Source organism: Desulfobulbaceae bacterium DB1 (genome assembly GCA_001914235.1).
GTDB lineage: Bacteria > Desulfobacterota > Desulfobulbia > Desulfobulbales > SURF-16 > DB1.
On the sequence record MQUF01000003.1, the window covers coordinates 344615 to 402285 of the forward strand.

Annotated in this window: 47 protein-coding genes and 1 tRNA gene (2 of these 48 running past the window's edge); 37 read left to right on the forward strand and 11 right to left on the reverse strand. The window is 55.6% G+C overall.

Annotation, left to right across the window (positions count from 1 at the left end):
- The 11 genes from BM485_03970 to BM485_04020 form a co-directional block, all read left to right on the forward strand.
- Positions 1-328: the 3' portion of a hypothetical protein gene (locus BM485_03970; GenBank protein ID OKY76402.1), read on the forward strand. 668 nt of this gene lie to the left of the window's left edge; the window shows 328 of its 996 coding nt (coding positions 669-996); the start codon falls outside the window, past its left edge; it ends in the stop codon at positions 326-328.
- Between the two features lie 37 nt (positions 329-365).
- Positions 366-848 carry a hypothetical protein gene (locus BM485_03975; GenBank protein OKY76403.1) on the forward strand — a complete coding sequence of 161 codons (483 nt, stop codon included), beginning with the start codon at positions 366-368 and terminating at the stop codon, positions 846-848.
- A 53-nt stretch (positions 849-901) separates the two neighbouring features.
- Positions 902-977 (forward strand) — tRNA-Phe (locus tag BM485_03980).
- 336 nt (positions 978-1313) lie between these two features.
- The gene (locus tag BM485_03985) at positions 1314-1874 is read left to right on the forward strand and encodes a hypothetical protein (protein ID OKY76404.1); all 561 of its coding nucleotides are present in this window, start codon (positions 1314-1316) and stop codon (positions 1872-1874) included.
- 278 nt (positions 1875-2152) lie between these two features.
- Complete coding sequence (locus tag BM485_03990) at positions 2153-4240, forward strand: translation elongation factor G (protein OKY76405.1); 2088 nt, start codon at positions 2153-2155, stop codon at positions 4238-4240.
- Between the two features lie 14 nt (positions 4241-4254).
- The gene (locus BM485_03995; GenBank protein ID OKY76406.1) at positions 4255-4962 is read left to right on the forward strand and encodes a hypothetical protein; all 708 of its coding nucleotides are present in this window, start codon (positions 4255-4257) and stop codon (positions 4960-4962) included.
- Positions 4963-5027: 65 nt separating this feature from the next.
- Positions 5028-5798 (forward strand): phosphoribosylformimino-5-aminoimidazole carboxamide ribotide isomerase, encoded by a 771-nt coding sequence (locus tag BM485_04000; GenBank protein OKY76407.1) that lies wholly within the window; start codon positions 5028-5030, stop codon positions 5796-5798.
- 57 nt (positions 5799-5855) lie between these two features.
- Positions 5856-6776 (forward strand): hypothetical protein, encoded by a 921-nt coding sequence (locus BM485_04005; GenBank protein ID OKY76408.1) that lies wholly within the window; start codon positions 5856-5858, stop codon positions 6774-6776.
- Between the two features lie 180 nt (positions 6777-6956).
- The gene (locus BM485_04010; protein OKY76409.1) at positions 6957-8948 is read left to right on the forward strand and encodes a hypothetical protein; all 1992 of its coding nucleotides are present in this window, start codon (positions 6957-6959) and stop codon (positions 8946-8948) included.
- Positions 8948-10009: a hypothetical protein gene (locus BM485_04015; protein OKY76410.1), complete on the forward strand. Its 1062-nt coding sequence runs from the start codon at positions 8948-8950 to the stop codon at positions 10007-10009. The genes BM485_04010 and BM485_04015 overlap by 1 nt, the downstream gene beginning before the upstream one ends.
- Positions 10006-10221 (forward strand): hypothetical protein, encoded by a 216-nt coding sequence (locus tag BM485_04020; protein ID OKY76411.1) that lies wholly within the window; start codon positions 10006-10008, stop codon positions 10219-10221. The genes BM485_04015 and BM485_04020 overlap by 4 nt, the downstream gene beginning before the upstream one ends.
- Positions 10222-10718: 497 nt before the next feature.
- Here the strand turns inward: BM485_04020 and BM485_04025 are convergent, their stop codons facing one another.
- The 5 genes from BM485_04025 to BM485_04045 form a co-directional block, all read right to left on the reverse strand.
- Complete coding sequence (locus BM485_04025; protein ID OKY76412.1) at positions 10719-11024, reverse strand: hypothetical protein; 306 nt, start codon at positions 11022-11024, stop codon at positions 10719-10721.
- Positions 11025-11101: 77 nt separating this feature from the next.
- Positions 11102-11305, reverse strand: a complete 204-nt coding sequence (locus BM485_04030; protein OKY76413.1) for a hypothetical protein — start codon at positions 11303-11305, stop codon at positions 11102-11104.
- A gap of 400 nt (positions 11306-11705) precedes the next feature.
- A complete protein-coding gene (locus tag BM485_04035; GenBank protein OKY76414.1) occupies positions 11706-12017 on the reverse strand; it encodes a hypothetical protein in 312 nt (103 codons plus the stop codon).
- An 80-nt stretch (positions 12018-12097) separates the two neighbouring features.
- A complete protein-coding gene (locus tag BM485_04040) occupies positions 12098-12310 on the reverse strand; it encodes a hypothetical protein (GenBank protein ID OKY76415.1) in 213 nt (70 codons plus the stop codon).
- A gap of 55 nt (positions 12311-12365) precedes the next feature.
- Positions 12366-12575 carry a hypothetical protein gene (locus tag BM485_04045; protein ID OKY76416.1) on the reverse strand — a complete coding sequence of 70 codons (210 nt, stop codon included), beginning with the start codon at positions 12573-12575 and terminating at the stop codon, positions 12366-12368.
- 638 nt (positions 12576-13213) lie between these two features.
- Between BM485_04045 and BM485_04050 the strand changes: the two genes are divergently transcribed.
- The 11 genes from BM485_04050 (at position 13214) to BM485_04100 (ending at position 31787) form a co-directional block, all read left to right on the forward strand.
- The gene (locus BM485_04050; GenBank protein OKY76417.1) at positions 13214-14677 is read left to right on the forward strand and encodes a cytochrome C; all 1464 of its coding nucleotides are present in this window, start codon (positions 13214-13216) and stop codon (positions 14675-14677) included.
- Positions 14678-15043: 366 nt separating this feature from the next.
- On the forward strand, positions 15044-16747 hold the full coding sequence (locus BM485_04055; GenBank protein OKY76418.1) for a hypothetical protein: 1704 nt from the start codon (positions 15044-15046) through the stop codon (positions 16745-16747).
- Positions 16748-16861: 114 nt separating this feature from the next.
- A complete protein-coding gene (locus BM485_04060) occupies positions 16862-22117 on the forward strand; it encodes a hypothetical protein (GenBank protein ID OKY76419.1) in 5256 nt (1751 codons plus the stop codon).
- Positions 22117-23859: a hypothetical protein gene (locus tag BM485_04065; GenBank protein ID OKY76420.1), complete on the forward strand. Its 1743-nt coding sequence runs from the start codon at positions 22117-22119 to the stop codon at positions 23857-23859. Before BM485_04060 ends, BM485_04065 begins: the two co-directional genes overlap by 1 nt.
- The gene (locus tag BM485_04070; protein OKY76421.1) at positions 23843-24502 is read left to right on the forward strand and encodes a hypothetical protein; all 660 of its coding nucleotides are present in this window, start codon (positions 23843-23845) and stop codon (positions 24500-24502) included. The genes BM485_04065 and BM485_04070 overlap by 17 nt, the downstream gene beginning before the upstream one ends.
- Positions 24503-24704: 202 nt before the next feature.
- Positions 24705-25265 (forward strand): hypothetical protein, encoded by a 561-nt coding sequence (locus BM485_04075; protein OKY76422.1) that lies wholly within the window; start codon positions 24705-24707, stop codon positions 25263-25265.
- Positions 25266-25385: 120 nt separating this feature from the next.
- Positions 25386-27056 carry a hypothetical protein gene (locus tag BM485_04080; GenBank protein OKY76423.1) on the forward strand — a complete coding sequence of 557 codons (1671 nt, stop codon included), beginning with the start codon at positions 25386-25388 and terminating at the stop codon, positions 27054-27056.
- Positions 27057-27115: 59 nt separating this feature from the next.
- Entirely contained in the window at positions 27116-27793 is a 678-nt protein-coding gene (locus BM485_04085) for a hypothetical protein (protein OKY76424.1), read from the forward strand.
- 133 nt (positions 27794-27926) lie between these two features.
- Complete coding sequence (locus BM485_04090) at positions 27927-28622, forward strand: hypothetical protein (GenBank protein ID OKY76621.1); 696 nt, start codon at positions 27927-27929, stop codon at positions 28620-28622.
- The gene (locus BM485_04095; protein ID OKY76425.1) at positions 28615-29691 is read left to right on the forward strand and encodes a hypothetical protein; all 1077 of its coding nucleotides are present in this window, start codon (positions 28615-28617) and stop codon (positions 29689-29691) included. Before BM485_04090 ends, BM485_04095 begins: the two co-directional genes overlap by 8 nt.
- Before the next feature lie 173 nt (positions 29692-29864).
- Positions 29865-31787, forward strand: a complete 1923-nt coding sequence (locus tag BM485_04100; GenBank protein OKY76426.1) for a hypothetical protein — start codon at positions 29865-29867, stop codon at positions 31785-31787.
- 49 nt (positions 31788-31836) lie between these two features.
- Here the strand turns inward: BM485_04100 and BM485_04105 are convergent, their stop codons facing one another.
- The 6 genes from BM485_04105 to BM485_04130 all read right to left on the reverse strand — a co-directional run bounded on the left by BM485_04105 (position 31837) and on the right by BM485_04130 (position 37905).
- On the reverse strand, positions 31837-32136 hold the full coding sequence (locus tag BM485_04105; protein OKY76427.1) for a type VI secretion protein: 300 nt from the start codon (positions 32134-32136) through the stop codon (positions 31837-31839).
- Between the two features lie 111 nt (positions 32137-32247).
- Entirely contained in the window at positions 32248-33441 is a 1194-nt protein-coding gene (locus BM485_04110) for a hypothetical protein (GenBank protein OKY76428.1), read from the reverse strand.
- 4 nt (positions 33442-33445) lie between these two features.
- Positions 33446-36064 carry a hypothetical protein gene (locus BM485_04115; protein OKY76429.1) on the reverse strand — a complete coding sequence of 873 codons (2619 nt, stop codon included), beginning with the start codon at positions 36062-36064 and terminating at the stop codon, positions 33446-33448.
- Positions 36061-36450 (reverse strand): hypothetical protein, encoded by a 390-nt coding sequence (locus tag BM485_04120; protein ID OKY76430.1) that lies wholly within the window; start codon positions 36448-36450, stop codon positions 36061-36063. The genes BM485_04115 and BM485_04120 overlap by 4 nt, the downstream gene beginning before the upstream one ends.
- Positions 36451-36460: 10 nt before the next feature.
- Positions 36461-36919, reverse strand: coding sequence for a hypothetical protein (locus tag BM485_04125; GenBank protein OKY76622.1), 459 nt, complete (start codon positions 36917-36919; stop codon positions 36461-36463).
- Positions 36920-37071: 152 nt separating this feature from the next.
- A complete protein-coding gene (locus BM485_04130; GenBank protein ID OKY76431.1) occupies positions 37072-37905 on the reverse strand; it encodes a hypothetical protein in 834 nt (277 codons plus the stop codon).
- Positions 37906-38177: 272 nt separating this feature from the next.
- Between BM485_04130 and BM485_04135 the strand changes: the two genes are divergently transcribed.
- From BM485_04135 to BM485_04205, 15 genes are all read left to right on the forward strand, one after another.
- Complete coding sequence (locus BM485_04135; protein OKY76432.1) at positions 38178-38852, forward strand: hypothetical protein; 675 nt, start codon at positions 38178-38180, stop codon at positions 38850-38852.
- 224 nt (positions 38853-39076) lie between these two features.
- Positions 39077-39787 (forward strand): hypothetical protein, encoded by a 711-nt coding sequence (locus BM485_04140; GenBank protein ID OKY76433.1) that lies wholly within the window; start codon positions 39077-39079, stop codon positions 39785-39787.
- A 19-nt stretch (positions 39788-39806) separates the two neighbouring features.
- Complete coding sequence (locus BM485_04145) at positions 39807-41543, forward strand: hypothetical protein (GenBank protein OKY76434.1); 1737 nt, start codon at positions 39807-39809, stop codon at positions 41541-41543.
- Positions 41540-42445, forward strand: a complete 906-nt coding sequence (locus BM485_04150; GenBank protein ID OKY76435.1) for a hypothetical protein — start codon at positions 41540-41542, stop codon at positions 42443-42445. The genes BM485_04145 and BM485_04150 overlap by 4 nt, the downstream gene beginning before the upstream one ends.
- A gap of 209 nt (positions 42446-42654) precedes the next feature.
- Positions 42655-45330, forward strand: a complete 2676-nt coding sequence (locus BM485_04155) for a hypothetical protein (GenBank protein OKY76436.1) — start codon at positions 42655-42657, stop codon at positions 45328-45330.
- Between the two features lie 187 nt (positions 45331-45517).
- Complete coding sequence (locus tag BM485_04160) at positions 45518-46477, forward strand: AAA family ATPase (GenBank protein OKY76437.1); 960 nt, start codon at positions 45518-45520, stop codon at positions 46475-46477.
- Between the two features lies 1 nt (position 46478).
- On the forward strand, positions 46479-47414 hold the full coding sequence (locus tag BM485_04165; protein ID OKY76623.1) for a hypothetical protein: 936 nt from the start codon (positions 46479-46481) through the stop codon (positions 47412-47414).
- A complete protein-coding gene (locus BM485_04170) occupies positions 47411-47875 on the forward strand; it encodes a hypothetical protein (GenBank protein OKY76438.1) in 465 nt (154 codons plus the stop codon). The genes BM485_04165 and BM485_04170 overlap by 4 nt, the downstream gene beginning before the upstream one ends.
- The gene (locus BM485_04175) at positions 47869-48876 is read left to right on the forward strand and encodes a BatB protein (GenBank protein ID OKY76439.1); all 1008 of its coding nucleotides are present in this window, start codon (positions 47869-47871) and stop codon (positions 48874-48876) included. The genes BM485_04170 and BM485_04175 overlap by 7 nt, the downstream gene beginning before the upstream one ends.
- A complete protein-coding gene (locus tag BM485_04180; protein ID OKY76440.1) occupies positions 48877-50733 on the forward strand; it encodes a hypothetical protein in 1857 nt (618 codons plus the stop codon).
- Entirely contained in the window at positions 50733-52457 is a 1725-nt protein-coding gene (locus tag BM485_04185; protein OKY76441.1) for a hypothetical protein, read from the forward strand. The genes BM485_04180 and BM485_04185 overlap by 1 nt, the downstream gene beginning before the upstream one ends.
- A gap of 54 nt (positions 52458-52511) precedes the next feature.
- Positions 52512-53183 (forward strand): hypothetical protein, encoded by a 672-nt coding sequence (locus BM485_04190; GenBank protein ID OKY76442.1) that lies wholly within the window; start codon positions 52512-52514, stop codon positions 53181-53183.
- A gap of 61 nt (positions 53184-53244) precedes the next feature.
- Positions 53245-54648 (forward strand): hypothetical protein, encoded by a 1404-nt coding sequence (locus tag BM485_04195; protein ID OKY76443.1) that lies wholly within the window; start codon positions 53245-53247, stop codon positions 54646-54648.
- Positions 54641-56041, forward strand: coding sequence for a hypothetical protein (locus tag BM485_04200; protein OKY76444.1), 1401 nt, complete (start codon positions 54641-54643; stop codon positions 56039-56041). Before BM485_04195 ends, BM485_04200 begins: the two co-directional genes overlap by 8 nt.
- 46 nt (positions 56042-56087) lie before the next feature.
- A protein-coding gene (locus tag BM485_04205) for a hypothetical protein (protein ID OKY76445.1) crosses the window boundary here: on the forward strand, positions 56088-57671 show its 5' portion. 714 nt of this gene lie beyond the right edge of the window; only the first 1584 of its 2298 coding nucleotides appear in the window; it begins with the start codon at positions 56088-56090; the stop codon falls past the right edge of the window.

Below are 57671 nucleotides of genomic sequence, written 5' to 3' on the forward strand. Positions count from 1 at the left end.
TGATTTAGGCCTCATGCCGGAAATAGAGATGGAAGAGGCCGCCTCCGATGAGGACGAAGCGCAAACACCTCCTGCCGGCAAATCCGATTCTTCTTTAAAGCTTGATCTTGATGTTGACCTTGAAGATGAACCGGAAGGCAATGATCTGGTTTTCAACCTCGAAGACATCGATATGGACGATCTGCTCATTCCCGCCAATGGCGCCGGCAAGAAAGGGCGCCCGGAAGATACGGCGCTTGATCTCGAAGATTTTCTCAATGAGGGAAAAGAATCCGGCGACCAAGATGGTGCGGATGCCAAGGCCGGCAACAATCCGGCGAGGGAGTGATAAGATATTGCAAGCCGGCAATGGAGAAGAAAGGATAATGGCCGGTGCGGCGGGTGCCGTGCCGGAGCAGGCCGGGGACACCGTTTTTGAGACAGCCGGTTTCGGGGCGCGATTCATGGCCCTGTTGATTGACCTTCTGCTGCTGGGGTGCCTGGTTCTTTTGTCGTTGGCATTCATGCTGCGCGGCACCGAGGGGATTTCCGTGGTGTCGTTGTCCGCTTTGATTTCCCTGGTGGTCATGTATGCGCTTTTCTGGCCCGCATGGCTGCTTTTTTTTGCCGGATCCTATTTTGTCGTGCTGCACAGTTGCGGAGGCCAGACGCTGGGCAAGATTTTCATGGGCATTCAGGTGGTGTCGGTCTCCGGCAGCGCGCTGTCACCGGGCTCCTCTTTTCTCCGTCTCGTCGGTTATCTGCTTTCCGCGATTCCTTTTGGCGCGGGTTTTTTTTGGGCGGTGCTGGATAAGGACCATGCCTCCTGGCATGACAGGCTGGCCGGTAGTCGGGTCGTCTCTTTCTGAACAAGAAAAAAATCTTGACAAGGAAGGGACCGTTCGGTATTTTCAGCGCTTTCGCCGGGATAGCTCAGTCGGTAGAGCAACGGACTGAAAATCCGTGTGTCCCTGGTTCGATTCCTGGTCCCGGCACCAAGATATTAAGGGGTTTGCAGCATTTTTGCTGTAAACCCCTTTTTTTTGTTTCGGCCGTGCCCCGCTGTTTTTCCGGGAAGAATAATCGAAATAAAATATCATGGATCAAAGAAAAAACTTGTTTATGGTGCATATTTCAAAGTAATAAATCAGGATAAATTGGGAAAAAGTTTTTCATGAGAGCGCGCTGGAATCACGGATTTGCGAAACTGCTTGATTTGTCGGCGCGATTTTTTTTAGAATTGATTGTCATTGTCAGAGGGAAGTAAAGAAGGAGATTCGGTCTCCTTTTAACGCCTGCGAGGTGAAAGCCGATTCAAAAGGAGTGAGGACGTTATGGTGGATAGAGCGAAATGTACTTTATACAGCGGCGGCCTGAAAGGCGCTGAAACGGCCTTTGGCGAGGCGGCGGAAAAGTGGGGACTGCAGGAAGTGACCCTGTCCTATGAAGGGAATGTGCCGACCAGGGATAAAAATGTGGTGATGCTTTCCGAAGAGGAACTGGTCCGGGGCGACATCAGCATGGAACTCGCTTCAAAGATGATGAACCGCACCTACTATGAAAAAAAGAAAATCCGCAAGGTGCTGCAGTCGATTTTCCATATGGTCAATAAGGGATACCAGGTTTTTGCCGTGGGTAAGATCATGGCGGACAACACGGTAAAAGGCGGAACCGGCTGGGCTGTTGAGCTGGCGCGGCTTTTCAACCGACCGGTCAGCGTCTACGACCAGGAGAAAAAAGAGTGGTTCACCTGGAAAGAGGGTGCCTGGAAAGTCGATACCCCCTGTATCGCGTATGATTCCATTACCGGCTCGGGAACAAGAAATCTCAATGATGACGGCAAAAAAGCCATTGAGGAGCTTTTCGAGCGTTCCTTCGGTGCGGCATCGATGTGAAATTTGCTTGACAAAGAGACATGATCTGATTTATTAATTCCGGTTTCTATCCGGAGATTCGCAAACGGCCCTGATTTGAGGGCCGTTTTTTTTAATCGTGTTTATCCACCCTGAATTCTGATGGACTTGTGGCAGCACTCCGCATGTTCGGAGTTGTCCTGTGAAATCAATGACTTCCGACGCGACAGCCGGCGGAAGCGATTTCGCGGGACCGTCAATTTCCCCTCCCCCTCGGCGGGGCCGGTCAGCAACAAGCAACAACGTTTGAGGAAAAAGAGATGCAAAAAGATTTAACGAAAATGCGTAATATCGGAATCAGCGCTCACATCGATTCCGGTAAGACGACCCTTACCGAGCGGATTCTTTTTTATACGAACCGGATCCATGCCATACATGAAGTAAGGGGCAAGGATGGCGTCGGCGCCAAGATGGACTCCATGGAGCTGGAGAAGGAAAGGGGCATCACCATCCAGTCCGCGGCGACCTACTGCAGTTGGCAAGGCCATTCCATCAACATCATTGACACCCCCGGCCATGTTGACTTCACCATTGAAGTCGAGCGCGCCCTGCGGGTGCTTGACGGCGCGGTGCTCATCCTCTGTTCCGTCGGCGGCGTGCAGTCCCAGAGTATCACGGTAAACCGCCAGATGAGCCGCTACAAGGTTCCTCGCGTTGTTTTCATCAACAAGTGCGATCGCACCGGCGCAAATCCGGCCAGGGTAACCAAGCAGGTCCGGGACAAGCTGGGCTTGAACGCGGTCATGATGCAGATTCCCATTGGTCTTGAAGGCGACATGGAAGGAATTGTCGACCTGGTGAAGATGAAGGCCATTTACTTTGAAGGTGATAACGGCGAAAAGATGCGGGAAGCGGATATCCCCGCGAGTCTCCTCGACGAGGCCAAGGAAAAACGCGAAGAAATGCTTGACGCGGTTTCCATGTTCTCCGATGAGTTGATGGAAGCCGTGCTGGAAGGCGAACCCTCCGAGGAGATGATCCACGCGGCGGTCCGCAAGGGCACCCTGGCTTTGGAATTTGCCCCGGTTTTTATCGGTTCCGCCTACAAGAACAAGGGCGTTCAGTGTCTGCTCAATGCGGTCAACCTGTACATGCCCAACCCCATGGACATTGAAAATACCGCGCTTGATCTTGAAAAAGACGAGCAGGAGCTGATTCTTTCCTGCAAGCCGGAAGATCCCCTGGTCTGCCTGGCGTTTAAACTGGAGGACGGACGTTATGGTCAGCTGACCTATCTCCGCATTTACCAGGGCACCATGAAAAAAGGTGACTCCATCGTCAACAGCCGTACCGGCAAGAAGGTCAAGGTCGGCCGTCTGTGCCGCATGCATTCGGACGAGATGGAGGAAATCGAAGAGTCCGGCGCCGGTGATATCGTCGCCCTGTTCGGTGTCGATTGCGCCTCCGGCGATACCTTCACCTCCAGCGACATCAGTTATTCCATGAGTTCCATGCATGTGCCCAGCCCGGTTATCTCGCTGGCCATCATTCCGGTGGACAACAAGGCCCAGGTCAACATGTCCAAGGCCCTCAACCGGTTCACCAAGGAAGATCCGACCTTCAGGACCTTTGTCGACCATGAAACCAATGAAACCATTATCTCCGGCATGGGCGAGCTGCACCTTGAGGTGTACATCGAACGCATGAAGCGGGAGTACAAGGCCGAGGTGCAGGTGGGCGCTCCCCAGGTTGCCTACCGCGAGACCATTACCCAGCGTGCCGAATTCAACTACACCCACAAAAAACAAACCGGCGGTTCCGGTCAGTTCGGCCGCGTTGCCGGATACATGGAACCCCTGGAAGAGGGTGAATACGAATTTGTCGACAGCATCGTCGGCGGTGTTATTCCCCGCGAGTTTATCAGTTCCTGCGACAAGGGCTTTAAGAAGAGCCTGGAAAAAGGGGCGCTGGCGGAATTCCCGGTCAACGGCGTGCGCTGTGTCATCAACGACGGCGGGTATCATGCGGTTGACTCCTCTGACGTCGCCTTCCAGCTTGCCGCCATCGGCGCATTCAAGGAAGGATATCAGAAGGCGAAACCGGTTCTGCTGGAGCCGATCATGAAGGTTGCCGTGGAAGGCCCGACCGAGTTTCAAGGCTCGATCATGGGAAGCCTGAACCAGCGTCGCGGCATCATCATCGGAACCCTGGAAGAAGGTGACTATACCGTTGTCGAGGCGGAAGTGCCGTTGTCCGAGATGTTCGGTTATTCCACCGTTCTTCGCTCCCTGACCCAGGGCAAGGCGGAATTCACCATGGAATTTGCCGATTACAAGCAGGTGCCCAGAAATGTTGCGGAAAGTCTGATTGAAGAGTTGCGCAAGAAAAAGAAAGAGCAGGGTAAATAAGGGGGAACACGACTATGTTGAAAGAGGATCTGATTCAAAAGAATCCGCTTCGCCTTCTCAGCCCGGCGGATCAGGGTAAGGACGCTGCCCCGCAGATGGGGCTGGTTATGGCCAGGGCTGGGTTGGGAAAAACCGCCATCCTGGTGCAGATTGCCCTGGACAGCATGTTGCGCGGCAACAAGGTGCTGCATGTCAGCATCGGCCAGAGTCTGGAAAAGACCAAACTCTGGTATGATGATATTTTCAAGGATATCGCGCAGGCAAGCAAGCTGCAGCACGCCGCCGGCGTCCATGATGAGCTGATGAGCCGGCGCATGATCATGACCTTTAACGAGGAGAGCTTCAGCGTGGCCAAACTGCGTGAGCGCCTGAAGGATCTCATTGATCAGAATATATTTCAGCCGGACTGTCTGCTGGTGGACGGCTTTGATTGCTCCTCCTCCCCGGAGAAGGTTCTCGGTGAAATGCGTGACCTGGTGCAGGGGCTCAATCTGAACATCTGGTTTTCCGCCGTTTGCCACCGCGATGATGAACGGGTCAGTTCCGCCGGTGTGCCGGCCCCCTGTCACACCGCGGATGAGCTGTTTGATACCATCATTCTCCTGCAGCCCGATGCCGCGAAGAACTCCATCGCCCTGAAGATCATCAAGAAAGATGGGCAGTTGGACGGCACGAAATGTCTCAATCTTGATCCCGCCACCCTGCTCATCATGGAAGGCTGAGATTCTTTTTTCCGCCTGAATTCGATGGAATAAATCGAATTCAGGCGGATTTTTCGCACAACATCATGAAATTTCGCCCCTGTATTGACCTGCATAACGGCTGCGTCAAGCAAATCGTTGGCTCCACCCTTTCCGATATCTCCGCCTCCACCCTGGAGACGAATTTTTCTTCGCCGCATCCCTCGTCCTATTACGCGACAATGTATAAGGCCGACCGCTTGACCGGCGGCCATGTCATTATGCTTGGTCCGGGCAATGATGCAGCCGCGGCCGAGGCGCTGGCCGCCTGGCCGGGCGGTTTGCAGATCGGCGGCGGCATTACTGCCGCAAATGCCCCGGCCTGGCTCGATCGGGGCGCCGCCGCCGTCATCGTCACCTCCTACGTCTTTCAGGACGGACGCATTCATGAAGAGCGCCTGCACGAAATAAAAGATGCGGTGGGGGCTGACCGGCTTGTCCTTGATCTGAGTTGCCGCAAGCGGGACGGCGAGTATTATATCGTCACCGATCGCTGGCAGAAGTTCACCTCGGTGGTTATCAGCCCGGAGACGCTTGCCTATTTCGCTTCATTCTGCCATGAATTTCTGGTTCATGCGGTGGATGTCGAGGGAAGGTGTGCCGGTATCGAAGAGGAGCTGGCGGAAAAACTGGGGGAATGGGCCCCTCTTCCCACAACCTACGCCGGCGGAGTCAAAAATATCGCCGATATGGAAAGGCTTGCCGAGCTCGGCCGGGGCAGGCTTGATGCCACCATCGGCAGCGCCCTTGATATCTTCGGCGGCTCCACCATGACGTACGCCGAGGCAGTGGCTTTTCATCGCCGCTACAACCCCTGAAATCGCTTGCCCGCGAGGGTGCACGCACCTGTTGTGCTCCTTACCCTGTGATCAGTTATGATGCGATGGTACCTTCAGCTTCTCGCCGGCATCACCTGTATCAGCACCTCCGCTGTTTTTGTCACCTTGTCCGGCGTTGAGCCGACCGTTTCCGCCTTTTATCGCAATTTCCTTGCCGCTCTGATCTGGCTGCTGCTGTATCCGTTTGTTCGCCCTTTTGCTTCCATGCCGTTACGCTCAGGCGATGCCGCCGGCGTTGCAGGCGAAAATCACCGATGCGCATTTTTTTTGAAATCCGCCACCGCCATCGGACCTTTGCTTGTTCTTGGCGCCTTTTTTGCCGCTGATCTCTGGTGCTGGCATCGCGCCATTCTTTTTCTCGGAGCAGGCCCGGCAACCCTGATGGGCAACTTGCAGGTGCTGATTGTTTCGTTGCTGGCTGTTTATTTTTTCCGTGAAAAGCTGCAGAGGTGGTTCTGGCCCGGTTGCGGGCTTGCCCTGGCAGGTATCGGGCTGCTCACCCTGACAAACGGGATTGGCCATGACGTGGCGCGCGGCGTCGTTTACGGGTTGATCACCGCCGTAACCTATTCTTTTTTCCTCATCATCCTGCGGTTTCTCGGCTCGTACCGAATTACCAGCCAGCAGATTCTCTTCTGGGTGGCATTTTTTTCCGCGGCATTTCTTTTTCCGGTTCTGGCTGCGGAGGGCGGGTTTGTCCTGCCCGGCAAAATACCCTTTGCCTGGCTTCTGCTTCATGCCTTTGTTTCCTCTGTGGTGGGCTGGTGGCTGATCATTCATGCCTTTCCCCATATAGAGGTGGCCATCGCCTCGACGCTGCTGCTCCTGCAACCCATCCTCACCAGTCTCTGGGGGCATCTTTTTTTGGGTCAGACCCTGTCGCGGGTGCAGATGGCCGGGATTGCCCTGGCCGTTACCGGCATCCGGCTTGCTACCTGGCGGAAGAAGGTGAAATAGATAATATGCGTGGTCCGAAAATATTGAGTACGCGTTTTTTTTCTGCGTATAATGAAACTGAAGGAAACACGACAGCGCAACCCCAGGACAACAGATGATGCCCATTGAAAAACGCAACACCGTTTTTTGGCTTGCAGTGTCGTTTGTCGCGCAACTGAACCCCTGAAGGAAACGTGTCAGATGGCATGCCGCAACAAAACATTTTCCGCGCTGCTCCCCTCTTTTTTTCTGTTGCTTGCGGCAGCGGGCCTGACGGGATTTTTCGCTGCCGGCATAGAAACGAAATATTTTTTTTTCTATGGGTTGGGCTTCGTCCTCCCTTCGGCAAGCTGGTATTGCATCGTCCTTGCCAAGGCGGTGCGCGAAGCCCGGGAAACGGTTGCTCTGCGGCGCCTGGCCGCCATCCCGGAAGACAATCCCAATATGATCCTTGAGGTCGATACCCAGGGCGCCATCACCTTTGCCAACCGTGCCTGCCGCCGGCGTTTCGCACATCCGCCCAATGGCGGTCTCCATCCCCTTCTGCGGGGGGTGCCGGACAAGTTGGATGATTTGCCGGGCGGGACCGAGGCTGCGTATCATGATGAGCTGGAAATTGCAGGCTCGGTCTATGAGCGGCGTCTGCGGTATGTGCCGGAAAACGGGCTGCTGCGGGTCTATGCCGTTGAGATCACCGATTTGAAAAAGGGAGAACGGGATTTGCTGGAGGCCAGGAAACAGACGGAGGAGGTGGTCCGGCTGAAAAGTGCCTTTCTGGCCAACATGGGACACGAAATCAGGACCCCCTTGAACGCCATCATCGGCTACACCGAGCTTCTGCTGATGGATTGCCGGGAGGACAAGGACAGAAAGCGGCTTGCCATCGTCAACCAGGCGGGGAATAATCTCTTGCGGCTTATCAATGATATTCTCGATTTCTCCAAGATCGAGGCGGGCCGGCTGCCTTTGGTCAAGGAGGAGTTTGATCCGCATCAGCTTGTCGACGCGATCACCCTGAATTTTTTCCGTCATGCCGAAACAAAACGACTCGATTTTCACGTCATCGTCGCGGACAGCATGCCGGAACGGTTGATCGGCGACACCAAGCGGATCAAGCAGATTCTTGTCAGCCTGCTCAGCAATGCCTTTAAATTTACGGAAAAAGGCTCCGTCACCCTTTCCTGCGGCTACGAGGAGGGTGCGTTTATCGGCCGGGTCGTTGATACCGGGATAGGCATTTCCGCCGAGCAGCAGCGGATTATTTTCGCCGAATTTCAGCAGGGCGACACGGCCGACAGCCGTAAATACGGGGGAGCGGGACTGGGGCTCAGTATTACCAAACGGCTGGTTACCTTGATGGGCGGAGATGTCCTGCTTGAAAGTGAACCCGGACGCGGGTCATGTTTCACCATCCGCTTGCCTGTCCCGGTGGTGGAGGCCGAAGCGGCCGCGCCGGAAACAAAGAAGGATGAGATGGCAGGGGTTGAGACGCTTCGTGCCGCCCTGACTTCGACCGGGGTGAATTTACGGGTGCTGGTTGCCGAGGATGACGAGGTGAATCAGGGATTGCTCAAGGCCCTTCTGCGCCAGGTCGGGCTGGAGGCGGAAGTGGCGGCGAACGGCAGGGAAGCACTTGACAGATTAGGGGAAAAGGATTTTGATCTGCTTTTTCTTGATATGAATATGCCGGTACTTGACGGCATGGCTACCATTGCCGAGATTCGCCGCCGCGGCGAGTGGCGGAACCTGCACGTCGTTGCCCTGACCGGTGAACCCATGCCCCAGGACGCTGAGAAGTTTTTGGCCGCGGGCTGCGATGATTATCTGGCGAAGCCTGTTGAGCTGGAAATTTTTTACGGAAAGATTTATGCTTTGCTCGTCCGGCGATTTTCCCTGGACACGGAAGAGAAAGCGGCCTTGCCGACGGCAAAAAGGTCTGAGGTGAAGGGCGCGTTGCTGCGCATGAGTCGGGAATTACGATATCGCCTTCTGCAGGCGTTGGATGTGCTGCATAACAACCGGAAAATTTTTAATCCCGATCAGATTCGCGGACTCGCCGCCTCGTTTGCCGATTTCGACGATCAGGAGGAAATCCTGCATTTGCAGGATGAGCTGCAGTGGATTGCCGCCACCTTTGACGACGAGGCATTACCGCGGATTATTGGAAAAATCGAGGCTTGGAGCAACCAGTGATGGACCAAAGAGAAAGAAAGAAAATCCTTATTGTCGATGACATTGCCGAGAACCGAAGGCTGCTGGCGGAGATGCTGGTCCAGGTGCTGGAATGTCAGATTCGCATGGCGGGCGATGGGGCGGCGGTGCTTGAAATGATTGAGCATGACCTGCCGGATCTTATCCTGCTCGATATCATGATGCCGGGGTTGGACGGGTTTCAGGTGGCGCGTTTGTTACAGGAAAAACCGCTGGCTCGTGAGATTCCGATCATTTTCATCACCGCCAAGACCGAGGTGGAGAGCAAGGTGGAAGCCTTTCGTAACGGCGGGGTGGATTATGTGACCAAGCCGTTTAATCGTGATGAGTTGCTGGCCCGGGTCCAGGCGCAGCTCCGCTTGAAAAATCTGCAGGACGAATTGCGCCGCAAGAATCGATTGCTGGCTGACCGGGAAGAGCACCTTTCCCATCTGGTGGATGAAAAAACGGCAATCATCGAGAAGATGACCATGGGGCTGGTGACGGTGCTGGAAGACGCCAATCTGGCCAATGACGATGAAACCGGCAACCACATCAGGCGGGTGAGCGAATATGCCGCCCTGCTGGCCGAAGCATATGGCGCGGGACGGGATTTCATCAAACGCATCAAGCTCTATTCCTCGCTGCATGACGTGGGAAAGGTCGGCATTGCCGACGCCATTTTAAAGAAGCCGGGCCGCTATACCCCGGAGGAGTTTGATGCCATGAAGCAGCATGTGCTCATCGGTCATCGCATGCTCGATAATGCGGAGATTGATCCCATGGCCCGCAATATCGCTTTCTTTCACCATGAGAAATGGAACGGCAGCGGCTATATCAGTGGCCTGCGGGGCGAAGACATTCCCCTGGAGGCCAGGCTGGTGGCCCTGGCCGATGTCTTTGATGCCCTGACCACCAAGCGGGTTTACAAGGAGGCTTTTCCCCTGGCCAAGGCGGAAAGCATCATCTTGGAGGAAAGAGGCCGTCACTTTGATCCGCGGGTGGTGGATGCCTTTTTTTCGCGGAAAGAAGATTTTATCCGCATCCGGGAATCGCTGGCATGAAAAAGGGCGAAGAAGAAAGCGCCGGTCCGGCCGAGGACGTCGGTTGCGGATGGTCGGACGAGGAATTGGCCACCCTGGTTCTCAAGGTGCGACCGGATCTGTACCGCGCTTTCCATCGCTGCAGCTGGATTCTGATCCATGAAACCGGCCGTGATCAGCTTGATATCATGCAGGAAATGGTTGAGGATTTTCTCATCAAGCATCAATGCTGAGATGCCCCGCGTTCTCTCGCGGGGCGCAGCGTATCGCCTTTCTTTCAAATTCTTCAAAATTTTCTGCTTCGTTCATTGCCGTGTTCTTTCTCCCTGTCCGGGGCGGTGAGTCCGGCCCGGCCCCGTTGCGGCTGTTTTGCCCCGCCTTCAACCAGTTCGCTCAGGTCATTGACAAACTCCATCATCTGCGCAGCCGGGCTTTGTCGCCTTCTTCATCTTTCTGTTGGCAGCCGGGATTAGCGGGCTTTGGGAGATCTTCGAGTTTGCCATGGACAGGTAGATTCAGGCGAGATCAACCGTCGCAAAAAACGGGAGCCGACGACCAGGGCTTCCGCCGCCGCCGAATTTGCAGAGAGCTGGAATCAATTCGCAGCCCATGCCGGACGCGGCAAAGCCGTGCCGGTTATGAAGAGCATGAAGTATGCCGCGGGAAAAAGAAACGGCGCATGGCTAATGACCATGCGCCGTCAGAGGAGGGTGAAGCTGCTAGCCGGCTGTTACTTTGTTGAAACGGTTGCCTCTTTCGCATTCAGGTATTTGTAGAAAACCGGAAAGGCGACAAAGAAGGAAACGGCAATAAGATATTCAACGCCCTTGATATGGGTGTAATAATCAACCAGGGTCTCGTATTCGCCCAAGTTGCCGGTGGCAACCAAAAACTGGCGGATCATTTCCGTGGGCTGCCAGTTGACCGAGGCGAGACCGGTCATCATTGTTGCGAAGGCCCAGATGCCGATGATTCCGCCGATTGCTGCCATGATACCAAAAAAGACGCCTGTTCCCTTGTTCGTTGTTTCTTTCATGGTCGTTCTCCCCTTTGTTTGATTTTTCCGTAATCCGTTAATGAATAATAAAAAACCGTTGTTCGTCTTATGTCGTTTTATCCGAAAACCGCTGCCATCCAGCCGCGGATCATGCCGATAACGCCGTATTGCGAGAGACCACCGATCAAGCAGGCGGTTGCCCATATTCCGATCAGGGCGCTGAGCAGGCCAATGATGCCGACGCCGACTTGGGCGGCGCTGTTGGATACTGATTCCTGCGTTCTGGTTGCGGTTGTTTCGGTCTTTGTCGTTGATTTCATGGCGTTCCTCCTTTTGCCTTGGTAACTTTTCTCTTTGCTTAGTTAGTAGAGCAGCAGTCGTGCCAATGGGTTGTGCTACAGTCGTTCATTTTGTTTAACTATTTGATATTGTGAGGATAAAATTTTTTCATGAAGGGTTGGCTGGCGGCAGGGGCAGGTTTTGCTGTGTCGCAGGTTGTGTTGCCGCTACACCTTTGTGGCGGAGTCATGCTACAGAGGTGTGGTGGGTCAAGCGTCGTTTTTATGCAGGCCTTGCGGCTTTCAACAGGAGATGCGGCGAGGGGTGGGTGAATTGCTTTCGTTACGATCAGGCAGGATTTTCGGCCTTGATCACATACAAAAAAACGGCGCATGACCGGGTGTCATGCGCCGTTTTTTTGCGTGCGTGGTATGGGGCGTTTTATTTGACGGATACGGTTGCTTCTTTTGCATTCAGGTATTTGTAGAAAACCGGAAAGGCGACAAAGAAGGAAGCGGCAATGAGATATTCAACGCCCTTGATATGGGTGTAATAATCAACCAGGGTCTCGTATTCGCCCAGATTGCCGGTGGCAACCAGAAATTGGCGGATCATTTCCGTGGGCTGCCAGTTGACCGAGGCAAGACCGGTCATCATTGTTGCGAAGGCCCAGATGCCGATGATTCCGCCGACTGCGGCCATGATGCCGAAAAAGACGCCTGTTCCCTTGTTTGAAGTTTGTTGTGTGCTCATTCCTTTCTCCTTCCTTCTATTATTCTTTTGTCGTTTTTTCTCGTTGAAGCAATTTTCCGTCATTTGACGGGTCGACCGAATCACCCGCCGAAAACCGCGGACAACCATCCTTTGATAACACCGGTAACACCGTATTGGGAAAGTGCGCTGATCAGGCATACGGCACCCCATATTCCACTGAGGGCGGTGAAGGCGAGGATGACTCCCATGCCGACTTGCGCTGCCTGCTGATCAATTGCTTGCTGGCTGGTGGTGGCAACGGTTTCTGTTGCTGCTTTACTGGTCGCTTTCATGGTGTGCCTCCTTGGATATGGTGTCGTGGTCGGAAATCTTTACCGGTTTGTTGTATCAACCGCCGAATACTGCGGAAAACCATCCCTGGATCATGCCGGTAACGCCGTACTGGGACAGGCCGCTGATCAAACAGACGGCTCCCCAGGTACCGATCATGGCGGAAAGCAGGGCGATGATGCCGATACCGACTTGGGCGGCGCTGTTGGCTGCTGATTCCTGGGCGTGGGTTGCGACTGTTGTTGATGTGGTGGATGTTGTCTTCATGATGCCCCTCCTTCTGTTGGGTTCGTGTTTTTTTTCTCTTTGATTCCTCATAAAAGCATCGGCCGTGCCAAAGGATTGTGCTACAGTTGGTAATGTTATTTAAGTATTTGGATCTAATATAAAAATTTTTTTTATTCCTTTGTGCGCAACAGTTATTCGGCTGGCTGGTGGTGTTGCAGAAAGTGTGGTGCCACACTATGTGTGGCAGGGCAATGCGACAGAGGTGTGGTGAGTGAATGTGATGCGGCACGGCAAAATGTGTTGCGCGGAGCTTGCGGGCGATGGGAATGAATCGCCAAAAACATAAAAGACGAACGGCCAATTGACTGAAGCCAATGTCATGGCCGGCACACAACGAATTGATGCTGTGGCTTGGGAGAATTTTTGCGATCATGGCCGCACAGATTGTGCGGCAAATTGTCGCGCAGCTGGTGCGCGGGAAAATGCATTTCAGGGAATTGCGTTGTAATGAGCCGGTATTATGATGAAAATGTCCTGAAGTTAGTTCTTGATACCGGAAGACCAAACATGGAAAAAATTTTTTCCATGTTTGCAAACCTCAGATAACTTGCTATAAAAAAAGTAATTTTTACTATCAGGAACCGGTGGGTCAAGTGAATAATAAAAAGGAGGATTTTATGAAGAAGAGGCTGGCAAAAAACGTATTTTACTCCCTGGGCGCGGTATCAGTCGCGCTGTTTTCCGTGAATGTCTGCCTGGCGATGGACCCTGTGGATAAAAATCTTTTTCCCTATGAACCCTCGCTGGTCAACTGGGAAAAGTCGTCGGCTCAGTTTACTGCCCCGGAAACCTGTGGAGAATGTCATCCGCAACAGTTTGAGGAATGGACCGGATCCTTGCATGCCCTTGCCTTAAAGGATCCTGTGTATCAGGGAGAGCTGAATAAGGCGGTCAAGGCGATGGGGCATGATATTTCCCGGCAGTGTGAAGGATGCCATTCGCCCATGGGCGTTGTCACCGGGGAAGTGAAGGGGGCGGGTCTGGCTGGTTTAAGTCCTGTCGCCATAAACGGTGTTTCCTGTGATGTCTGCCATTCCATGAAATCCCATACCGGTTGGCAGACGCCCTACCATCAGCCGGAAAACGGTTCTTTTGTCATGTCGCCCGGCAGGGACGGGGCGGATGGTCCGGTTCTGACCAAATACGGACCCTACGCCGCCGCCGACGGATGCGGCGAAGGGTTTCATGAATGTGTTGAGCAGCCGCTGCACAAAACAACGGAAATCTGCGCCGGCTGTCACCAGGTGCATCATTATAAAAACCATACTCCCCTGGAATCGACTTACCGGGAGTGGAAAGACAGCCCCTATTCGGTAAAAAACATCGGTTGCCAGGATTGCCACATGGTGGAGTATGACACCTTTCTCCGTTCAGCCGATGCCTTCACCAAGCCGCAGCGCGGAGAGTTCCGCCATTACTTCAACGGCGCCAACTTTCTTCTTTATTACCTGCTGGAGCAGGCGGCCATCAAGGGCGGAGACCAGGCCCTGGCCGCCAACGCCAAAAGCAAGTACGAGCTTGCGGTGAACCGCTTGAAGGCTGCGGCTGATCTGGATGTGACGCCGATTTACCGGGACGGCAAACTTGCCGAAATAAAGGTTCGGGTTCATAACCGGCGGGCCGGCCACAATCTGCCCACCTCCCTGACCAATATTCGCCAGATCTGGCTGGAGATGACGGTCAAGGACCAGGACGGCAAGATAGTCATGACCACCGGCACCGTCGGGGCTGACGGAACCCTGCCGGAGGAGGTGCGGCTGTTCAATTCCGACGGCATGGGCGAAAACCTGCACCTGCAGATTGATCCCTGGGAGGTGGTTGCCTTTTCCCGGCATGACACGATCCCGGCCAAAGGCTATAAGGATGTCTATTACGGTGTTTCCGGGGCCCACGCCAAGGGCCCGCTGTCGGTGGAGGTGAAACTGCGCTACCGCCAGGCGGAACAGAAAATCGCCGAGGCTCTGCTCGCCGCGGTTCCCAAGGATATCGATCTGGCCGCGACCTATGGCCTGACCGCGGTTCCCACCCTGCCGGTGGTTGACATGGTGGTAAAAACGATTTCCATGAACGTCGCGAAATAACAGGGTTCCGCCCTTTTGTCGCCGGCAGATAAAAAATCCCCCGCTTTGATACGCAGCGGGGGATTTTTTTTGCCTTTTCGGTATGAAATTTCCAGGATCGCCGACATTTGATTTCGTGAATGCGGAATTTCTCGTCGAGGGGTGAACCCCTCAATGATCGAATGATTGTCCTGCAGGCGCGCTAATGAGTTGATTTTGTAAAGGATCCAAAATACAATAAGTTAATTTCCGCTGTCGGAACGGTTTTTGCGATGGAAATGGAGAGGGAAATCCTGGCAAACCATGGGCTGGTCCTCGATTTCGCGGGAAATGAAATGACAAAGATCATAAAAAAGTGAATACGCAAAAAAAATGAAAGAGAAAATGATGAGCGTCTTTTTATTGCACATAACCGAGGGTGCCCGGTTTTTAATCATTTTTTTCCTGCTGTTGCTCCCCGTCATGGCGGATACGGTTTCCGCGCAAGAGGCCCCTGGTTTTCGTCCCGGACGGCAAGAGCTCGTCCCGCCGGAATCGGTTCGTCCCAAAATGAAAATCGATATGCAGATCCCCGAGGGAGGCAGGGCTTTTCGTGCAGAGCTGGAAAAAATCACCTTGTTTCTTGAAAAGATCGAGATTGAAGGGGTGACCATTTATCCGGAGGAAGAGATTCGGGCATTTTATCAGGATCTGCTGGGGAAGGAGATCGCCCTGGCGCGAATCTATGATGTTGAGGAAAAAATTACCCTGAAATACCGGCGGGACGGGTATGTGCTGTCCCGGGCCATCGTGCCTCAGCAGCGCATCCGCGACGGTGTTGCCAAGATTTATGTTGTTGAAGGTTTTATTGACCGGATTCACATTGAAGGGGCGGAACCCGTGCAGCCCAGGATTCTCGCCATGCTGAAAAAAATCGTCGGCAAGAAACCGCTGAAGATTCAGGATCTTGAACGCTCACTCCTCTTGGTCAACGAAATGGCCGGTGTGACAACCAGCAATATCATCCGGCCTTCCGAAGATACGCCGGGCGCGTCCGAGCTGGTGGTGGCGGCCGAGCGGCAACTGCTGGACGGCTACCTGTCCTATGACAACTACGGCAGCTATTATCTCGGGCCGGAGCGCGCCGCCCTCGGTCTTAATCTCAATTCGCCCTTTCGGCTGGGCGAAAGATTTTCCGTTATCGGCCTGATCACCAATCCCACCACTGAGCTGAAGTACATTGAGGCTGACGTCAGCCTGCCGCTCAATACCGAAGGACTCACTTTGGACATGAGTATGTCCGAGGGGCCTTCCCGGCCCGATGACGACCTGCGGCAGCTGGACACAGAGGGCCGCACCTATATCAAGACCGTCGCTTTGGCATATCCCTGGATTCGCACCCGCAATACCAGCCTCAGGATCGAGGCGGGCTATACCCACCTGAAATATCTGGTGCATGTGCTGGATGAAAAGTTTTTTGAAGACCGCATTCCGAAATATTATGCCTCCGCAACTCTTGATTTTCTTGATCAGTTTGCCGGGGCAAACACCATTATCCTGACCGCCAATCAAGGACTTGACTGGTCGGCAACCCAAAAGGGCTCCCTCTACTCAACCCGTGTCGAGGCAAGCCCGCAATTCACCAGCTTCAATGGGGAATTGCGGAGGATGCAGTACCTTGACCTTCTTACCCCCGGGCTTAGCCTGCTGACTCGATTTTTGTGGCAGTACAGCGACGAACCGCTTTTTTCCTCGGAGGAGTTCGGTATCGGCGGCAGAGCAATTGGCCGCGGCTATGATGACGGCGAAATACTGGGGGACAAGGGCATCGGGTTTTCCGCCGAACTGCAGTACCTCACGCCGATCTACCGCGACTTTTCCTTCCAGCCCTATGCCTTCTACGATACGGGCAAGGTGTGGAATGTTGATGATATTGATGAAAACACGGACAATGAAAACCCGGATCTGGAGTCGGCCGGTCTGGGGATTCGAGTGTTCTGGCGGGAAAGCGTTACCCTGCACTGGGAAGTGGCAAAGCCGCTTTCCCGGATCCCTTCCCGGCAGAATGATCGGGATCCCTGGTATTCCTTTGCTGTGATTTTCACTTTTTGACGGTTTGCGCTGAGATTGCCCGGATACTGGAATGTATTCCCGGTTGCAAAAAATGATAAACGAGATGCAGTCAACTGAAGAAAGGAAACATCGGTTTCCCGGCGGAGAATCGTCATGAAAGGACAAGTGATTAACAAAAAAATCAGGGCGTTTGTCAACCGTTTAACCGCCAGGAAAATTGCGGCGCAGTCGACCAAAAAAGGTTTGCCGGACACGAGGAATCAGGGCAGCGGCCGATGTGTCTCCACCTTATCCGCATGCCTCGGCGCCTCGGTCTGCCTCGGTTCCCTGGTGGCACCGGCAAGCCTTTCGGCCCTGCCCCGGGACGGCAATGTGGCAGCGGGCTCCGCTTCCCTGGCTTACTCGCCTTCCCGTCTTGATGTCAATCAGGCGACCGATAAAGCGGTTATTGACTGGCGCGGCTTCAATATCGCGGCTGGTGAAGTCACCCGTTTCAACCAGCCTTCCACCTCATCCATGACCTTGAACCGGGTAACCGCCGGTGACCCGTCACGTATTCTCGGCACCATGACCGCCAACGGCCACGTGGTGCTGGTCAACCCCAACGGTGTCTTCTTCGGACCCGGCTCCCGGGTGGACGTGGGCGGCCTGGTCGCCACCACCGCCGACATCGCGGATACGGATTTCATGACGGGCAATCTTCGTTTCATTGTTCCTTCGACCGTAGCGGATGCCGCTGTTATCAATCAGGGCACCATCACCGTGCGCGATGCAGGGCTTGCGGCGCTGGTGGCCCCGGTGGCGGCAAATACCGGCATTATCCAGGCACGGCTCGGCAAGGTGGCGCTCGCTGCCGGTAATACCTTTACCCTTGATTTCCATGGCGACAATCTTCTCCAATTCGAGGTCGGCTCCAGCGTGGGGGAGGATCAGGCGGTTGGCGTCGATGCCCTGGTCACCAACAGCGGTCTCATCGCCGCCGACGGCGGCACGGTTCTTCTCACCGCTTCAGCCGCCGGGCGCGCTGTCGACAGGATCGTCAACATGGACGGCATCATTGAGGCAAGAGCGGTTGAAGTCGGCCGGGGAGGGGAAATTATTCTTCATGGCGGTGATGCCGGTATCGTCAGTGTCTCCGGCACCCTTGATGTTTCTGGAAAAGATGCGGGCCAACAGGGCGGGGTGGTCAAGGTGCTGGGCGACAAGGTCGGTCTTTTTGCCGGGGCGGTCATTGATGCCTCGGGATCTGCCGGCGGCGGCGAGGTGCTGGTGGGCGGTGATTTCCAGGGCGCAAATGCCGATATCGCCAATGCGACCGCCACCTGTGTGGATAGGGCTGCGGCAATTACCGCCGATGCCGTGACCGCGGGCAATGGCGGCAAGGTCATTGTCTGGGCCGACGGCACTACCCGTTTTAACGGCGAGATCAGTGCCCGGGGCGGCAGTGTCGCGGGTGACGGCGGGTTTGTCGAAACTTCGGGGAAAAATTTTGTTGAGGTACGCGGCGGCGTCAACGCTTCCTCTCCACGGGGAAAAGCTGGAAACTGGCTCATTGATCCGGCCGACATAACCATCGCCGATGCAGGACCGGCAAATGGCGCTTTTGATGGCGGTTCCCCTGAAAATCTTTTCACTCCCGGCGCCAACGACGCCGTTGCCGATGTCACCACGATTCAAAATTCATTAAATTCCGGCACAGATGTAAAAATAACGACGACTGGCGCAGGGGGGCAGGATGGCGATATCACCGTAGCTGATTCGATCGCGCTAACCAGTGCCGGCGGGGCGACGCTGACCTTGGATGCTGATGACGACATCTTTGTCAATGCCGCTATTTCCGCAACCGTGCAGCCGTTGAATGTTTCCCTTGTCGCGCGCAATGGTAATGCCGCGGATGGGACGGATAATGTCGCGATTAACGATGCCGTCAGTTTAAACGGCGGGACTCTCGATATAACCGCCGACGGCGCGGTGACTCAAAGCGGGAGCGGCATTATTACGGCCGACACCCTGAGTGTAACCAACACCGGAGGCGACACGACCCTGGATCTGGCAAACACGGTGGCAAATCTCGGGGCATCGGATTTCACCGGTCGGACTGCTGCGATCACGGTGACGGGCGCCCTTCATGTTGAGTCAGTGGCAGGTGCCGCAAGTCTCACTGTGACCGCCGGGGGGAACGTGGATGTTGGAAGTATTACAGGAGATAATGTAACGATTACCTCGGCAGGTTCGATCCGTGACGGGTCAACCACTGAAAACAAGAGAATAGTCGCTGACACTGTTCATCTGATTGCCGCCGGGGCCATCGGCGAGGGAGCAGATGATCTTGATCTGGAGACCAGTGAGCTGACTGCCGAATTCGGAACCAGTATTTATGTGGAGAATCATACGGATTTTGACGCGTTGCACCTGTTCAGCACGCAGGCGGGCGAAAACAATGAATACGAGATAGCGGCGGATGACCTTACTTTTAACGTGACGGATGACGGCACACGCTATCTGCTGACCGACGTGAGGGAAGCATCCGGGGACGGCATGGATTTTTCCTTTCAGGGGGATGAGGATATAGCGATAGGAATGATTTGGCCTGGTGATGCTGCGACAGTTGTCGTGACCTCGACTCATGGTGCGATTCTTGAGTCGGGCGATGATGCAGCAGCGGAAATCAGGGCAACAAACGCTATCCTCACTGCTGCCGGTGGCGTCGGCGAAACAGGTGCGGCGCTGGAGACGCGGGTTGGTGATTTGGCAATCAATGTAACGGGAGCCGGGTCAATTTTTGTCAAAGAATTAGATCACGTGACCTTAGGCGATGTCAACACCGCGAACGGGTCTATCTCTATTACCTCCGTCGGGTCGATGACGGCAACGGATGTTGCGTCGACGGACGGCTCGGTGACACTGTTGTCAAGCGGCGGGATGATCGCAACTTTGGTGCGTGCGGTGGATTCCGGCGCGACCGGTAGCTATGACGTAAACTTGACCAACAACGACAGCGGTAATGTTGTTGTCGGAACGGTCAGCACGGACAATAACCTGGTGATCGATTCAGCGGGTTCCATCACGGACAGCGCCAGTGCGGTGATATCCGTCACCGGTCAGGGCATTCTGGATGCCGGCGGCGCGATCACCTTGGGTGATACGGCAACGGACAGCGTGCATTTCGGCAGCCTGGACGCGACGGCCGCGTCAATAATTGCGATAAGCGAAGACAGTGACATGGTGGTGGACCGTTTGGTCGCGGCAAGCACCAGCCTGGCTTCAACCGGCTCAATCACGGACAACGCCAGTGCGGTGATAACTCTCGATGGTCAGGGGGTTCTGCATGCCGGGGGTTCAATCACCCTGGGTGATACGGCAACGGACAGCGTCAATTTCGGCAGCCTGGACGCGACGGCCGGGTCAACGATTGCGATAAGCGAAGACAGTCATACGGTTATCGATCGTTTGAGTGCGGTAAGCGTCAGCCTGGCTTCAACCGGCGCGATCAGGGACAGCGCGAGTGCGGTGGTAGACGTCAGCGGTCAGGGCATTTTGCATGCCGGCGGGTCAATCACCTTGGGTGATACGGCAACCGACAGCGTCAATTTCGGCAGCCTGGATGCGACGGCCGGGTCAACAGTTGCGATAAGCGAAAACAGTGACATGGTGGTGGAGGGATTAAGCGCGACAAACGCTGCCCTGACCTCGACCGGCAATATCACCGATAGCGCGAACGCGGTGATACATATCGCCGGCCAGGGGGTTTTGCATGCCGGGAGATCGATCATCCTGGGCGATACATCGACTGACAGCGTCAATTTCGGCAGTATCGATGCGACAGGGTTCACTGCAGTCTCGATCAGTGAAAACAGTGACATGATTGTCGACGGATTGACTGCAACAAGCGCAACTCTGGCCTCAACCGGTTCGATCACCGACAGTGCAAACGCAATGATCGCGGTCAACGGCCAGGGCATTCTGCATGCCGCTGGTTCAATCACCCTGGGTGATACGGCAACGGACAGCGTCAATTTCGGCAACCTGGACGTGATGGCTGGGTCAATGGCGGCAATAAGTGAAAACAGCAGTATGGTTGTTGCCCGGTTGCGTGCCGCGAGGGCCGATTTGGCTTCAACGGATAATATCACGGACAGCGCCAGTGGTAGTGTAGAGGTCAGCGGTCTGGGTGTCCTGCATGCCGGTGGTTCGATCATCCTGGGAGACACGGCAACGGACAGCGTCAATTTCGGCAGCCTTGATGCGACAGCCGGGTCAACAATTGCGATAAATGAAAACAGTGACATGGTCATTGAGCGGGTCAAGGCATCAAGCACCCATTTGACCTCAACTCAGACCCTTTATGCGGCAAAAGTCAACTCAAACCATATTACTTTTATTGCCGATGAAATGAATTTCACCGGCGGTAAAGGCAGCATCGTCGGCTATGATATTCTTCTCCAGCCGGTCGGCAAGGGGCAGGACATCAATGTGGCGGGCTCCACGGATGCCGGAAATGATTCTCTTGATCTGACAACACAGGATCTTGCCGCTTTGCGGGATGGTTTTTCGATGATTACAATCGGCAGGGCAAGCGGAACCGGTCGGATCTTTATTCCATACAATCAGTTTGAGTGGCGGGACCCGGTGACGTTTCATGTGCCGGATAGCGGAATCGTGACGGTCAGTGATGTCATTCCCGATGATTTCGCCACCGGCACACATGTCGACGATCAGGATAAGTTCAACGTGCTGGCCGGCAAGGGTGATGCCTCTTTTACCTTCCTGTCTGATTCGTCGACAACCTTCCGGCTGAACGGTAATATCAAAACAGATGGCGGCAATGTTTTTATCGATGATGATTTGACGACGATCCTTCGTCCGGGCGCGATAGATTCAACCAACAAGGTGACCACCAGTTCAATCGCGATTGACACGGATGGCGGTGATATCACCTTTGGCCGTATGGTCGGCCAGACCACCTACCTGATGCTGCTTGCCGGTATCTCCGAGACGTTTGTGGACGGCGGCAGCGTCAATGGCGCGGTTGAAGTCTACGGGCTGCGGCTCTCCGGGGCCGATGGCGAACTTGGAGTCAAAATCACCTCGGTTGACAATGTTTACAGTCAGGATAAGTGGCCGGCCGTATATACCATAGTCACCCTGCCCGCCCCTCACACCGGAGGCTTTACCTTTAACGACCTGCCGGTGCGCGGCATGGCGATTGATCGGGATCCGCAGAACGCCTTCCTGCTTGGTCAGTTGACATTCTTCGGCGGTGCCGGGGAACTTTTTTCCATTGAAAGTTATGCCCTGCCCGAAGGATATTCCGAAGAAGAGGGCGAGGAGGATGAAGATGAAGCATCCGACACCACGCCGAGTGAAGCCGGTTTCGGGTTGACGGGTTCCGGGGATGAATCGCAGTGATGGGTGAGGACTGGATGAAACGGATTTTTTCTTTCCGGCAAATCGTTGTGGCCGGCCTGCTTGCGGCCGTGACGAGTGCATGTCAGACGACCGGGGTGACCGCTCCTTCCCGGCAAGACGGAAAACACCTTGCCGGCAGCAGTGGAATCGGTCTGATTCAATGGGAAAATATTCCGGCGGCGGAAGCAAGGATCAGTATTGTTGAAGAAGGTGATGTTGTTCGAGCCGGAAGGGAAAAAAAAGAAGAGCGCCGTTCCCTTCTTTCCCAGGCGTTTCAGTTGAAAAACGGCAGTCTTCTTTATGAAAAACGGGACAATATCTCCCCGGAGGCCCAGGTGTTCAACCCTTCCCTGGAAATTATGAACAGGTATGGCGGTCATCCGGAGCTGCTTTCGATGGGGTTGATTGTGGCTGCAGAGCGGATTGTCGACGCTCCTGATCTGCAAGGGGATTTCGCCTATACGGTTGTTGCCTCCGAAAACAAGAAGTGCGTGGTTTTTTTCGGCTACTCGCCGGATTCGGTTATCAATGCGGACAATAATGAGCCGTTCCGCCATTATCAGGCCGTGACCGGAACCATCTGTGCCGCGGCCGGGACTCAAGAGGCGGAAGCGGTTGAACAACAGGCCCTGAGTTTTCTGGGCCGGATCCTGTTTGATGACGGCGAATATACCAGGAAGCAGCTTCTTGCCAAGGCCTTCAAGAAACTTGACCGGATTGAGGAGCAACGGATGCTCGAGATGCAGCGGGATCAGGCCGGTCCGGAGATCCATGTCGCGGCGACCGTCGAGGCTGTCAAGGGAGAGGCAATCATCAGCGGCCGGGTTTTTGATGATTCGGTGATCGACCTGCTGCAGATAGAAGGGGAGTGGGTGGAACCGGCCAAGGACGGTTCCTTCAGCGCCACAGTCAAGGTTGATCCCTCTTTGACCGCAATAAAGCTGCTGGCGCTTGATCAGTACGGCAACAGTTCTGAAAAAAGCATCACTCTTGTCCGGAAGGAGGAAGCCGTTCCGGAAGAGGTTGCGGCCGAGGAACGCGGTGGCTATTATGCATTATTCATCGGCAACAGCGAATACCGGCACTGGCGGGATCTCGATACGCCGCGTTATGATGTGGAATCCGTCAGTCGGATTCTGCAGGATGGTTATAACTTCACTATCCGTAAAATCATGGTTGATTCCTCTCATAAGGATATTCTCAAGGCCTTGAATGAACAACGGAATCAGGTGGCGCCCGGCGACAGTCTTTTGATTTACTATTCCGGTCATGGGGTTCTCCATAAAGGCAAGGGTTATTGGGTGCCCGCCGACGGATATCTTGACGATCCGGCGAAATGGATTCCCAATGTCGACATCAACCGGGCATTGCGGCGAATTCCGGCGCGGCACGTGATCGTCGTGGCTGATTCCTGTTACTCCGGCACCCTGGCCCAGGAGAAATTCGTGCTTCGTGAACAAAAGGATGCCTTTCGTCGTTCCCGAACGGCAATGTCCGCCGGCAGTGGCGACGAGGTTGTGCTTGAACCGGTGCTGGCGGAAGGGGGAAAAGATAATTCCGTATTCGCCAAAAAATTAATTCAGGTTCTTGAAAATAATCATGATAGTATGAAGGCGGGCAATGAAATTTTTCAGCAGGTCAAGTCGCTGCTGACCCTCTACCCCCAGCATCCCCAATACGGCGCCCTGTCGGAAGTCGGGCACGAGGAAGGCGGGGATTTTTATTTTGTCAGAAAAAAATGACCCGTCCGGAAAATCACATGACGATGAGAAACGTCTTTTGGGGAGGCAGATGGTGAAAAGAAAAATGCTGCTGGCTGGAATCTGTTTTTTTCTCTCCTGTCAGTCCGCCCTTGCCGAGGAACTGGCGTTCCCTGAAACGGAAAAGGAAATTCTCGACAGCTTGAGTTTCAAGGAACAGACCCTGACCCATAACGGTCAGGAATATGTCTCAACCAAGGAAGGAGAGGTCTTCATGGTTCTTGAGGGTAAACGCTACCGCATGAAGGGCATCGGCGGCATTATCAATACCGCCCTGGTGCCGAAAGCCGGAGCCCTGGTCACTTTTGACACCAACTCGGCCCGCATCAGGGAGGAGTCCTACCAGCTTCTTCAACAGTATGGAAACGTTCTCGAACGTGACCTGCCTGATGCGAAAATCATTATCGAGGGCCATACCGACGATCTTGGGCCGGATGATTACAACAGTCTGTTGTCCGAAGAACGTGCCCTGGCCGTTAAAACCTATCTTATCAATCATTTCAAGGTCGCCCCGGATCGCGTCATGATCAAGGGCGCCGGAGAATCAAGGCCTATCGCGCCCAATGACCGGCCTGACGGGCGTTCGCTGAACCGCCGGGTTGAGTTCATCAGAACCATTGAATAGGTAACGGTGGGAACAGCCGGTGGCAATTGTTCTTTTTTTTGGAAAATTTGTGATACAATCTGTTAGAATAAATCATGATACAGGCACATGATGTCTCCCTGTCCGCGGGCGGAAGAATTGCCTGCCGGGGTGCGGAGCCGACAAATGATGATGAGGGTTTTTTGCCATGAAAAGGTTAGCAGGTGCGGTAATCTTGGGAAGCATGGTTGTCGCGGCGGGTTCCGCATGTGGCGAGAACCTCGCCTTTCCTCAGTCGGAACAGGAGATCAGTCAGGCTTTGAGTTTCCGGGAGGCGACAATTGTTCACGAAGGGCAGCAGTACGTTTCAACCAAGGAGGGCGAGGTCTTCATGGTGGTGGAGGGCAAGCGCTACCGCATGAAGGGGATCGGCGGGCTGGTGCACACGAGCCTTGTGCCGAAGGCCGGTGCCCTGGTGACTTTTGATTATAATTCCGCCGCCATCCGGCCTGAATCATATCAACTCCTTGACCAGTACGGCAAGGCGCTTACCAATGAACTGTCCGACGCCAGACTGATCGTTGAAGGCCACACCGATGATTTCGGAACGGAAGACTACAATTATGATTTGTCCGAACTGCGGGCACGGGCGGTAAAAAAATATCTGCAGGAAAATTTCAAGATTGAGCCGACCCGTCTGCTGATTCGCGGGGCCGGAGAGAACCGGCCGATTGCGGAAAATGAGACGGAAAAAGGACGATCCTTGAACAGGCGGGTCGAGTTTGTCAGAATCACCGCCGAGTAAAGGCTTGCGAATAAAGTGATGCCGGGATAACCGCGGAAAAGGCCACATGAACCTGTATGTTCCTGTGGCTTTTTTTTGTCGAGGAAGGAATCTATCGATGGCCAGGGATGACATGCACCTATGAAGGAACCGGAAAGCCTGCCGGAAACCATCGGCAAGTACAAAATAGAAGATGTCCTCGGCAAGGGCGCCATGGGCATCGTTTACAAGGGCTTTGACCCCTTCATCAAACGGGAAGTGGCAATCAAGCTCATCCACAAGGAACTGCTGGCCTCAAGCTCGGGTGAAGAGGTGAGTATCCGTTTCCGGCTTGAAGCCCAGGCGGCCGGCCGTTTCAGCTCCCATGCCAATATCGTCACGGTTTACGAATACGGCGAGGAAGATGGATGTCCCTACATTGTCATGGAATATGTTCACGGCAAGACATTGAAGGGCTGGTTGGATGCCGACACCCGGTTTCCCCTGCAGAACGCCTGCAGCATCATGAACCAGTTGCTGAACGCTCTCCACTATTCCCATTCCAATAATGTTGTACATCGTGACATAAAACCGGAAAATCTTTTTCTTCTCGAAAACGGGCAGATCAAAATTTCTGATTTCGGCATCGCCAAAATCGACAAAACCTCGGTCACCCAGCACGGCATGCGCATCGGCACCCCCAGTTACATGTCGCCGGAGCAGATTGAAGGCAAGCCGGTTGACGGCCGGTCGGATCTCTTTTCCGCCGCGGTTATTTTTTATCAGCTGCTGACCGGCCGGAAGCCTTTCAGCGGAGAATCTCTTGCCTCTCTCATGCATCAGGTGGTCAACAGCGAGCCCGCCTCGGTGCTTGCGCTGAATCATTCGCTGCCCAAAGCATTTGACGGACTGATGCGCAAGGCCCTGGCGAAAAATCCGGACGACCGTTTTCAGTCAGGCCAGGAATTTGCGCAGGCGATGAAAGCGGCCCTTGAGGGCAAATCCGTCGTGTTGCCGGTGAAAAAAGGGGCATCTCCGCTTGCGCGGTACGCGGCCTTGGGCGCCGTTGCCGTTGCCCTGCTGGCGGGAGGCGGCTACTGGTTCATGAACAGGGATGTTCCTTTGGGGCGCACCGACAGCGGGATAAGCGACCATGCGGAGCCTGGTCGAACGGTTCGGGGAATTGAAGAAAAGAGTGCGCGGGATGCCGCTGTTGCCGATCTCAAAAAGGAACCGGCCGCAACGCCGCCGCCGGTCCACGCGCCGGTTCGACAAGAAGAAGATGCCCGCGTGGCATCCTTGCCCTCTTCGGACGCGGCTGCCGGGAAAGCTGTTGAACCCGGGACAGCCGGCAAGGCAACCGGGGAAGAGGGAATTGTTGCCCCTGCTTTTGATGCAAGGATTTTTTTCACCTCAACCGACGGGGTGATGAATGAACTCAAGGACGGCGGCAATTTGACCCCGGCGGATACCTACTACGTTTCCTTCACGGCGGAAGATGACGTCAGTTTGTATGTCGCTCAGATCGACAGTCGGGGCGATATCTATCCTATTTTCCCGAATTCGCAGTTTTCCCTGGAAAAAAACCCTCTTGTTCCCGGCCGTGACTACAAATTTCCGCAGGACAACAATCTCTTTCTCGATTTCAACACAGGGAAGGAACAGATTTATTTTGTTGCCGGTCCGGCGCCGAACGAAGATATCGAGCGTATTTTCAGCGAAATACCGACCGCAAACGATACCCGGAAGAAGGAGCTTGCGAAAAATTTCGTCACGACCTTTGAGGGTCTTGATCCCGCGAATACCCGAAGTATCTGGTTCTGGCATAAGTAAAATGCCCATGCCTGTGCGCGGATGAGTTCGTTGCAAGAGAAAAAGGCAATCGTGTCACCATGAAAAGAGGTTGTTTACGAACATTATCCAGACAATACGCTGCCGGTGAAATCGATGCGGCGGCGTATCGTCAAAGCCGGAGAAAGCTGCTGGATGAACGTGAGGCGGAAGCAGCGCAGCCTCCTCCCGTTCCCGGCGGCGTGTCGAGTCCGGTTGCGGAAGAAAGAACCTTGGGAAAAAGGTTTTTCCTCTGGCTGCTTGGCGTTGCCTGTGCCGTTGCCCTGATTGTTGTTGCCTGGCGGATGCCGGGCATGGAAGAAAGGAGTACCACGTCCGGTGCTGCCGCGCCGATGGACGACGAGCCATATAGGGGCCGCGGCGCTGGTTCCGCCGATGGCGAGCCCGGGGCCGACACATCGCAAAAGGCCGGAGGCGCGGCATTGCCCGGCCTTGGCCCGCTGTGTGAAACATTATGGCGTGATCCCGCCGGCGCCGGGCAATTTACCCTGCAGTTCTGTTTCCGCGCCGGCGAAGAGGATATTGCCGCGCTGCTTGCGAAGCATGAAAATCTCGGCCTGCACGCGGTGCGATACCCGGGTGAGGAGGCCGTATGGCTTGTATATGGCCGGTATGACAAGAGTGAAACGGTCAGGCAGTATGCGGGCATCGTCGGGCAGGCGCTGCAACGTTTTTTTCCGGGACAGGAAATTTTACAAAAACAGTCTCCTGCCCGCTAGCTGGGTTCATTCCATAAGTTGAGCAACAATGGTCGATCTGGACAGCACACAACCCATACCCTTCGAGCGCCAGGGCGGCGGGCCTGAATTCAAGCCGGCGGCCGGAAAATATTTTTCCTGGCTTTGTTCCGGACTGACGGATGTGGGCAGTGTCCGCAAGGTCAATGAGGATTCGATCCTTCTTTGTCCGGAAAAAAGGATCTGGGCCGTGGCGGACGGCATGGGCGGCCACGATGCGGGTGATCTGGCCAGTCAAACCACGGTCGCCTTTCTGCGGGATGTTGCCTTTGTTCCGCGGATGAGCGATTATGCCGACAATGTTGAAGATGCGCTGCTGGCAGCAAATTCGCGCCTTTTTCAACTGGGGGTCGACAGGACGATAGTGGCCGGTTCCACCGTGGTTGTTCTGGTGGCCCATGAGCGCCACTGTCTGGTCATGTGGGCCGGGGACAGCAGGCTGTATCGATGGCGGCAGGGAAATTTCGAGCAGATCACCAGGGATCACAGTCACGTTGAGGATCTGGTGGAGCTGGGGCACATCACGGCCGCGGAGGCGGAGTTCCATCCCCAGGCCAATGTCATCACCCGGGCGGTGGGGGCGGCGCCCCACCTTTTTCTGGAAATGGAACTTCTTGATGTGCGGGATGGGGACAGTTTTCTGCTGTGCAGCGACGGACTGTATAAAGAACTTTCCTCCGCGGAAATAGCCGAGGTCATGGCGTCGTTCCCGCCGTCGCCGGCCTCCAGGCGGCTGATTGACCTGGTCCTTGAAAAAGGGGCGCGGGATAATGTCAGCGTGATTATTGTCAGGGCACGGGAAAATGATTGAAGGCGCTCTATCGAACTGGTTTCTTGAAAGCTATGTGGTGGAAAGCGCAACCATCCGGCGCATTTTCCTTGACCGTTTTCCCTTTATCGTCGGCAGGCATGCCGACGTCTCCCTGACCCTCGCTTCCGTCGATGTTTCGCGACGACATGCGGAATTTGACTGTCGCGACGGGAACCTTTTTCTCCGCGATCTGGGCAGTTCCAACGGGACATACGTCAACCGGGTGAAAATAACCGGGCAAACGCCGCTAAGGCACGGCGATGTCATCCATGTCGCCAATGTTGAGTTCCGTCTCATGGAGGAACGGACCAGGGCCGGCAGCGGCATGGAGGAAACCCAGTTCGGCATCCCGGTGCTTTCCGCCCTGCTGCCCGAGGGGCTGCAGGAGTTGCAGGACCTGCTTGACAGGAAGCAGGTGACGGCGGAGCTTGAATGTCTGGTTGATTGCCGGACACTCGCGGTTTACGGCTATGAGGTGCTTGGTCGTGGCCTGCACCCGCTGCTGCCGCAAAATCCCCGTGATCTTTTCCGGATTGCCGAAAGCGGCGGCATGGCGGTGCGCTTGAGCGAGCTGTTGCGCGTCCATGGATTGGAAATGGCCTGCGCCATGGCGCGGGATGTGCCGTTTTTCGTCAACACCCATCCCCGGGAACTTGATGACCCCGAACGTTTGCTGGCCTCGATTTCCGGGTCATGCGCAACATTTCCTTCCCTGAAGATCGTCCTTGAGATCCATGAAGAAGCGGTGACGGATCTCGACACCATTAAAAAGATAAAAAAACAGCTGCAGGCGAATGGCGTGCGGCTTGCCTATGATGATTTCGGCGCAGGGCAGGCCCGATTGCGCGAGCTGGTGGAAGTGCCGCCCGATTATCTCAAGTTTGATATGGGCCTGATCGCGGATATCCATAAGGCCCCCCCTGCTCACCGGCGCATGGTGGAAACCCTGGTGCGCCTTTGCCGGGAGGAAAAGATCGTCACCCTGGCGGAAGGGGTGCGCAGTGAGGAGGAGCTTCTGGCCTGCCGGCAGATCGGCTTTGATCTGTTGCAGGGGTACCTCTTTTCCTGACGCGGGAGGAATGCCGGCCGCCGCTGGAAAAGAAGCTTGAGGATAAAAAACAATGCGGTGAAGTCAGGCACGACTGGTGTATAATAGGGCGGGACGGCATGCAGGCGCCAGTGAAAGCGATATTTTTTCATACTATTTTGTGCAACCCGATTTGAGACGGAAGGGAGTGGGCTATGAATCTGCAGGATTTGGGCATCGGCAGCGTAATCGGCGGCTTTAAGCTGGAAAAGGAGCTTGGCCGGGGCGGAATGGGTGTTGTCTATAAGGCTCATGAACTCTCCCTGAACAGGAAGGTGGCGCTCAAGATCCTTTCCGACCGGCTCTGCAACGATGAAGAGTTCATCGAGCGGTTCAAGCGGGAAGCCAAGGTCGTGGCGGCCCTGAGCCATCCCAATATCGTCAGCATCATGTCTTTCGGCGAGGAGGGCGGTCTTTATTATTTTGCCATGGAATATGTCCAGGGCACGGACCTTGGCCAGATCCTCAAGGAGCGACGCCAGCTTCCCTTAAGTGAAGCCATGGGTATCACCTCGCAGATCGCCGACGCCCTCAGTGAAGCGGCGGACAAGGGTGTTGTCCACCGGGATCTGAAGCCGTCCAATATCATGATCGATTCCGTCGGCAGGATCAAGGTAACCGATTACGGCATCGCCTATTTTCAGGATGCGGATTCCCATCTGACCCGCACCGGGCTTTATATGGGAACCCCTGAATATTCCTCGCCGGAACAGGCAAGCGGCCAGAAACTCGACATTCGCAGTGATATTTATTCACTTGGCGCCATGCTTTATAAAATGCTGTCCGGCGAGGTGCCGGTGAGCGGCGAATCCCCCCTGGCGGTGGTGGCCAAGATCATGACCGAGCCGGTACGGCCGCTGGCAAAGGTCAACCCGGACCTGCCCAAGCTGATTTATCAGCTTGTTGAAAAAATGATGGCCAGGGACAAGAACAAAAGGTTTCAGACCCCTGCCGATGTCATCAATGCCATAAATTACTGTATCGATAAATTGAGAATCGAACCGTCGCCGGCGCGCATGGTGGGCGCTCCGGTTGCTTCCCACCGGCCGCCGACGGTTTCGGCCTACCGCCGTCGCGCCAAGACCATCGGCGCCGTGGCCGGAGTTATTGCCGCTATTCTGCTTTCCATGTGGACGGTGGATGCCCTGTTGAACCGCAAGGCAAAAGTCGAAACCCCGGTGGTGGCGGTGGAGGAGCCTGCCGAGCCCGCCGGGGGAACGCCTGCTGAGCCGCCCGGCGTTCAAGTCCCAACCACCGTGGCGACAAATGCTGCACCGCCTGCCGGGTCGCCTGAGCCGGTCGAGGCTGTTGTGCCGCCCTCTTTGTCCGGCACAACGGACAGGGGAGAAGAGGTGCCCCCTCCTGTGCCGACCGCCGATACGGCGCGCGAGGCAGTGCCGCCGGAGACCATTGCCGCCCTGCCGTCACCCCAACCCCAGGTGGAGGTGGTAATTCCCGCCGCTCCGGTGCAGGCGCCGCCTGAGCCGCGTGTCGTCGTGGCGCCGCCGGTCGAGGAGCAGGCGGTGAGGCCGGCGCCGCAGCCGCGACCGGAACCGGTCAAGACGGCAAAAATTGACACGAGGACACAACTTCCTGAAATCCCGGTGGTACTGATGATCGTTTCCGGCGATGAAACCCTTGCCCCCTTTCTCCGGGTCCATCTGGAAAACATCATCCGGGGCAGCGGGCTCAGGGTGGCGTCGGTTACGGAAATTCCCGTTCTCCGGCAGAAGATGCAATTCGGCGAAATGCCCGTCTCCTGGTATGATATCAAGCAGATCGTGCCGCCCGGAGCCGCCCATATTCTCCTGATTTCCGATGTGCAGAAGACGGGGACCATGCCCCTGCAGTTTTACGGGCGGACCCAGACCCTGACCAATGCGGCGGTAACCGTCCGGGCAATCGACATGGAAACCGGTGAGGCCGCGGGGGCGCCGGGAACGGCAACGATGAAGTATACGCCGCTGAATATGGACCAGGAATTGCAAAAAGCTGCCGACACCGCGGCCGGCGGTATGGGTGGACAGATCAGGATGTTCTGGAAGGAGAAACGGCAGGCATCGGACTCCAGCGGCTGATGCGGAGAAATGAAATGTGGGGGAAATAAAAAAAGGAGTTGATTGTGCCTCACCCGCCGATCATGACCGTCGGGCATCCCAGTGTAATTGTCCCGCCGTGGACTGTCATATCGCCCATCCTTGCCGCGGGCATGCCACCGATCATCACCGTTGCCGAACCTTTCGCGATTGTATCGGGGGGGCCGACGCAGATTGCCATGTCGCCCATCCGGGCGGCCGGCATGCCGCCGATCAACACCGTCGGACATCCCGGCGGCAGGATGGGACCTCCCACATGGGGAACAGGGGGGGTTGCCGGTGTGGCCATCGGGCAGGTGTGCATATCTCCAACGCGGGCGGCAGGGGGCATAATTTTCTCCGGGGAGTGATCTGTTGTTTCTCGTGTATCTCAATTATAATGAAAGAATGCGCCTGGATCAAGAGGCGAACATGGCAGATGTTTTTTTGATCCGAGAACCGTTTACGGACCTCCCTCGCCGCTTACAACCAAAGGCCGGGGGCCACTGATGTGTTTCCCGCCGACAAGATAAAGCTGCAGCGTTTTCCCGGCGGGCAATTCATTGACCAGGGATTTGAGATTGACGGAGAATGTCGCGGCAACTTCAATGCCGCTGGTTACCGGTTTCTCTGAAGAAATCGGCACCTGAATGGGGATCCGGCGCGGCAGCGGATTATCGAGTTCCAACAACAGGAGCATGAGATGAAGGACTGCGGCGGGTGGCTTGTCCGGCATTGCCGTGAGCGCCGCTTCATTGCCCGGTCGATCAACAATGTTCCCCGGTTGCAGCTCCAGCCTTGCCCCTCCGGCAAGGGGCCAGATCGCTTCGGCAGGCGAAACTTGGCCCGGCAGGCTGAAAACGGCCACTCCCGTTTTTTCCAGCCGCAACGGCGTACTTTGTTGCGCTGCGCCTTTTTGTCCTTTTCCGTCAGACAGCATGTTTCTGTATTCTTCCTCGATCCGCAGGGCATCGTCCGGCCGGAGGCGGAGGGCCGATTCTTCCTCGGGGGTCAGGCCCCGGCCGTGCCGGGTCAATTCCACCAGCACCGTGTTTGAAATCCAGTCATGCATGATCAGGGTAACGGCATATCTGCCGGGCTGCCAGGGCAGGTTGGCGATGGTGCGCAGGTCAAGTGTTTCCAGGCCGGCCGTCACCCCTTCCGCCACATCGCGTCCCGGTATGTCGCCCATGGCTGACCGGTCTATCTGGTTCAGTGCGATTCTTTTGGGGCCGGCAAAGGCATAGTGGGAGGAGATGCGGCCGCGGCTCAGATCAGAGACGACAACAATGGCGTTGCGCATCGGCTCCACCTGCCAGTTGCGCAGACCGCTGGCCCGTCTTGCCCAGAGCAGCGGCAGCGTGCTTCTTGCTTCGATGTCCACGGCACGGGGCGCGCCGATGGCAATGCCTTCGAAGTCATCCATAACGATCAGGGTGCCGGTCAGTTCATCCTCAATCGTTTCGTCAATGTCAAAGTAACCGCTGTCGGTAAGTCGCAGCAGGTTGATGACATTCTCCCGTGCTGGTTCCGGTTGTGCTGTCTGCATGATTTGTATTTCCTTGTCCGGAAGAGTTGGTATGCCCGTGCTTGTTGCAACCTGGCATCCCAGCAGAAGGATGGCCGCAGCCAGGGCCAGGCAGGATTTGTGGGTCATGGCGTCATGCGTCCTTAAAGCTTGAGAAGTTTTCCACGAGCAGATAGGGATGACACGTGGCGCAATATTTGTGTAAACCCCATTGCATCGGCCCTGAGTCGTACATGACGCATTTGTATTTCGTTTCCCCTGAGGTCGCGTCAACCCCGTCGTTGACCTGACAGTGATTTCCCTGTCCCCGGTCCGCCTGGTTGGGATGGTCGGGAATCCCGCCGCCGCCGGCGGTTACCGGCGTCACCAGGGGGGATGGCTGGGTCCCGGTTCTGGGTGTCTGATTCAGCGCATGGCCGATTTCGTGCACCACCGTGTCGTTGTAATCCGCTTCATCCGCCGAGTCATAGACGATGAGCGAATGCTTGCCGAAACTTTCGCCGAGATACGGTCCCCATGGACTCCAGCATGTGGCGACAATGAAGACGGAGGCGTTGCCGGCAGCCGGCGCGGGGGTAATGACCGGCACTTCGACTTCAATCTCCCGATTATTGGCCCGGGGCTTTGGAATTGTCGCTTTGGCGGAGGCGATATTGGTCTTGGCTCCCGGAGTGGATTTTCGGTACCAGTACAGCTCGACGACCATGCTGCCGCCGTCGAGGGGTGGATCAAACACCGGTTTATCCAGGGTGATCTTGATCTTGCTGCCGTGGATGTCAGAGGTGATGGGCGCGCTTTTCCCGGTGGCTTTGCGTTTGTTGCCGGATTTTTTAACATCATACTGGTAGCTGCAGACAATGAGCTGGTTTTTGACCGGCTGATCGCTTTTCGGGTCGTAACAGGCATTGGCGATGGCGTTTTTGTTGTAGTCGCCGACATTGGCGACCCAGTCCTCGGAATTGCCGCCGGCAATTATGTATTTTTTGTAAAAGGTGCGCGCCGGGGCGACCTTTTCACCCGCGACCGCCGGGGTGGATGCCTCCCGTTTGAAGGAAATGGTCTGATCCAGAACCATCTCGGCCCGCACATCGGCATAAGCCGTCACCGCGGCTGCCGGTTGCGGGGGAGTGAACCCGTCGGCCTTGGTGAACTGGTACCAGAATTTGCGCCAGACTTTGATCTGGTCCGCGGCGAAAACGGGTTTTCTCTTTTCCAGGTCCGTATGGCCGTGGACATATTTGGCGAGATGGGGATCTTCGTTGATGTAGCAGGCCGGCTGGAAAATATCGCCGCCGAAGCGGGAGAGGATAAGCTCTTTTTTCGCGTAGCCATCGGCATCGGTGGTTGCCGAAAGATGGAGAAGTTTCTTTCTCGCCGCCTTGTCGTCATGTTTTAATGCGCCGGCAATTCCCTTCCATTTCCATGTGGTGGGCATATCCTTGCCCCAGTTGGCGGCTTTGCCGTTATTTTTGTCCGGCGCCAGCATGAAGTGGATGGACACTCCGGCGATTTTTTCGCTTAATTGGGCACCGATGGTGATCTTTCTGCCGTTTTTGTCGGTATTGCCGTCAATGGTGAATTTTTTATTGGTGCTGTCCCAGGCGGCCTTCAGGTTGATGAAGAATTTTTTGTTGGTGCTGTCCCACGCCGCTGCCCGGTCGGTCGGGGCGGTGTAATCCACCTTGACTTCCTTGATCGTGACCACCGTAAACCTGGCCCAGTCTCCGTTGCGTTTCGGTGTTTTTTTCATACCGCCGTCCGCCCGGTCCAATCCCAGATCCAGACGCGCAGCGCGCCATTTTTTCGTCGCTGTCTTCCCTTGCACCCACAAGATTTTGTCCGCGGTCTTCAGATCAGCCAGTTTTATTTTCAGAGGCAAAGGCTGGGCCGTGCCTGCGGATTCCGCGTCGAAGATTTCCACGGCGCCTGAGGTGTTTGTTTCATTGAGCACGATGTCATACGGATCACTGCCGACCGGACAGTAATCCGCCTGGAGTTGCTTGATGACGATCCTGGCCCGGCCGTGGTGGTTGTCCTTCTGGGTGTGCAGGAGGCGGCCTTTTTTTACCTTGTCTTCGTCGCTCAGTATTTTTTGAGGAGGCAGGGCCTTGTTTTTTAAATTGGTATGGTAGGTGGCGATTGGATCCTCATCCGGGTCAACTTCGATTTTGTCAAGCTCGGTCTGGTCCTGGGCATGCACCTGCAGGAGAAGTTCCACCACGCCGATTTCTTTCTCTGCCGGTTTGGCGAGGATGAATTCCGTTTTGTCTGATTTTTCCGCCTCCAGCTTCAGGGTGCATTTTCCCGCAGCGGTGCCCGCCAGCCAGAGCTTCAGTTTTGTTTTTCCGCTGAGCCGGTCATTGGCCAGGGGTTTGGTGAGATCGACTTTTTTGGTGAGTTCCTTGTCTTCGTAACAATCTGCTTTCCCGGCACCGCTGAGCGACAAGGTCGCACCCTTGTCAAACTTGGGACTTTCCTTGTCCTGTTCCAGCCACAGTTCAACGCCGACGGCATCGGTCACTATCTTGTCTTCACCACCCTCCTGGTGGGTGCTTAATTTGCGATCACGTAAAACAACGAGATACTCCACCATGATGTGCGGGGTGACCGTGATCTTTTCACATTTTGCCACAGGACCGGGTTTTGGGTCGCTGCTGCCGGTTTTGTGCGATTCCACGGTTTGACAGCGGCCGCAGGCATCGCCGGCCCTGGCAACAACGACCTTGTCGCAGATGGAACAGTGAAAACTCATGAGGTGATCCTGGTTTCTTTCTCGGCAAGCATGCGGCGTGCCGTTTGCCAATCGTCGTCGGTTGTTTCGTGAAGCAGCCGTGCCATTTTCTCATTGACCGGGATTTCCGGATCAGCAAGATATTTCTGAAAGACGGGGCATGATGCGAAATCCGCGCCTATTTCAAACATCATGGTGACAAAAGCGATCAGGTCTTTCCGGCGTGTCAGGCCGAATGCGTCTGCCCGTCCGAGGCCGTCGGCAATGGCGGATTTCAGTGTGTCGTCCGTATCGGCTTGCACCGCCGTGAAATGGTAACGGCGCAGATGTTCAATGATCATGTCGATGAAAGCGCCATCAAGCTGATCCTGGAAAATTGCCATCTGTTCTTTGCGAATCGTCAACATGGGTTCGTATTCAGCCGCAGTCAATTTCCTGGACCAGCAGTTCCCCTTTCTCCAGGGAAAAGACAATCCCTTTCTCTTTACGCATTTTTTCCATGATAATATGACGGGCAGGCCCGAAAACCATTTTCAGTTCATCCCTCGTGCAGGTCGGCAGGTAGACTCGCATCACCCGGGGGTCGTAAAAGCGGAAATAGAGGGTGTTGCGCTCTTCATCCTCCACCAGGATGAACCGGCGAAAATGGCTGACAACATCAAACAGGTCGTGCCGGGCAGTGAAAAAGATGCCCCAGCTGTTGCCCCATCCCTGCGCGGCAAGCCATTCGGCAAAACGTGATTTCGGCTTCAGCTCGACCAGATAAGGCGCGGCCTCGGCCAGCACCAGGGGCAGGTTTCCCTTGTAAAGACAGAGATATTCACAGTCGCACGACGCCAGCGCGTGGTAGATGCGCACATCCCGCGCCCCGTCCAGGATGGCGTAGAGTTTTGCGCCCGCTTGCCGGTCGACCAGGCTCCACAGACGGGTCAAGACCGTGCATGCGTCTTCGGCGGTGTTCACCGGGAAAATCGTCATTTCCCTGCCGCGATCTTTGTTTTCTCCCGCCGGGAGATTTACAATTTCAGTCATGGTTCGCAAAAGGGTGAGCCGTTTGCCGCGGCCGCTTTCAGTGTTGCCGCTTGGGCCGGGGCAATATCCTCAAGCGGATCCCGGGTCGGTGCGGGCCGGGCCGGCGGCGGTGGTGGGGGGGAGGACGGCGCGGCTTCGGTTTTTTTCCCGATGATAAAAAAGCCCCGGGATTTCGGCAGGTTGCGGAAAATGTCTGTTTTGTCGTCCGCCGCGGCTTCCGCCGGTAATCTTTCCCCGCCTTGGAGGATGCCGACAAATTGCAAGGCGCCGCGCCGGTAGGCGGTGACGTAATCCCGGGGCCGGCAGAAGCGGGGATCAAGGCTGCCCAGGGGAAATCCCGCTTCCCGGTATGCGTCAAAGAGCAGGCCGGAACTGTCAAGCAGGTGCGGAACGCGCTGGTGCAAATGGTTTTGTTGGCCTGACCGCAGCTGTCGCGTGATGTTCTTGGCGGAGAAGCGGATGGATTCGGGATGGTGGCAAAGGGAAAGAGGGTCGTCACCAAAGGCGCGGTCTTGGCGGCTTAATCCGGCGGCCTGGCTGACACGCTCATGGGCCTTGCGGTTGAGGTATCGGGGACGCACAACAAGGGCATGGGACGTTCCCTGCAAGGCGTCTTGCAGGCGGGCGGATCGTGTGCCCCCTTGCGGGACAATTTGACCGTTGCCGGTGTAAAGCATGACCTGGCTGAAATGGGCTGCCGCAAGAGCGCTGACCAGGGCATTGGCCACATTGACCTGATGGTGATCAAAGTGAAATCCGCCGGTGAGGATGATGTCGCCGGGTTGCAGGGCAGCCGGGCTGATTTCCTCGCTGTTTGTTCCGGAGCGCATTTTTTTAGCTATCCGATGGATTCGTCATTTTCATTTTTCCCCTCTCGTGCCAAATCAAAAAGAGGACTCGGCTGACAGGTGGATATCTTATTGTATTTTCTGGTCATTTCCGGCGGTGTTTCATTGAGCATATCGCACACCAACGAGCCTTGTCAACACGCAATGGCTTTCTTTTTTACCTTTTGACAAACAGTGCTGAAGAGAAATACAGTATCTCAGGATACATTGTTGCCGGTTTGCCGGATAAATGATGCAAAAAATGAGGAAAGCACATGGCCTTTGTTTTTGAAATTCCCAGCCTGCTTGAAATTTGCGGGAAATTTGCCTGCCCGCCCGAGGTGCAGTCCGTGGCGGCGGAAAATCTCGCGCCATCCGTATTTATCAATACGTTGCAGCAGGGGAAAAAAAGCCTTGAGGCGGTGCATTCCCTGGCCCGCATGATGCCGGATGAGAAATCGGTGGAATGGGCGGTAGGGAGCGCCAAGATGGGAGGCGCGGTTGCCGGCCTGTCGGATGAAGAGATGAAGGCGCTCGATGCAGCCCTCGACTGGGCGGAAAATCCCGGAACAGAGGCCCAGGCAACGGCATTCAATGCCGCACAGGGATTATCGCCGTCCTCGCCGTCCTATTGGGCCGCCAATGCCGCCGCTTTTGCCCAGCCGGCAACGGAATTAGCCGCAATGGCAGGCGATGCCTCTTCCCATTTTGCCGCGGGAGCGGTTCTGCTTGCCGCCGGACAGGCTGCGACCGGAGCCTCGGCGGGAATACCGCAAACGGCAATGGAGGTGCCGATCCCGCAAGGGGCTGTGGCGCAGGCCATGGGTGAGGCGGCCGTGCCCGAGGTTGCCGCCATGACCCCCAAGCAGCTTGAGGAAACGGCAAAACTGCTGGAACCCTTTATCAAAAAGGGCCTGGAGATAGCCGAAACCGTGCCCGGTTGGAGCTGAGCAACTCAAGGCTCACGGATTGTCGCTCAAGGCAGAGGGCCCGCAATTCGTGCCGCTTCGGTGAGCTGATCCCTGTCGTAGTTCATGTGCCGATTATGCTTTCTTTCCGAAGATATCGCAAACAGGTGATTCGTGTCAACCGGAGACAGCAGGCGTTTTTTACCTTTTGACAGCTCGTAATGAATCGGCTTACAATAAATAATTGAACAAAAAGGGAGTCTGCCATGAGCACCAAACATGTGGTCCGCCAAGGGGACTGTATTTCCAGCATTGCCGAAAAATACGGTCATTTCTGGGAAACGATCTGGAACCATTCCGACAACGCGGATTTGAAAAATGTGCGCCAGGACCCCAATGTCCTGCTTGCCGAAGATGTGGTCATGGTTCCCGACGTGGAAGAAAAACAGGAAAGCGGGGGAACGGACGAGCGGCACAGGTTTAAGAAAAAAGGGGTGCCGGCGAAAATCCGGCTGAAGATCATGCGGGAGCCGCCTCCGGATGCCGGTGGTTCCCAGGAATCCGGCGACGTCATCCAGAGCACGGCGAGCACTCCCCAGGATGAGACGCGCCCGGACCTGCCGTACCGTCTTGAAATTGACGGCCAGGTGACGGCAGGCTCCACGGACGGCGAAGGCATGATTGAGTTTTCCATCCCGCCCGGCGCCCGGCGCGGCAAGGTTATCCTCGAACCGAACACCACCCGTGCAAAAGAAATTCCCCTTATGCTGGGCGCGCTGGATCCGGTCAGCGAAACCCGCGGGGTCAAGCAGCGACTGGCCAATCTCGGTTTTGACTGCGGCAATACCAATGATGATGCAATAACGGAAGAAGCGGAGGCCGCCCTGCGCTTTTTCCAGGAAGAATATGGGCTTGAGGTCAGCGGCGCGGTCGATGACGCGACCCGGAACAAGCTGAAAGAGATTCACGGCAGCTGAACAACAGGGGGAGGGAACAATGCCGGCCGACGAAAGAGTGCGGATAACGTTTCGCAGGGTGTTTGTCCGCAGGGACGCGGATACCTTCGGTTCGGGGGAATGGTATTTTCATGCCTCGGTGGATGGCACCAATGTCGGGGAGCGGAGCCGGATATTTAACGCGGTGGAGCAGCGCTTCATCAATTTCGAACCCGCGCAATGGCGGGCCGAGGTCAATGTCCGTGACGGCCATGAAATCCATCTGCGTTTTGCCGCCTATGACGAGGACGTCATCAACGACGATCATCTGGGCACCATTGACGTAAATCTCACTCCCCTGCGTCAGGGCACCTGGCGTCGCTCCACCGGATATTACACGGTGGAGTGGACGGTGGAGCTTTCGGTGCTCGGCCGTTTTGCCCGCCATACGCCGCCGACAATTTTCGCCACCCGCCAGCATCACGGCAGTGTCACCTGCACCACGGTTTCCGGCGCCACCCATGAGGCGCGCTTCGAGCTTTGCCCGGTCCGGCCCGTGCCGCCGGACGGGTCGCTGCCGAGCAGGCCGCCGCTGTCCCCGTCCGCGGCCCTGCTGCCGGCCCAGCGCTGCACGGATCTGAACGTCATCGCGCCTGGCGACAACATCAACATCATTCCCAACCCGGCGGTGATCCCCATCCTGGCCGCGGTGGAAGCCACCAATCAGACCGCGGCGCGCATCGAGTTCACCTATTATCATCCCGGATCGCTTAATTTCACCGATGATGATCCCCGGCTGGAATGGAGCGTGGTGTCGGTGGCGGGCGGCGGCGCGGTTGATTTCGTCGGCCGGCCCAGGGGGCGCCGGGTGCTGGTCTACGGCACCCATGAAGGAGAGGTGCGGCTGGAAGTGCGCTTCCAGGGGGCGCTTTTTGCCCAGTACCGGGCGCTGGTTCGTTCCATCCGGCAGATTCCCTTCCGCGCCAATATCCTGAACGGCCCCGGCCGATCAAGCCAACCCCGGGCCACACCGGATAATGTCCGCGCCCATCTCGATATCGTTAACCGCATTCTGCGGCAGGCGGCCCTGGAGCTTGTTCCGGACACCAATACCACCCGCACCCATAGCGCCAGGGCCACCGACCATGACGGCATTTTCAGGATCAGCGTCACCGCCGGGCGGACCAGGCGCATCGCGGATACCGGTTTTGCCGTTGCCACCCGGCTCAACTATCGGCGGGGGGTGTTTAATTTCGCCTACATTCATTCCGATGCCGGCGGCAATCTCGGCGCGGCCACCGATTACCCGGCAAACGGGGCGGGAGCGACCATCACCGACAACGGCAGCCCGTCAACCTCGTGGATTCTGCCTTCCGGGGTTGATCCGGACGGCGCGGCCGGCACCGTCACCATGAATCTGCTGGCCGCCCGGGAAAGAAACACCGGCACCTATCCGCAGCTTGCCGCCATGTATGTCACCGATGCCAACGGCGACCCGGCCAATGCCGCGGCCCAGTTCACCTATGCCGGCACCATTGCCCATGAGCTGGGCCATGTTCTTGCCCTGGGCCATCGGGTGGAAGGGGTGCCGGAAAGCGCGCCGGGCGCCGGTGATCAACGGGATATGACGGCGGCCGACGCCCCGGCCGCGCTTGTTGCCGGAGGAATCTTCTGGGACGGACTGCTGGTGCCGCCCGGGGAAAACGTCATGCACTGGATCAATCCGACAACCCAGGCCCAGGATTTCGACATCATCCAGGCCCGGGCCATGCACCAGAGTCCGGTGGTGCCGCCATGATGCGCTTTGCCTGTTTTGTTCTCCCGCTGCTGGTGCTGCTGGGCGCGGCGGCTGTCCATGCTGAAAAAAACAATGAGAAAACGGTGAGCTCCATGAGTGAAAACGGCACAAACGCAATTCCTCCTGAAAAACAGATCATAGTCGATGCCCTGGGACTGGCCCGGAGTATGCGGGCCGAGGACCATGCCGAACTGCTGGCCCGGCTCACATCCCCTGATTTTCTGGCTGAACTGGACGACGAGACGGCCTATTCCGGCCGCCCCGAACGTCTGCGTTTGCGCCGCATCATGGATGAACTGACCCGCAATCCCCTGGCCGGCGCCCGCCAGGTCCTGGTGGCCCTGACAACCAGCCGGGTGTTCATGGCTGAGGATGCCCGCATTGACCTGCTGATTGCGGCCAGCAGCGTGATCAAGCCGCCACCGCCGGAAGTTGTCCGCTTCTGGGATGCTCACTGGCAGCCGGACGACGGTTTTTCCAACCTGACGGTTGCGGCGGTGGTGAAAAACGGCGACGAGGCGGCGGTTGCCCTGCTGGAAAAAAAGATGGCAAACCCCGATTTTGACATGGAGGAGAAACTGCACTGGCTGCACGGCCCGCTGCTCAGCCATCGTCTCGACCTGCCGTTGCTTCAATCCTGCGAGCGGATGCTGCTGACCGGCCTGCCCGCTGATCTTGAAGTCAAACTGGTGGAAACACTCTTTGATTACCGGCCGCGGGAGTGGTATCTGCCCTCAATTCCCTATAATCCGCCGCTGCTTGAAACAGCGGGCGAAGCCGTGCTGCTGCAGGTGCAAAAGATCGGGGTCATGGCGCGTGAACGGTTTGCCCTTGATGCGCGGCTGGAAGCCCGGGTGAAAATGACCCTGGAGCAGGTGCAAAAACTGCTTGAGGCGCGGTAGGTTGGCTTCTTTGTTTTTGACGTGCCGATGGATTTTTAACCCGTGGTTATTTTTGATCATAAATGATGAACTCGTAAAAAGTCTGTTTTCACCACGGAGTACACAGAGGTCGCAGAGAAAATATTTTTAATTACAATTAGTTATCTCTGTGGCCTCTGTGACCTCTGTGGTTAATTGTCAGTTTTCACGAAATCATCAACTGGGTCCACATGCAAAAAAATGCCTTGCTGAAATTTTTATCACTCACATTCTTTTCCCTCACAACGGTTCTTGCCGTTGCCGTTCATCCGCTCTGGGCGAAAGACCGTGTCAAGGTAGGCATATTTCAGAACAAACCGATTGTCTATGATGAGGGCGGGCCGAAAGGACTCTTTGTCGAGGTTCTTGACCACGTCGCCGCACAAGAAAATTGGCAACTGGAATATGTCACCTGTGAACTGAAGGACTGTCTTGAGCTTATCAAGGAAAACAAGATCGACCTGATGACCTCCTTGGGCCAAACGCCTGAACGAGAGGCGGATTTTCTTTTTTCCAGGGAACCGGTCTGGACATTCTGGGGCACGGTCTATTCCCGTGATCTGCGTATCAGCGGTATTCTGGATTTAAAAGATAAGAAAATCGGGGTCAGGAGAAAAAATAAAATCACCGAGGCCTTGCAGGAATTACTGACGGCGTTTCAAATACCCGTGCATTATGTCGAGTTTGATAATTATGAGGAGGCTTTTGCCGCTTTCGGCAACAATGAAGTGGATGCGGTGGCGGTGAATAACACCTATGGGTTTGACAAGCAGAAGATGCATTCGTTCCATAAGACGCCGATCGTCTTTCATCCTTTTTCCGCCTATTTTGCTGTTGCGCGTCACGGGGGCAATCCAGGGCTGTTGCGAGTCATTGACGGCCACGTTGCACGGTTGAAGACGGATGAAGGGTCGATTTTTCATGCATTTGAACAAAAATGGTTCGCCGGTCCGCCGACATACTGGACACCGAAAAGAATCGCCATTTTCAGCATCACTTTTTTGGTTTTTTCCGCCTGTCTCATGGCTTTCTGGCGATATCGCTCCCTGGTCGCCATCAATAAGGAGCTGACGGATACCATCGCGGAACGGAAAAAGGCGGAAGAGGCCCTGCAACTGGCGCAGAGCGGCCTGGAAAGACGGGTCGCGGAAAGGACGGCGGAACTCCGGCAGGAAATAGAAAGCCGCACGACCCTGGAAAAGCAATTGCAGAAGGAGCGCGACTTTCTCGATGCCGTGCTGAACAATATCGAAGACGGAGTGGCTGCCTGTAATGAGAAGGGGGTGTTGACCCTGTTCAACCGTGCCGCCCGCCGGTTTCACGGTCTGTCGGAAAAGCCCATTCCCGCCGATGAATGGGCCAGACATTATGATTTGTTTTTGGCGGACGGCGTCACCCGGATGGAAAAGAAGGATATCCCCTTGTTTCGTTCGTTGCACGGCGAGTTTGTCAAGGATTATGAAATGGTCATCGCCCCGGAAAAAGGCAAAAAACGGTTTGTTCTGGCCTCCTCTCAACCCCTGGTTGATGCCCAGGGCAACCGGCTGGGCGCGGTCGCCTCCATGCATGATGTAACCGAGCGCAAGCGGGCCGAGGATGCCTTGAAAAAGGCCCACGAGGAACTGGAAAAAAAGGTGGAGCTCCGCACCCGTGAACTGCGGCAAAGCAATGAGGATCTGGCGCGGGAAATTGTCGAGCGGGAAAAAATCGAAAGCCAGCTGCGCCAGGCGTATAAGATGGAAGCCATCGGCACCCTGGCCGGCGGCATTGCCCATGATTTCAATAATATCCTGACAGCCATACTTGGCTATGCGGAATTGTCATTGATTGAAACGACTGACGATAATCCCGCAAAGGCGGATATCGAGCAGATTTTCCTGGCGGCCAATCGCGCCAAGGAACTGGTCAGGCAGATTCTCACCTTCAGCCGCAAGGGGGAGGAGATTCTGCAACCGGTAAAACCCTCTTTCATCATCAACGAGGCGTTGAAGCTGATGCGCGCTTCATTGCCGAGCACCATAGAGATCCGGGAAGAAATTGATCCGGCCTGCGGTTTTATTCTGGCAAATCCGACTCATGTCCATCAGGTGCTGGTGAATCTCTGCACCAACGCACTGCATGCGATGGAAGATGAAAAAGGGGTTGTAACGGTGACCCTGGCACGGATCGAACTGCGGGGAGAAGACATCCTGGATGCCCCAGGAAGTGCCCCGGGTCCTTTCATTGCGCTGACGGTACGTGATACCGGGCAGGGGATGAGCGCGGCGACGGTGCAACGAATTTTCGAGCCCTATTTTACCACCAAGGAAATCGGCAAGGGCAGTGGGATGGGCCTGGCCGTGGTTCACGGAATCGTGCAACGCTGCGGCGGCTTTATCACGGTGGAAAGCAGCCCGGGGCAGGGCAGCACCTTTACGGTCTTTTTCCCCGCTATCGCGGAAGAAAGTAATATCGCCGTTGAAGTGCGGCAACCGGAACCACTGCCCACGGGCAGGGAGCGCCTTTTGATCGTGGACGATGAGGCCGGCATTGCCGGCATGTACAAGATGACCCTGGAGCGTCTTGGTTATGACGTCACGGCAAAGACCGACAGCAAGGAGACTTTAGAGCTGTTCCGGTCATTTCCCGGCAATTTTGACCTGCTCCTGACCGATCAGACCATGCCGCATCTGTCCGGCTTCGAACTGGCTGAAGAGGTGCTGAAAATACGTCCGGATATTCCCATAATTCTCTGCACGGGCTACAGTTCCCGGATAACCGAAGAAAAGGCCGTGCAACTGGGGATAAAGAGATTTGCCATGAAGCCTGTTGAAAGAAAGGTGTTGGCGAAAATGGTTCGGGAGGTTCTGGATGCGCGGGAGAGGTAAAGGTGGTGCTTATCAAATGCGGTGTTTTCTCCCAGGGATTTTGTACCTTGGAGCCTCTTGCAAAAATGGCATGAAGTTCAATCCATTTCAATATATCATGCACAAATAATCTTCAAATAAAACCTCTCGTCATTTTGCAAGAGGCTCATATTTATAATTTTCAACCATGAGACCACAGTGTTTTACGATGGAAACCAAGCATGCATTCGCGGAATTGAGGAACTGGCTGGAAGGGCAGATTGTCGGGCAGGAGAAACTTGTTGAAAGGTTGCTGATCGTCTTGCTGGCCGATGGCCATCTCCTGGTGGAGGGTGCACCCGGTCTTGCGAAAACAAAGGCCATTAAGTGTTTGGGCGAAGGTCTTGACGGCGATTTTCACAGGATACAATTCACGCCTGACCTTCTGCCGGCTGATGTGACGGGAACCGATATCTATCAACCGGAAGACGGTAGTTTCCGGTTTCAGCGTGGGCCGATTTTTCATAATTTGGTGTTGGCCGATGAAATAAATCGTGCTCCGGCCAAAGTCCAGTCGGCCCTGCTGGAAGCAATGGCTGAAAGGCAGGTCACTATCGGCGGGCAATCATACAAATTGCCGGAATTATTTCTGGTAATGGCCACGCAAAACCCCATTGAGCAGGAAGGAACCTATCCCTTGCCGGAGGCGCAACTTGACCGTTTTCTCATGCATGTGCGAGTAGATTATCCTTCTGTCGAAGCGGAACGGGCAATTTTAGCCCTGGCGCGACTGGAGGCAGGCCGGCAACAGATAAAACCGCGCAGAGCCGTCAGCCTGAATGAAATTTTTCTGGCCAGGCAGGAAGTGCTTGATATCCATATGGCCGCCCCGGTGGAAGAATATATTGTCCAATTGGTTATCGCATCACGCAATCCGCAGAATTATTCAGCCGCTCTGGCGGGTTTGATTGATTACGGCGGGAGCCCGAGAACAACGATTGCGCTTGACAGATGCTCTCGGGCAATTTCCTGGCTGCGGGGCCGTGATTTTGTCAGTCCGGATGATGTGCAGGATGTCGTGCATGATATATTGCGGCACAGGCTGATTCTCAGTTTTGAGGCTGAGGCGAACGGGACGACCAAGGATCAGGTCATCGATTTACTGTTGCAGCATGTCCCTGTCGCCTGATATGGCAAGCGATCTCTTTACCGCACGGGAAAACGGCGCCTATAGCGATCTTAAGGAATTGATTCGCCTGCGTTTTGGTGCGCGTGATCTTAACCTCGGCAAGCAGAAGAAGGCATTCAGTCTTCTTGTCGGGCCGCATCAGACAAAATTTCGCGGCCGTGGAATTGAGTTTGAAGAAGTTCGGGCATATCAGGCCGGGGATGATATCAGGACCATTGATTGGCGGGTTACCGCACGCACCGGGAGCCCTCACACAAAACTTTTTCACGAGGAAAGGGAGCGGCCTGTTTTACTCCTGGTCGACCAGTCCCTCCCCATGTTTTTCGGCAGCAGAAAATGTTTTAAATCAGTTGCGGCGGCCAATTCAGCCGCGCTCCTTGCATGGGCGGCGTTTCAAAATAACGACAGGGTTGGCGGGCTTGTTTTCAGCGGCAATGAGCATTCCGAAGTCAGGCCGAAACGAAGCGCAAAAAATGTCCTGCGACTCTTAAGCCAAATTAATTCCTTCAACCATCAGTTGCGCAGAAATTCATCTGATTGCAGCGGGGGGTTAAGCAGGGCGCTGGAAGAGTTTCGCAGAATTGTCCGGCCCGGTTCGAACATTTTCATTATAAGCGATTTTCGCCATTTCAACGAAGATGGCGAAAAACATGTCTATCAGTTAAGCCTCCACAATGATATATCCGCAATATTGGTCTTTGATCCTTTGGAAGAAAGCCTGCCGCCGCCTGGATACTACAGCGTGACCGACGGTGAGAGGCGGGCAGTGATTCATACCGGTGATCAGGAAATCCGCAGGCGCTATCAGAAAAATTTTCAGGAAAAAATCGCGCAGCTCAAACGCAAACTTGCGGACATGGGCATCCCTCTTCTCCGGATATCAACGCAGGATTCCCCCCTTCTTTATTTCAGGAATCTGCTCGGGGTAAAAAAATGACGCGGCATCCTTTATCTCAATTACGCGACATACACCTGCCCGTTCCCGTGAGCTGGTGGCCGCCGGCGCCGGGATGGTGGATAGTCTCCGTCCTTCTTGCAGCTTTCTGTGTGGGGGGAGGATATTTCCTGAAAAAATTCCGCATGAAACGCCGCTACAGAAAGTTCGCCCTGCAAGAACTGGAGCGCCTTGCCGGGAACCCTGACGGCAAAGCCGTATTAATACAAACGGCGGTTCTTGTGCGACGGGTCGCCGTGCAAAGTTTCGGTTCGCAGGCCGTTGCCCGGTTGGCGGGCGATAAGTGGCTGCAATTCCTGGATCAAACCGCCGGGACGGATCAATTTACCCAAGGGCCCGGGGCGGCGTTGGGGCATGATCTGTATCGCCCCGTGGCCGAGGTTGACGGTGAGCGGATTATACAGGTAGCAGCCAAATGGATAAAAGATCATAAAGCATGTTGAATTTTGTCTGGCCCTGGGTCTTCCTCCTTCTTCCCGCACCCTTGTTGGTTTACTGGGGCGTGCCCAAAGCGACCCGGGATGATGCGGCGGTTTTTGTTCCATTTTTTGCGGAAGTGGCCGGTTTTGCCGGACAAGCACAATCAGGCCGGTTGCATTTTTTCAGGCTGCTGTTTTTAACGGCAATCTGGTGTCTGCTGGTGGTTGCCCTCGGCAGGCCGCAATGGATAGGTGATCCGGTGGCTTTGCCTGTCTCCGGCCGTGATCTTCTGGTTGCTGTTGACATTTCCGGCAGCATGGGCCGGGAGGATATGGTGATCGGCAACAGCCAGGTGTCACGGATCACGCTGGTGAAAAAAGTCCTTAATGAATTTCTCGACCGGCGCACCGGTGACCGGGTCGGGCTCATCCTTTTCGGCACGGAAGCCTATATCCAGGCCCCCCTCACCTTTGACCGGCAGACGGTTAAAAAACTTTTTAATGAGGCGCAGATCGGCTTTGCCGGCAAAAAAACATCAATCGGCGACGCGATCGGCCTTGCCGTTAAGCGCCTGAAAGAACGGCCGGCGGACCATCGGGTTCTGATAATGCTCACCGACGGCAGAAATACGGCGGGGAATTTGCAGCCCCTGCAGGCAGCGGAGCTGGCGGCCCGGACCGGGGTTACAATTTACACCATCGGGGTTGGGGCGGATGAAATAATGGTCCGTGATTTTTTCGGCACTCGCCGGGTTAATCCATCCGGTGATCTTGATGAAGATATGCTTCGGGAAATTGCGCGTTTAACGGACGGCCGTTATTTCCGGGCCCGGAAATCAGAAGAGCTTGCAGAGATTTATCAGATGATTGATGAACTGGAACCAGTGGCTCAGGATAATGAAATAGTCAGGCCGGTCAAGGCGCTGTTCCATTGGCCGCTTGCCGCGGCACTGCTTGTAAGTTTTCTGACGGCCTTGCTCCATATCCCATTCTCTTTTAGCGTTCAGCGTCCGGGCGGAAGATAAATGGAAGGTTTTTTGGCTCATTATGCCGATTTTCATTTTTTGCGTCCGCTGTGGCTGTCTTTGATCATTCCCGCCCTGGTGCTGACGGGCTTGCTCCGGCACCGGAGAACCCGGTTCAGTCAGTGGCATCAGGCCATCGACGGTTCGCTTTTGCCGCACTTGCTGGATACCGGTTTGCAAAGCCGGGAGAAGCGGCCGTTGACCTTCCTGCTGCTGGCCTGGATTGCCGCGAGTGTCGGCGCGGCCGGCCCGGTATGGCAAAAAATGCCGCAGCCGGTACAGAAAAGCGAAGATGCTCTCGTCATTATCCAAGACCTGTCTTTGTCCTTGTATGCGGAGGATCTGAACCCGAACCGGCTGACCAGGGCGCAACACAAAATAATCGATATCCTGAAAAGCAGAAAGGAGGGGACCACCGCGCTTGTCGTCTACTCCGGAGATGCTCATGTCGTTTGCCCCCTTACCGATGACACCAACACGATTTCCACCATGATTCCCGCCTTGACGCCTGAAATCATGCCGAGCTACGGCAGTAATGTCGGGGAGGCTGTTGCCCTTGCCCTGGATTTGTTCAGGGAGGCGTCGTCCGGGCGGGGGAAAATACTTCTGTTGACTGATGAAATTACGGAAAATGATATCGAGGAAATCAGCAGTCTGCTCAATGGGAAGAATGTGAGCCTTTCCGTTATTGGCGTGGGAACCGAAGAAGGGGGGCCTATTCCGGTAAATGACGGCGGATTCTTAAAAGATGCGCGGGGCGCGATTGTCATACCGCGCATGAATCGTTCTCTGCTGCGGCAAACGGCGGCGGAAAATCTCGGTCGTTACAGTGATATTCAGTTAACGGACAGCGATATTGACTATCTGCTGGCACCGGAAACGCATCTTTCGCAGGGCAAGGATTTCCGCCGGATTGAGCGAGAATTCGACCAATGGGACGAACAGGGCTTCTGGCTGGTACTGCTTGTCATGCCCGTGGCCTTGTCTGTCTTCAGGAGAGGATGGCTCCTGAGCTTTGTGCTCTTGGTCTTCATGGGCGGGCAGGACGTTCACGCCTTTGCCTGGGAAGAACTGTGGCAGGGCAAGGATCAGCGGGCGGCCAGGGCATTTGCGGCCAACGATTTCGAAAATGCCGCAGCCCTTTTTCAAACACCTGGATGGAAGGGAGCCGCCGCTTACCGGGCCGGCAGGTATGAAGAGGCGCGACTGGCCTTCAGCGCCGATGCGACGGCCGATGGTCATTATAATCGCGGCAACAGCCTTGCCGGGATGGGTAAATATGCCGAGGCAAGAGACGCTTACGCGCAGGCTTTGCAGCTTGATCCGCACCATGAGGACGCCCGGTTCAACAGGGATTTGGTGCGCAATTTGTTGCAGCAGCAGGAGCAGCAGCGGCAGCGGGACAATGGCCGGCGCGAGAAAGAGCAACAAGCGGAACGTGACCGGCGGCAGGGTGATTCGGCAAGCCGGGGGCAAGGGGATGAGCAGCAGCATACGCAACCGGCGCGGGACCAATCGAAAAGCAGTCATGAAAGCCGGTCTGCCGGTCGAAAAGAAAAAGCCTCCGACGGCAAGGAAAACACGGCCGGCGACCGGGAAAAGTCGGAAGCCGCACGGGAAGATGAGGCAACAATGAGCACCGGCAATAAGAACCCTGAACAGCAGGAGGCAAAGCAAGGATCTTTGTCTGCCACGGAAAGTTCCAGGCAAATCGCGAATGAGCAGCAGCAGGATCTTGAGCAATGGCTGAGGCTGGTTCCGGAAAATTCCGGAGGGCTGCTGCAGCGGAAATTTGAATTTGAATCACGGAAGAGACAGAACCGGCGGGAAAGCGTTCTTGAGGGTAAAATCTGGTGATGATGGGCAGGAAAATTTTCCATACACTTCTCGGCTGCCTGATGACGGCACTGATGTTTTCAGATGTTTTCGCGGGTCTTTCCGCAACGGTGGACAGAAATAACCTGGCGCTGGATGAAACCCTCATTCTTGCGATCAGCAGGGACGGCAGCTTTTTTTCTCCTGATCTTGATTTGTCCGCACTGGAAAAAGATTTCCTGGTCGGCAGCCGGAACCAGAGCCGCAGCACGCGGATCATCAATGGCTCCGTCACCTCGTCAACCACGGTGGAAGTCGTGCTCACGCCCAAACATGAGGGGGCTTTGCGGATCCCGTCATTTTCAGTGGGGAACGAAAAAACCGAGCCTATAACCGTCCGTGTCGTTCAAGAGGCGGAACCCAAAAACAACGCCGGCGATGCGCCGCTGTTTATTGAAACAGATGTTGATGCGCGTTCAGCGTATGTTCAATCCCAGATTATCTACACCTTGAAGATATATGCGGAGGCCGGCGTTAAAGTTCAGGACCCGGGCGTGCCGCACATTCCGGATGCACTCGTCGAGGCGCTTGATCCTCTCTCGTATGAAAAGATAATTGCAGGAAAGTCATATCGCGTCTTTGAGCTTAAATACGCCGTCTTCCCGCAAAAAAGCGGGTCGCTTGAAATACCGCGGGTGGTTGTCCAGGCCGCTGTGGCTTCTCCGCAACGATCGCGCGACTTTTTTGATCCGTTCGGCAGAGAGGAAAGAGCCGTCACCTTGCGCAGTGCGAGTGAAAAAATTACGGTCATGGAGAAGCCGCCGCGTTATCCTGGCAGTGCTGCCTGGCTGCCGGTCGGGGGATTGACCGTTGTCGATAAATGGAGTCAGGGGCCGCGTGACTTGAAAGTCGGCGACGCAACGACCATAACAATGGAAATGACGGCTGAAGGTTTGCCGGGGAGCCGGTTGCCGCCGATTCAGATAAAGGAGATTGACGGCCTCAAGCTGTATCAGGGTGAGGCCGTTATGGAAAATAAGATTACCGGGAAAGGGATTGTGGGCGTCCGCCGGGAATCCATTGTCTTAATCCCGACAAAATCAGGGACTTTTCATCTGCCGGCGATACGTATTCCGTGGTGGAATAAAAAAACAGCCGGGGTGGAATATGCCGTCATCAATGAAAAAGAATTGAACATTACGGGTGCTCCGGAGAATGTTTCTCAGGTTGCCATGGGCCCCGCGCCGGAAGTTCATGCGCAATCAGCGGCGGAATCCGCATCCGCCCCGCATGCTGATCGTAAAGAGGAGAAGAACGTCTGGCTTTTTGCCGCCGGGCTGCTTGGAATTCTGTGGCTCGTGACCCTGCTTTTGTTTTTTCGTGCACGGCAGCAGCTGACGGCATTGGCCAAGGAAATGCCCCGGGGGGAAAATGAGGCGCGGAAAGTTAAAGAAAGCGGCGCATTCACAATGTTGCGCGCCGCCTGTAGGCAAAATGATCCTCTTGCCGCACGAAATGCGGCCATTGTCTGGGCGCAGGCCTATTGGCCGGGGGAGAAAATCTTTGCCCCGGCTGATATCAGGCAGCTTGTCCGCGATGAAACGCTTGATTCCTTGCTGTATGAAATTGACGCGATTTTGTACGGTAAAGGGGAAAAGGAGGCCAGGTGGCAGGGGGAAAAACTGCTGGTTAAATTTGAAAAAATACGGAATGAAAGAAAAAAGGCGGCACAGGAAAAGGGCTTTTTGCCGCCGCTGTACAGGTGATTTTTTGTCGCTATTTTTGCTGAAGGAAATTCCGCCGCGGGCATCGGGGAGACGATGAAGCTTTTTGCCAAGATTTTTGTAATCATGCTGCTGCCGGCTGCTGTCTTTGCCTTGGAGTTTGCCCTGTTCGGAGCAGACTTTGAACGCCTTTTCAGCCCGGAGGCGTGCCGGGAATGGTTTGCCTCAATGAAGGCCTGGGGATGGCTGGTGGGGATTGCCCTGTTGCTAAGCGATCTTGTCCTGCCTGTGCCCGCCACCGGCATCATGGCCGCCCTGGGGAATGTTTACGGCTTCTGGGCCGGTGTTCTGTTCAGCATTGCCGGGTCCGCCGGAGCCGGTGTCACGGGGTATGCCCTGGCCCGTTTTGCCGGCAGAAGGGCAATACGCGGATTGGCATCAGAGGAAGAACTGCATCGTTTTCAGCGGTTTTTTGACCAATGGGGCGGGATCGCAATTATCGGCAGCCGTATCCTGCCGATTTTGCCTGAGGTGATGACGATTCTTGCCGGGCTTGCCTGCATGGGATGGGGGAGGTTTCTGCTTTCCCTGTTGCTCGGCACGGTGCCGACCTGCATGCTCTTTGTCTGGATCGGCTGTCAATCCCGGGCTGTTCCGGTATTGGGCATGGCGGCCGCGATTCTTTTGCCCCTGCTGATCTGGCCTTTTTTCCTCAAGTTCCTGCCGCGGCTTGAAAATATCCCGTCCGCATCCCGCCATGTTGACTAAACCCTCCTGTTTTGATAGGTTGAAGTTCCTTTCAACTTTCATCGGAAATGGAGCCACGTGAGTGAGTCATCATGTTTACGGGAAACGCTCAAAACGAATTCTTGTCCGGATTATTTTCCCATTTGCCGTATTGTTTGCTGTTGCCGCGGTCATTTTCTGGCTCCTCTCCTCCTATCTGATCGGTCGCTATCTCCAGGATGACCTCAGGATGCAGATGGTCCGGGTTGCCCGAGTGATCTCCCAATCAAGTTATGTGCTGAATCCCCATATTCTTCTGCAGATGAAGGATGTGATCAATGCCGAAATCATTCTTTTTGACGGACAGGGAAGAATATTGCATTGCACTCTTCCGGGCTTTACCCGCAGTGATGTGACGGCGGAGATCAAGCAGAAAGGCTTCCGCGCCGAGGACACGAACGAGCCGATCATCCAATTCCATGGCGTTCGCTATCAGGCGGTCATTCAGTCACTGACCTTGCCCGGACGCGGACAGGCCTTTCTTTGTCTCTGGAAACCGGCCGGGGAATCGGATCAGCTGCAGAACAGGATATTTGCCACCACCGGCTGGCTTGCCCTGTCCGGTATTCTTGGGTTGACTTTGCTCGGTTATCTCATCGTCAGAACGATCACCCTGCCGGTGGAGGAACTGGCGCGGGTGACGAGCAGGATCGCGGACAACGATTTCAGCCAGCGGGCGCTGGTGCGGGGCAGTGATGAGATCGGTATGCTGGCGCATTCTTTCAACTCCATGCTGGATCAGTTGCAGGGATATGAAAAGCGACTGGTCGAGTCGGAAAAAATGTCCACCGCCGGGCAAATGGCCGCGGGCCTGGCCCATGAAATCAGAAACCCATTGACCAGCATCAAGATGTTTGTCCAGGTGCTGCATAATCGACTTCAGGGCCAGGAAAGTAATCAGTCCATGGCCGCTTCGCTGCTTCAGGAAATTGAGCGGCTGGAGCGCATCATTGAGCAGATTGTTGAACGGGCGCGGCCCGGCGAACTGCGGGTGACGCGCGGCAATATCAACGAGCAGCTCACCGAGCTGCTGGCCCTTGCCGCGCCGGCGCTGCAATCCGCCAATATTCATGTCGAAAGCCGTTTGTCGCAATCGTTGCCCGAACTGCGCTATGACCCGGAAAAAATGAAGCAGGTTTTCTGGAATCTGATCATCAACAGCAGGGAGGCCATGCCGAAAGGCGGCAGAATCGAGATTGCCTCAGCCCCTGTTGCCGGCGGCGTTGCCGTCACCGTTGCCGACACCGGCTCGGGGATACGGGGCGGCGACAGCGATATCTGTTTCAGGCCTTTTTACTCGACCAAGCCCGAGGGCCTGGGTCTGGGGCTTTCCACCAGCCGTAAAATCGTTGAGAAACACGGCGGCACTCTGCATCTGGCCAACCGCGCCGAAGGCGGGGTTATGGCCACCATCTTTCTGCCCGAGGAGAAGAGGAGTGATGAGTAAAATTCTGGTGGTTGACGATGAACAGATGATCCGCCTGGCATTTACCGAGTTTCTCAAGGACGAAGGACACACCGCCCTGCTGGCGGAGGACGGGGAGTCGGCGCTGGAGCTGATCAGGGTTCACAGGCCGGAGATCATCTTCCTTGATTATCGCCTGTCGACTCGGGACGGCCTCGCGCTTCTCCCGGAAATCAGGCATCTGCTCCCCACGGCCGCCGTGATCTTCATGACCGCCTTCGGCACCATGGAGGTAACCATCAGGGCCATGCAGCTCGGCGCTTATGAGTATCTGACCAAGCCCTTTGATCTGGCCAGGGTCAGGGAAATTATTCACCAGATCCTGGCCGGCAGGAAATCACTGGCCGCGCTCGGCGACGACCCGCCGCTGCCCGCCCTTTCCCTGGACCGGATGGTGGGGCGGAGCCCGGCCATGCAGGAGATTTACAAGATGATCGGCCTGCTCACCACCCAGGATGTCACGGTGCTGGTCACCGGCGAAAGCGGAGTAGGCAAGGAGCTGGTGGCCCGAGCCATCCACGACAACAGCAGCCGCCGGCTGGAGCCTTTTGTGGCGGTCAACTGCGGCGCGGTGCCGGAGAATCTGCTGGAACCGGAGATGTTCGGTTACGAGCAGGGCGCTTTCACCGGGGCAACGGCGAGAAAGATGGGAAAGTTCGAGGCCGCCGGCCGCGGCACTCTCTTTCTGGACGAAATCGGCGAGCTGCAGCCCTCGCTGCAGGTGAAACTGCTGCGGGTGCTGCAGGAGAAAAGTTTTGAAAGGGTAGGGGGCAACACTCAGGTCTCGGTTCAGGCCCGGATCATTGCCGCCACCAACAAGGATCTCCATGCCGAGATGCTTGCCGGCCGTTTCCGTCAGGATCTTTTTTACCGGCTCTATCTGGTACACATCACCATACCTGCCCTGCGGGAGCGACGAGAGGACATCCCGCTTCTGGTCGATCATTTCATCAGTCGCTGCAACCGGGAACAGAACCGCACGGTCTGCGGCGTGGCCGCTCCCGCCATGCGGGCTTTTCAGGAATACTCCTGGCCCGGTAATGTGCGGGAGCTGGAAAACCGGATCAGGCGTGCCATGGTGCTTTCCCGTGATGATATTCTCATTCCCGAACTCTTTGAGCTCTCCGGCCGGGCGGAACCCTCCGGCCGGATTTCTTCCTCCCCTCTTGCCGCTGCCGCACGAGAGCTTTTCCGGGCATTGCGGCAGGCGGATGACAAACCCTCGCTGCTTATGGAGCATGTGGTCGGTATCGTGGAAAAGACGATCATTGCCGAGGCCTTGCGGGCCTGCAACGGCAATCAGGTGCATGCCGCGCAATTGCTCGGCATTCACCGGTCGACCTTGCGGAAAAAAATAAGCGATTACGGGCTGTGAAGACTGCAATTCTTTTTCAACTCTGCAACAGGAGAATGTAAGCTCCATGAAAACTTCATCGTATTGCCTCAAAATTATCTGCGTCGTTTTGTGTCTGTTTTTTTTCGTCGCATGCGCCACGGATGAAAAAAAGAAGAAAGAATTTTATGAAAAAGGCATCACCTTTCTCCATGACGACAAAATCAAGGAGGCGATCATCGAATTTCGCAATGCCGTCCAGCTTGATCCCAAATATGCGGATGCCCGCTATCAGCTGGGGCTGGCCTATCTGAAGGACAAGAACATCCGGGAGGCATTTGAGGAACTGAAGAGAGCGTGCTCCCTGGCGCCGGACAACATCGACGCGCACCTGCACGTCGCCCGGATACTTCTTGAGGGGAAAAGATCCGAAGATGCCGGGCTTTATGTCCGAAAAATCCTGGATAGAGAGCCGGAAAACGTCGCGGCGCGGCTGCTGCTGGCGGAAATTGAATTGCAGGAAGGGCGCCCCGGCCCGGCGGAAGAAATAATAGACGGGATCATGGCAACAAATCCGGCAAGCGAGCTTGCTTTTGCCAACAAGGCAAAACTTCTCGCCATCCGGAAAAAGTTTGCGGAGTCAGAAAAAGCAATCAAGCAGGCAATCAGCCTGCAGCCGGATAATTTCATCAACCACCAGTTTCTGGTTTCGCTTTACCTGAATCAGGGAAAGACGGATGATGCCCGGACCTATCTTGACCAGCTGACCGCCCGCTATCCCGACCGGGCGGAGCCGCTTCTCGGCCTGGCCTCGCTGCACATGAGACTCGGCAAGCGGGAGCAGGCGGCGGAAAACGTCAAGCAGGCGCTCACGCTCCAGCCGGGTGAAAACAAACTCTCTCTTCTGCTGGCTGATATTTATTTGCAGAACAAACAGGGCGATCTGGCGGAAAAAACCCTGCGCGACGCGCTGGCCCAGACAAAAGAGCCGCTTTCCATCCGGGCCGCCCTGGCAAACCTCTACTATGAAATGCGCCGTTACGACGCCGCCGCGGCCGAAGTGGAAATCATCCTTGCCGAAAACGGCAGGCATTCCCTGGGGAATCTTATCCGGGCAAAGATCCTGCTGCATGAGGGGAAAAATACCGAAGCCCTTGCCGGAATCAATGAATTAATCAAGCAGCAGCCTGACTGGGGAGATGCCTATTATCTTCAGGCCCTGGCCCTGCTGAATGAAGGCAGGATGGAGCTTTCCTATCAGGCGGCGATGCAGGCGGTCAAGTGTAACCCCAAGGATGGGAAAAGCCATGCCGTCCTGGCGCAGCATCTCTTGAACAAAGGGGATTTCGCCGGCGCGGCCGGGGAGGCGATCACGGCGGGCAAGCTCGATCCCGGTAATGCCCGCGCCGCGATCATATACGGTCAGAGTCTGATGGGTGCCAAGGAATATGACAAGGCCGCCGTTGTGTTTGAAAAATTCCTGGAAGGTGCGAAAGAAAATGTCGAGGTCCTTCGTCTGCTGGGGCAGACCCGGATGTCCATGGGCGAAAAGGACAAGTCCATCGCTTTGTTTGAAAAAGTCCTGTCCCTTGCCCCGGATTCCACTCGGGATCTGCAGGCCGTGGCCCGGATTTATGCAAGCCAGGGCAAGAAGAAAGAGGCGGCGGCGCGG

What these genes read in the sequence shown, in the direction of transcription:
- BM485_03975 (OKY76403.1), top strand. Translation starts at nt 366, where the DNA reads ATGGCCGGTGCGGCGGGTGCCGTGCCGGAGCAGGCCGGGGACACCGTT.
- BM485_03985 (OKY76404.1), top strand. Translation starts at nt 1,314, where the DNA reads ATGGTGGATAGAGCGAAATGTACTTTATACAGCGGCGGCCTGAAAGGC.
- BM485_03990 (OKY76405.1), top strand. Translation starts at nt 2,153, where the DNA reads ATGCAAAAAGATTTAACGAAAATGCGTAATATCGGAATCAGCGCTCAC.
- BM485_03995 (OKY76406.1), top strand. Translation starts at nt 4,255, where the DNA reads ATGTTGAAAGAGGATCTGATTCAAAAGAATCCGCTTCGCCTTCTCAGC.
- BM485_04000 (OKY76407.1), top strand. Translation starts at nt 5,028, where the DNA reads ATGAAATTTCGCCCCTGTATTGACCTGCATAACGGCTGCGTCAAGCAA.
- BM485_04005 (OKY76408.1), top strand. Translation starts at nt 5,856, where the DNA reads ATGATGCGATGGTACCTTCAGCTTCTCGCCGGCATCACCTGTATCAGC.
- BM485_04010 (OKY76409.1), top strand. Translation starts at nt 6,957, where the DNA reads ATGGCATGCCGCAACAAAACATTTTCCGCGCTGCTCCCCTCTTTTTTT.
- BM485_04015 (OKY76410.1), top strand. Translation starts at nt 8,948, where the DNA reads ATGGACCAAAGAGAAAGAAAGAAAATCCTTATTGTCGATGACATTGCC.
- BM485_04020 (OKY76411.1), top strand. Translation starts at nt 10,006, where the DNA reads ATGAAAAAGGGCGAAGAAGAAAGCGCCGGTCCGGCCGAGGACGTCGGT.
- BM485_04025 (OKY76412.1), bottom strand. Translation starts at nt 11,024, where the DNA reads ATGAAAGAAACAACGAACAAGGGAACAGGCGTCTTTTTTGGTATCATG.
- BM485_04030 (OKY76413.1), bottom strand. Translation starts at nt 11,305, where the DNA reads ATGAAATCAACGACAAAGACCGAAACAACCGCAACCAGAACGCAGGAA.
- BM485_04035 (OKY76414.1), bottom strand. Translation starts at nt 12,017, where the DNA reads ATGAGCACACAACAAACTTCAAACAAGGGAACAGGCGTCTTTTTCGGC.
- BM485_04040 (OKY76415.1), bottom strand. Translation starts at nt 12,310, where the DNA reads ATGAAAGCGACCAGTAAAGCAGCAACAGAAACCGTTGCCACCACCAGC.
- BM485_04045 (OKY76416.1), bottom strand. Translation starts at nt 12,575, where the DNA reads ATGAAGACAACATCCACCACATCAACAACAGTCGCAACCCACGCCCAG.
- BM485_04050 (OKY76417.1), top strand. Translation starts at nt 13,214, where the DNA reads ATGAAGAAGAGGCTGGCAAAAAACGTATTTTACTCCCTGGGCGCGGTA.
- BM485_04055 (OKY76418.1), top strand. Translation starts at nt 15,044, where the DNA reads ATGAGCGTCTTTTTATTGCACATAACCGAGGGTGCCCGGTTTTTAATC.
- BM485_04060 (OKY76419.1), top strand. Translation starts at nt 16,862, where the DNA reads ATGAAAGGACAAGTGATTAACAAAAAAATCAGGGCGTTTGTCAACCGT.
- BM485_04065 (OKY76420.1), top strand. Translation starts at nt 22,117, where the DNA reads ATGGGTGAGGACTGGATGAAACGGATTTTTTCTTTCCGGCAAATCGTT.
- BM485_04075 (OKY76422.1), top strand. Translation starts at nt 24,705, where the DNA reads ATGGTTGTCGCGGCGGGTTCCGCATGTGGCGAGAACCTCGCCTTTCCT.
- BM485_04080 (OKY76423.1), top strand. Translation starts at nt 25,386, where the DNA reads ATGAAGGAACCGGAAAGCCTGCCGGAAACCATCGGCAAGTACAAAATA.
- BM485_04085 (OKY76424.1), top strand. Translation starts at nt 27,116, where the DNA reads ATGAAAAGAGGTTGTTTACGAACATTATCCAGACAATACGCTGCCGGT.
- BM485_04095 (OKY76425.1), top strand. Translation starts at nt 28,615, where the DNA reads ATGATTGAAGGCGCTCTATCGAACTGGTTTCTTGAAAGCTATGTGGTG.
- BM485_04100 (OKY76426.1), top strand. Translation starts at nt 29,865, where the DNA reads ATGAATCTGCAGGATTTGGGCATCGGCAGCGTAATCGGCGGCTTTAAG.
- BM485_04105 (OKY76427.1), bottom strand. Translation starts at nt 32,136, where the DNA reads ATGCCCCCTGCCGCCCGCGTTGGAGATATGCACACCTGCCCGATGGCC.
- BM485_04110 (OKY76428.1), bottom strand. Translation starts at nt 33,441, where the DNA reads ATGACCCACAAATCCTGCCTGGCCCTGGCTGCGGCCATCCTTCTGCTG.
- BM485_04115 (OKY76429.1), bottom strand. Translation starts at nt 36,064, where the DNA reads ATGAGTTTTCACTGTTCCATCTGCGACAAGGTCGTTGTTGCCAGGGCC.
- BM485_04120 (OKY76430.1), bottom strand. Translation starts at nt 36,450, where the DNA reads ATGTTGACGATTCGCAAAGAACAGATGGCAATTTTCCAGGATCAGCTT.
- BM485_04130 (OKY76431.1), bottom strand. Translation starts at nt 37,905, where the DNA reads ATGCGCTCCGGAACAAACAGCGAGGAAATCAGCCCGGCTGCCCTGCAA.
- BM485_04135 (OKY76432.1), top strand. Translation starts at nt 38,178, where the DNA reads ATGGCCTTTGTTTTTGAAATTCCCAGCCTGCTTGAAATTTGCGGGAAA.
- BM485_04140 (OKY76433.1), top strand. Translation starts at nt 39,077, where the DNA reads ATGAGCACCAAACATGTGGTCCGCCAAGGGGACTGTATTTCCAGCATT.
- BM485_04145 (OKY76434.1), top strand. Translation starts at nt 39,807, where the DNA reads ATGCCGGCCGACGAAAGAGTGCGGATAACGTTTCGCAGGGTGTTTGTC.
- BM485_04150 (OKY76435.1), top strand. Translation starts at nt 41,540, where the DNA reads ATGATGCGCTTTGCCTGTTTTGTTCTCCCGCTGCTGGTGCTGCTGGGC.
- BM485_04155 (OKY76436.1), top strand. Translation starts at nt 42,655, where the DNA reads ATGCAAAAAAATGCCTTGCTGAAATTTTTATCACTCACATTCTTTTCC.
- BM485_04160 (OKY76437.1), top strand. Translation starts at nt 45,518, where the DNA reads ATGGAAACCAAGCATGCATTCGCGGAATTGAGGAACTGGCTGGAAGGG.
- BM485_04165 (OKY76623.1), top strand. Translation starts at nt 46,479, where the DNA reads ATGGCAAGCGATCTCTTTACCGCACGGGAAAACGGCGCCTATAGCGAT.
- BM485_04170 (OKY76438.1), top strand. Translation starts at nt 47,411, where the DNA reads ATGACGCGGCATCCTTTATCTCAATTACGCGACATACACCTGCCCGTT.
- BM485_04175 (OKY76439.1), top strand. Translation starts at nt 47,869, where the DNA reads ATGTTGAATTTTGTCTGGCCCTGGGTCTTCCTCCTTCTTCCCGCACCC.
- BM485_04180 (OKY76440.1), top strand. Translation starts at nt 48,877, where the DNA reads ATGGAAGGTTTTTTGGCTCATTATGCCGATTTTCATTTTTTGCGTCCG.
- BM485_04185 (OKY76441.1), top strand. Translation starts at nt 50,733, where the DNA reads ATGATGGGCAGGAAAATTTTCCATACACTTCTCGGCTGCCTGATGACG.
- BM485_04190 (OKY76442.1), top strand. Translation starts at nt 52,512, where the DNA reads ATGAAGCTTTTTGCCAAGATTTTTGTAATCATGCTGCTGCCGGCTGCT.
- BM485_04200 (OKY76444.1), top strand. Translation starts at nt 54,641, where the DNA reads ATGAGTAAAATTCTGGTGGTTGACGATGAACAGATGATCCGCCTGGCA.